Here is a 43,346-nt window from a genome sequence, read left to right as displayed (position 1 = left end):
GCATTCCCGCGAGCGTGGTGACCAAGTTCCTCGCGGAGCACGGCGTGATCGTCGAGAAGACCGGGCTCTACAGCTTCTTCATCATGTTCACCATCGGCATCACCAAGGGCCGCTGGAACACGCTGCTCACGGCGCTGCAGCAGTTCAAGGACGACTACGCGCGCAACCAGCCGATGTGGCGCATCCTGCCGGAGTTCTGCCAGCAGCACCCGGGCTACGAGCGCCTGGGCCTGCGCGACCTGTGCCAGCACATCCACCAGCTGTACGCACGCTACAACGTGGCGCGCCTGACGACCGAGATGTACCTGAGCGACCTCACGCCGGCGATGAAGCCGAGCGACGCGTTCGCCCACATTGCGCACCGCAAGACCGAGCGCGTGGAGATCGACGAGCTCGAAGGCCGCATCACCACGAGCCTGATCACGCCGTATCCGCCGGGCATTCCGCTGCTGATCCCGGGCGAGGTGTTCAACAAGAAGATCGTCGACTACCTCAAGTTCTCGCGCGAGTTCAACCTGCAGTGCCCGGGCTTCGAGACCGACATCCACGGCCTGGTGGCGCGTGTCGACGAGACCGGCAAGAAGCGCTACTACGCCGACTGCGTTCGCAAGAGCAGTTGATCGCTCAGGAGTGCGGGGCGTCTTCGCGCACCCGCATGAAGCGCGCGAACCGCGGCAGGCCGCTGGCATTGGTGCCGTTGTAGCGGTAGGTGACCCAGCTGCCGATGGCGGGCGGGTTTTCTCGTTCGGCGTCGGTCAATCCGCTGCCGAGCTTGAAGCGCTTGCCTTCAGGTGTCTCGACGACGAGCGCGCCGAGCCGGCTGCCGTTCCTGCCCTTGCCAGTCGCATGGCCCACCACGCGCGCTTCGGCATCGTCATAGGGCTTGACCTTGAGCAGGTCGTTGTTGCGCTCGCCGCGGTAGAGCGAGCCGCCGCGGTGCAGCACCAGGCCTTCGCCGCCCATCTTCACCGTCTTGTCGAGCAGGGCCTGCAGCTCGGCGTGCGTGGTGGCGCGCTCTTGCGGCACCAGGACGACCCAGGGCGCGTCGGTGATCGGCAGCAGCTTGCGCAGGGCCGCCAGGCGCGCCGTGAAGTCGCCGGGCTGGGCCGGCATGTCGAACACCATGAAGCGCATCTCGCGCCAGGCGACATCGTTCGGCGTCTGGCTGCGCACGGTGGACACGGCATGCGCAAACCGGCCGCGGCCCGCCCACAGTTCGCCATCCAGCGGCTGCCTTGGCAGCAACGCCGTGAACCAGGCCGGCGCCGCGATGGGTTCGCCGCCGCGTGTCCAGAGTTGCTTGCCGTCCCAGTAGCCGCGCACGCCGTCGTATTTCTCGCTGACCCAGTAGTCGGCCAGCGACATGCCGGGGCGGTAGACCTCGGCCAGCATCAGGGCCGGAGCGGCGTTGCGTGCGAACGCCGCGCGGCCCAGGGGCAGGCCCAAACCGGCCAGCAGCAGAAGGGAGCGTCGATTCAGCATGTGCTATGAAATTAATAGCGATGAGCGGCCGCTGTGCGGACGTTGCAAGCCCTTGAATGCGAACTTACTCCGCCATGCCCCCGACCACATTGCTGAAGCCTCCGTCCACGTAGGTGATCTCGGCCGTCACGCCGCTGGCCAGGTCGCTCAGCAGGAAGGCGGCCACGTTGCCGACTTCCTCGATCGTCACGTTGCGCCGGATCGGCGAGGCGTCGGCCACGGCCGCCAGCATCTTGCCGAAGCCCTTGATGCCGCTCGCGGCCAGCGTCTTGATCGGGCCGGCGCTGATGCCGTTCACCCGCATGCCCTTCGGGCCGAGCGAGGCGGCGGTGTAGCGCACCGAGGCTTCGAGCGAGGCCTTGGCCAGGCCCATGGTGTTGTAGTTGGGCAGTGCGCGTTCGGCGCCCAGGTAGGTCAGCGTCAGCAGGGCCGACTTGTCGTTGAGGTAGGGCAGGGCCGCCTTGGCCATCGCCGGGAAGCTGTAGGCGCTGATGTCGTGTGCGATCTTGAAGCCTTCGCGCGAGAGACCGTCGAGGAAGTCGCCTGCAATGGCTTCGCGCGGGGCGAAGCCGATACTGTGCACGAAACCGTCGAATCGGGGCCAGGCTTGGGCGAGATCGGCGAAGAGCTTGTCGATCTGCGCGTCGTCGCTCACGTCGCAGTCAAAAATCAGCTTCGAGCCGAAGTCTGCGGCATATTCGGTGATACGGTCCTTGAACCGCTCACCGACATAACTGAAGGCGAGCTCCGCACCTTGTTCGTGGCACGCCTTGGCGATGCCGTAAGCGATCGAGCGATTACTCAACACACCGGTGATCAACAGTTTTTTGCCGGAAAGAAAGCCCATGAAGTTGCCTCGTGAAAATCTTGGGCAGAATTCTCGCATGCGGTTTCTCCGGGTCTGGTGGTTGTTGGTGTGTGCGGCTCCTGTGTGGGCGGCGCATGGATATGCACTCTGGGACGACCTGAAATACGCGCCGGGCTTCACGTCGTTCGACTACGTCAACCCTGCGGCGCCGAAGGGTGGCGAGCTCCGGCTCGTGAGCAATCAGCGCTATTCGACCTTCGACAAGTACAACCCCTTCACCATCAAGGGAGCGCCGCCGGCCTACCTCGACAGCCTGCTGTTCGAATCGCTGCTGACCGGCTCGATGGACGAGACGGCCTCGGGTTACGGCCTGCTGGCGGAGGACGTGACGGTCGCACCCGACCGTCGCAGCGTGACGTTCCGGCTGCGGCCGGAGGCCCGCTTCCACAACGGAATGCCCGTGGAAGCAGCCGATGTGAAGCACAGCTACGACACGCTGATCGGCCCCTTCACCTCGCCGGGCTACAAGACCCTGCTGCAGGAGGTCGATGGCGCCGACGTGCTCGACAGGCGCACCATCCGCTTTCGCTTCAAGACGCCGAACCGCGAACTGCCGCTGATCGTCGGCGGCCTGCCGGTCTTCAGCCGCGCATGGGGCGTGGAGAACGGCAAGGCCAAGCCCTTCGACCAGGTGGTGATGGACATCCCCATCGGCAGCGGCGCCTACAAGATCGGGCCGGTGCGCTTCGGCAAGGACATCACCTACGTGCGCGACCCCAACTACTGGGGCGCCAACCTGGCGGTGAACCGCGGCACCCACAACTTCGATCGCATCACCATCAAGATCTACAAGGACAACACGGCCCGCCTCGAGGCGCTGAAGGCCGGCGAGTTCGACATGATGAGTTTCTATTCGGCCGGCGACTGGGCGCGCCGGGTGAACGGCAAGCGCTTCGACACCGGCGAGCTCATCAAGCGGGAGTTCCAGCACAAGAAGCCCTCGGGCTTCCAGAGCTTCGTGTTGAACAGCCGCCGCGACAGGCTGAAGGACCCGCGCGTACGCGAAGCGCTCGGTCTCGCGCTGGACTACGAGTGGATGAACCGCCAGATGTTCTACGGCGGCTATCCGCGCGTGAAGGACCTGTTCGGCAACACCGATTGCGAGGCCCAGGGTCTGCCCTCGGCCGAAGAGAAGGCCCTGCTCGAACCCTGGCGCGGCAAGATTCCCGACGCCAGCTTCGGCCCCATGTACGTTCCACCCACCACCGAAGGCGCGGACCAGTCGTTGCGCAGCAACCTTCGCCGGGCGCGCGACCTGCTGAAGGCAGCCGGCTGGGAATACCGCGACGGCGCACTGCGCAACGCCAAGGGCGAGGCCATGCGGCTGGAGTACCTCGACAGCAAGGAGGGCGGGGTTCGCACGGTGTCGCCGTGGATGCGCAACCTCGAGAAGCTCGGCATCGCGCTGAACTTCGCGACTGTCGACTTCGCGCTCTACCAGGAGCGGCTCGACCGGTTCGAGTTCGATATCACCACCATCAACTTTCCCGGCACCAACAACCCGGGCCAGCAGCTGCTCGAGATCTTCGGCAGCAAGGCGGCCAGGACGGAGAGCTCGGGCAACTACATGGGCGTGTCCACGCCGGCGGTCGACGCCTTGCTCAAGGACATCGTCGATGCCGACACCAAGGCCGACCTGCTGCCCGCGTGCCGCGCGCTGGACCGGGTCGTCATGCACAGCCACTACCTGATTCCCCAGTGGACGCTGACCTCGCACCGAATCGTCTACGACGACTGGCGCCTGGCGTTCAGGGCACCGATGCCGCCGTATGCCGGTGGAGAAGACTGGGTCATGGGGACCTGGTGGGCCAAGCCGCCGAAGCCATAGAAGAGAAGGAAACAGGCCAATGCTCTCCTATGTACTCAAACGACTGCTGCTGTTCATTCCCACGCTGCTGGGCGTTTTGCTGGTCACTTTTCTCGTCATCCAGTTCGTGCCCGGGGGGCCGGTGGAACAGTACCTGGCGGAGGCAAAAACGGCGGGCCGTGACGGCGGTGGCGGCTTCGAATCGGGCGGCGGCTCCTACCGGGGCAACCAGGGCGTCGATCCCAAGCGGCTGGCGCAGATCAAGGCGCTCTACGGCTTCGACAAGCCGCCGCACGAACGCCTTTGGCAAATGCTCGGCCAGTTCGCGCGCTTCGACCTCGGCAGAAGTTTCTTCCAGAACAAGGACGTGTGGACGCTGATTCTCGAGAAGCTGCCGGTGTCGATCAGCCTCGGCCTCTGGACCTTCTTCATCAGCTACGGCGTGGCAGTGCCGCTGGGCGTTGCCAAGGCGGTGAGGGCGGGGACGCGCTTCGACCTGATCAGCACGCTGATCGTGCTCGTTGGCTACGCCRTTCCTGGCTTCGTGCTCGGCGTGGCGCTGCTGGTGGTCTTCGGCGGGCAGTTGCAGTGGTTTCCGTTGCGCGGGCTGACCTCATCCAACTGGGACGAACTGAGCTGGGGCGCGCGCATCGTCGACTACCTCTGGCACATCACCCTGCCGATCACGGCGATGGTGCTCGGCAGCTTCGCCGTGACAGCCATGCTCACGAAAAACGCTTTCCTCGAGGAGATCCGCAAGCAGTACGTGCTGACCGCCCGGGCCAAGGGGCTGGGGGAGCGGCAGGTGCTGTGGAAGCATGTGTTCCGCAATGCGCTGATTCCGATCATCACGGGCTTGCCTTCGGCCTTCATCGGCGCGTTCTTCGCGGGCTCGCTGCTGATCGAAACCCTGTTCTCGCTCGATGGCCTTGGCCTGCTGGGCTACGAGAGCGTGATCCGCCGCGACTACCCGGTGGTGCTCGGCACCCTGTACCTCTTCACGCTGATCGGCCTGGTGACCAAACTGATTTCCGACCTTTGCTATGTCTGGGTAGACCCGCGTGTCAAATTCGACTGAAAGCGCCATGCCCATCGCCGTACCGGCCGACGTGGGCGTCACGCCCGCGCCGAAGACGACAACCGCCCACATCTCGCCCGGCCGCCGCGCCTGGCTTCGCTTCAAGCGCAACCGGCTCGGCTACTGGAGCCTGGTGATCTTCACCGTGATGGTGGTGCTGAGCCTGTTCGCCGAGGTGTTGTCCACCGACAGGCCGCTGGTTCTCCGTTATGAAGGGCGCACCTATTTCCCCGTGCTGCGCGAGTACTCCGAGAAGACCTTCGGCGGCGACTTCGAGACGCCGGCCGACTACCTCGATCCCTTCATCCGCGATCGCATCACCCGGGGCGACAACTGGGCGATCTACGCACCCAACCCCTACGGACCGAAGACGCTCAACTACTTCGCCAAGGCGCCGAGCCCGGCCGCGCCGACGGGCGACAATTTCTTCGGCACGGACGATCGCGGCCGCGACCTGCTGGCGCAGCTCATCTACGGCTTTCGCGTGAGCGTGCTGTTCGGCCTGGCGCTGACCGCCATCGGCACGGTGCTGGGCGTGGCGGCGGGGGCCGTGCAGGGCTATTTCGCGGGCAAGATCGATCTCGCGTTCCAGCGCTTCATCGAGATCTGGGGTTCGATGCCGGAGCTTTACCTGCTGATCATCTTCAGCGCGATCTTCGCGCCCAGCGTGGCGTTGCTTCTGATTCTGCTGAGCCTGTTCGGCTGGATGGGGTTGGCCGACTACGTTCGCGCCGAGTTCCTGCGCAACCGCCAGATGGACTACGTCCGCGCCGCGCGCGCCCTCGGCGTGAGCAACCTGCAGATCATGTGGCGCCACATCCTGCCCAACAGCATGGTCCCGGTCGTGACCTTCCTGCCGTTCCGGATGAGCGCGGCGATCCTGGCGCTCACGTCGCTCGACTTCCTCGGGCTGGGCGTGCCGCCCGGCACGCCGTCGCTCGGTGAACTGCTGAGCCAGGGCAAGGCCAACATCGACGCCTGGTGGATCTCGCTGTCCACCTTCGGCGTGCTGGTCGTCACGCTGATGCTGCTGACCTTCATGGGCGACGCGCTGCGCGATGCGCTCGATCCGCGGAAGGTCGACAAGTGAACGGCATCACAACGAAAAGTCCCCTGCTCGACGTGAAGGGCCTGCGGGTCTCCTTCAGCGGCAAGGCGGTGGTGCACGGTGTCGACGTCCAGATCGCCGCCGGCGAAAAGCTTGCACTGGTGGGCGAGTCGGGCTCGGGCAAGACCGTTACCGCACTGTCGCTGCTGCGGCTGGTGCAGAACGCCGATCTCGCCGGTGTCGCAAGACTCTTCGGCCCCGAAGGCTCGCAGAGTCCGCGCGACCTGCTGGCGATCCCCGAGCGCGAGCTGCGAGGCATCCGCGGCAAGGAGATCGCGATGATCTTCCAGGAGCCGATGACCGCGCTCAACGCGCTCTACTCGGTGGGCGACCAGATTGCCGAGGTGCTCGAACTGCACGAGGGGCTGTCCGCCCGTGCCGCGCAGGCCGCCGCCGTCCAGCTGCTCGCCGACACAGGCATTCCCGAGCCGGCGCGGCGTGCGAGGTCGTTCCCGCACCAGCTGTCGGGCGGCCAGCGCCAGCGCGCCATGATCGCCATGGCGCTCGCCTGCAAGCCGCGCCTGCTGCTGGCCGACGAGCCGACCACCGCCCTCGACGTCACCGTGCGCGCCCAGATCCTCGAGCTGCTGGCCGACCTTCAGCGCAAGTACGGCATGGCCGTGCTGCTGATCACCCACGACCTGAATCTCGTGCGCCGCTTTGCCGACCGCGTGGCGGTGATGGAGAACGGCCACATCGTCGAGCATGGCGCCGTGGCCACTGTGTTCGATGCCCCGCAGCACGCCTACACCCGCAAGCTGATCGACAGCCATCCGGCGCGCGACGTGGCGGCGGTGGCCGCACGGGCCGATGCCGCACCGGTGCTCGAAGCCAAAGCCTTGCGCGTGAGCTACCCGGTGTCCAGGCCGGGCCTTGCCGGCTGGTTCCGCAAGGGCGAATTCGTCGCCGTGCAGGGCGCCGATTTCCGCATCGTGCCGGGCGAGACGCTGGGCGTGGTCGGCGAGTCGGGTTCGGGCAAGTCGACGCTGGCGCTCGCGGCGCTCGGGCTCCTGAAGCACCGGGGCGAGCTGAAGGTGGAGGGCAAGGGCTGGGCGGTCGATCGCGCGTCGGACCTGGCCCTGCGCCGCACGATGCAGGTGGTGTTCCAGGACCCGTTCTCCTCGCTCTCGCCGCGCATGACGGTCGAGCAGATCGTGGGGGAGGGGTTGCGCGTCCATGCGCCGGAACTCGATACTGAGGCGCGCCGTGCCCGATCGCTCACTGCGCTGGCCGATGTGGGGCTGACCGAGGCGCAATTTCCCTCGCTGCTCGACCGCTACCCGCACGAGTTCTCGGGCGGCCAGCGCCAGCGGCTGGCGATTGCGCGCGCGCTGATCGTCGATCCGCAACTGCTGGTGCTCGACGAGCCCACCAGCGCGCTCGACGTGACGATCCAGAAGCAGGTGCTCGGCCTCCTGCAGCGTCTGCAGCGGGAGCGGGGGCTGAGCTACCTGCTGATCACGCACGACGTCGAGGTGATCCGCGCCATGGCGCACCAGGTCATCGTGATGAAGGACGGGGCCATCCTGGAAACCGGGCCGGTCGAGCGGGTGCTCGACGCGCCCGCGCATCCTTACACGCAGAAACTGGTGGCGGCTGCGCTGCTGGAATAGAACGAAGAGAGATCAAGAAATGTCGGGAAACGGACAAGGCCGGCGGGGAGCCTGGCGCGCGGCGCTGGCCTGCATGGTCACGCTGGCGGTGGCGATGGGCCTCGGGCGCTTCGCCTTCACGCCCATGCTGCCCATCATGCTGCACGAGGGAAAACTGGAACTGGCCGCGGGCGGCGTGCTGGCGTCGCTCAATTACCTGGGCTATTTCCTTGGCGCCGTCAGCTGCGCCGCCATCGGAATCAAGGCGTCGAGCATGGTCCGGGGCGGGTTGGCCGCCACCGCGGCATTGCTGATCGGCATGGGCCTGCTTCACAGCTTCACGGGCTGGGGCATCCTGCGCGCCGCCGCTGGCGTGATGAGCGCCTGGGTCTTCGTGTTCGCATCGGGCTGGGGCCTGCGGCGGTTGGCAGAAACGAACGCGCCGACATTGGCTGGCGTGATCTACACCGGGCCGGGTATCGGTATCGCAATGACCGGGCTGCTCGGCGGCGCCCTGGGGCGCTGGGGTTCGGAAGTGGGGTGGATCGGCCTGGGCCTGCTGGCGGTGGTGCTCATCGCAGTCATCTGGCGGGTGTTCGACGACGGTGAAGTGGCACACGGCAGCGGTGGCGCCTCGGGGGCGCCTGCTTCGGCCGGCGGTGTGGCGGCTTCCGGGGCAGCGCGCAGCGACGCGATCTGGCTGGTCGCGCTCTACGGGCTGGCGGGCTTCGGATACATCATTACCGCCACATTCCTGCCTGTGATTGCACGCCAGGCGCTGCCGGGTTCGTCATGGCCCGATTTCTTCTGGCCGCTGTTCGGCGCAGCCATCATTCCTGGCGCGCTGATCGGCGCCCGCGCGCCCACCCATTGGGACAACCGGTTGCTGCTCGCGGCGGCCTATGCACTGCAGGCGCTCGGCGTGGTGCTGTCGGTGGCGTGGCCCACCATCGCCGGCTTTGCCTTGGGCAGCCTGTTGCTCGGCATGCCATTCACCGCCATCACGCTTTTTGCGATGCGGGAAGCGCGCCGGCTGCGCGGCAATGCCGCAGCCGGGCTGATCGGCTATGCCACGGCGTCTTATGGGGTGGGGCAGATCATCGGCCCGCTGTTTGCCGCGCCGCTGGCCCAGCGCACGGGCTCTTTCGAGCAGCCGCTGCTGGTTGCGGCGGCGGCATTGGCGCTCGGCGCGGTGCTATTTGCAGTGGTCTGGTCGAAATCTCGCCGTCTGGCGCCCGTTTGAGCAGCAATGCCCCTTCATTTATCACACGAATAGCATATAATTCGAGGCTCACGACCAAACGGGCGGGTACCAACCGCCCGTTTTTTTTGGTCTATGCATTCTTGATCATTCGTGGCATTCGGCATCTGCGGCGGGCAGGTTGCATTGAATTCGGCGGATTCAGTATTTAAAAGGCATCTTCGAACACGTGGCATTGCAGCAAATAGTGGAACAAACCGTGGCCGGCCTCGGCTACGACCTGGTCGAGATCGAGCGCTCGGCCGGGGGATTGCTGCGCGTGACGATTGATTTGCCCTGGACGGCCCCCACCTCTGAAGCTGTGGCTGCCGGTGTGCCCGAGCCCTTCGTGACGGTCGAAGACTGCGAGAAGGTGACTCGGCAACTGCAGTTCGCGCTGGAGGTCGATGGTGTCGATTACAAGCGGCTCGAGGTGTCCTCGCCGGGTATCGACAGGCCGTTGCGCAACGAGCAGGATTTCGAACGTTTTGTGGGCGAGGTGATCGACATCACGCTCAAGGCGCCCATGGGCGCGGCGGCGGCGGGCCAGGTGTCTGCCACCCGCAAGAAATTTCGCGGCACGCTGGAGCGTGCCGAAAAGGCAGAGGGGGCTGACGCAGCCCCGGGCTGGCAAATCGTCTGGAGCGATGCGCCCGAGCCCAAGCCGGGTCAAAAAGTGAGCAAGAAGCGCGCGCCTGCACCGTTGCGGGCGCTGGGCTTCGTGCTGGACGAGCTGCGCGATGCGCGGCTCGCGCCAATTGTGGATTTCAAGGGCCGCAAGGCCAAAACCCAACAGGGTTTTTCGGATATTGACGACGAAACGAATGTTTCGGACTGACCAGAGGAGTGGTGGCATGAATCGCGAAATGTTGATGTTGGTGGATGCGATCTCGCGCGAGAAGAACGTCGAACGTGACGTCGTCTTCGGCGCGGTCGAATCCGCACTGGCGCAAGCCACCAAGAAGCTCCATCAGGGCGACGTGGACATTCGCGTCGCGGTCGATCGCGACAGCGGCGACTACGAAACCTTTCGCCGCTGGCACGTCGTTCCCGATGAGGCCGGCCTGCAGCTGCCCGACCAGGAAATCCTCCTGTTCGAAGCCAAGGAAGAAATGTCCGACATCGAAGTCGGCGAGTACATCGAGGAAGCGGTGGATTCGGTGCCGATCGGCCGCATCGGCGCCATGGCCGCCAAGCAGGTCATCCTGCAGAAGATCCGCGACGCAGAGCGCGAGATGCTGCTCAACGACTTCATGTCGCGCGGCGACAAGATCTTCGTGGGCACCGTCAAGCGCCTGGACAAGGGCGACATCATCGTGGAGGCCGGGCGCGTCGAAGGCCGCCTGCGCCGCAGCGAGATGATCGCCAAGGAAAACCTGCGCAACGGCGACCGCGTGCGGGCCATGATCATGGAGGTCGACCTGACGCTGCGCGGCGCGCCGATCATCCTGTCGCGCTCGGCCCCCGAGTTCATGATCGAGCTGTTCCGCCAGGAAGTGCCCGAAATCGAGCAAGGCCTGCTCGAAATCAAGAGCTGCGCCCGTGACCCGGGTTCGCGCGCCAAGATCGCCGTGCTCTCGCACGACAAGCGTGTCGATCCGATCGGCACCTGCGTCGGCGTGCGCGGCACCCGCGTCAACGCCGTGACGAACGAACTCGCCGGCGAGCGTGTCGACATCGTGCTGTGGAGCGAAGACCCGGCGCAGTTCGTGATCGGTGCCCTGGCCCCGGCCAACGTGTCGTCGATCGTGGTGGACGAAGAAAAGCACGCCATGGACGTGGTGGTCGACGAGGAAAACCTCGCGATCGCCATCGGCCGCGGCGGCCAGAACGTGCGCCTCGCTTCCGACCTCACTGGTTGGAAGATCAACATCATGGACGCCAACGAGTCGGCCCAGAAGCAGGCGACCGAAACGGATGCCAGCCGCAAGCTCTTCATGGAAAAGCTCGATGTCGACGAGGAAATCGCCGACATCCTGATCTCCGAAGGCTTCAACAGCCTCGAGGAAGTGGCCTATGTGCCGATCTCCGAAATGCTGGAGATCGAAGCTTTCGACGAAGACACCATCAATGAGCTGCGCTCGCGTGCCAAGGATGCGCTGCTGACCATGGAAATCGCCAAGGAAGAGGGCGTCGAGACCGTCTCGCAGAATCTGCGCGACCTCGAAGGCTTGGACCCCGAGCTGATTCCCAAGCTGATCGAGGCGGGTGTGAACACCCGCGACGACCTCGCCGACCTCGCGGTCGATGAACTCACCGAGATCACCGGCCAAAGCGCCGATGACGCCAAAGCCCTCATCTTGAAAGCCCGCGAACATTGGTTCGCCGGCCAAGAGTGATGGTCATGGAGGCACGAAACCAATATGTCCAGTACCACTGTCGCCGAGTTCGCGAACGAGCTCAAGAAGACTCCCGAAACCTTGCTTGACCAGCTCAAGAGCGCAGGCGTGCCCAAAGCGGCCGCCACCGATGCGCTCACCGAGGCTGACAAGCAGCGCCTGCTCGGCCACCTCAAAGCCAGCCATGGCACCGTCGAGCCCGAGCGCAAGAAGATCACGCTGACCAAGAAGTCGACCAGCGAGATCAAGCAGGCCGACGCCACCGGCCGCGCCCGCACCATCCAGGTCGAGGTGCGCAAGAAGCGCACCTTCATCCAGCGCGATGAAGGCCACCCGGCCACGCCCGAGACGCAGCAGGTGGCTGAAGCGCCGGCTGCCGCACCCGCGGCCCCCCGCATCGACGAAGCCGAGCTGGCCCGCCGCGAAGAAGAGGCGCGCCGCCAGGCCGAGCTGATCCGCCGCCAGGAAGAAGAGCTGGCCGAGAAGCGCCGCCTGCGTGAAGAAGCCGAAGCCCGTGAACGCGAGCAGGCCGAAAAGGCCGAGCGCGCCGAACAGGCAGAGCAGGAAGCCGCACGCATCGCCGCCGAGAAGAAGGCCGCTGCTGCAGCCGTTGCAACGCCCGCGAAGGAAGCCGCCAAGCCGGTCGAGGCGCCTGCCGCAGTCGCTGCTGCAGCCGCCGCCGAACAGCAGGCCGCCGACACCAAGCTGGCCGCCCAGACCGCCGCCACGCAAGCCAAGGAAGACGCCAAGGCCAAGGCCGCCGCCGAATCGAAGGCCCGTGCCGACGAGGAAGCCGCCCGCGCCAAGGACCTGGACGAGCGTCGCCGCAAGGCACTCGCCGAGGCCGAAGCCATTCGCGCCATGATGAACGCACCGGCCCGCGTGCTGGTGCCGCACAAGGCGCCCGAGAAGCCGCAGCCCGAAAAGGCCGCGGTCAAGGGCACGCTGCACAAGCCGACCGCGCCCGCAGCGCGCGCCGGCGCGCCGGCCGCACCGGGTGCTGCTGCAGCCCCTGGCGCCGCCGGTGCCGGCAAGGAAGTCAAGTCGGCCAAGCTCTCGTCGAGCTGGGCAGGCGACCCTGCCAAGAAGAAGGAAATCAAGACCCGCGGCGATGCCAGCGGCGGTGTCGGTCGCGGCAACTGGCGCGGTGGCCCGCGTGGCCGTCGCGGCAACGACCGCGGCGGTCATGAAGAGCACGCACCGGCCGCACCGGTCGAGGCGCGCATTCTCGAAGTGCACGTGCCCGAAACCATCACGGTGGCCGAGCTCGCGCACAAGATGGCCGTCAAGGCCGGCGAAGTCATCAAGCAATTGATGAAGCTGGGCCAGATGGCGACCATCAACCAGTCGCTCGACCAAGATACAGCCATGATCCTGGTGGAGGAAATGGGTCACAACGCGGTGGTTGCCGCGCTGGACGATCCGGAAGCCTTCACCGACGAGGACGTGTCGGCGCAAACCGCCGAAGCCCTGCCGCGCGCACCTGTCGTGACCGTCATGGGTCACGTCGACCACGGCAAGACCTCGCTGCTCGACTACATCCGCCGCGCCAAGGTCGCAGCGGGCGAAGCCGGCGGCATCACGCAGCACATCGGTGCCTACCATGTGGAAACCGGACGCGGCATGGTGTCGTTCCTCGACACCCCGGGTCACGAGGCCTTCACGGCCATGCGTGCCCGCGGTGCGCAGGCCACCGACATCGTGATCCTGGTGGTGGCGGCCGACGACGGCGTCATGCCCCAGACCAAGGAAGCCATCAAGCACGCGAAGGCTGCGGGTGTGCCGATCGTGGTTGCAATCAACAAGGTGGACAAGCCCGACGCCAACCTGGACCGCGTGAAGCAGGAACTGGTGGCCGAAGAGGTCGTGCCCGAAGAGTACGGCGGCGACGTGCCGTTCGTGCCGGTGTCCGCCAAGACGGGCCAGGGCATCGACGACCTGCTCGAGCAAGTGCTGCTGCAGGCCGAAGTGCTGGAACTCAAGGCGCCGGTGGATGCCGCCGCCAAGGGTCTGGTCATCGAAGCGCAGCTCGACAAGGGCCGCGGCCCGGTCGCAACCGTGCTGGTTCAGTCCGGCACGCTCAAGACCGGCGACGTGGTGCTGGCCGGTTCCACCTATGGCCGCGTGCGCGCCATGCTGGACGAAGACGGCAAGTCCATCAAGACCGCGGGTCCGTCGATCCCGGTCGAGATCCAGGGCCTGACCGAAGTGCCGCAAGCGGGCGACGAGTTCATGGTGATGGCCGACGAGCGCCGTGCGCGCGAAATCGCCACCTACCGTGCCGGCAAGTTCCGCAACACGAAGCTGGCGAAGGCCCAGGCCGCGAACCTGCAGAACATGTTCACCGACCTCTCGGCCGGTGAAGTGCAGACGCTGCGGATCATCATCAAGGCCGACGTGCAGGGCTCGCAGGAAGCGCTGGCCCAGTCGCTGCTCAAGCTGGCGACCGAAGAGGTCAAGGTGCAGATCGTGTACGCCGGCGTCGGCGGCATCAGCGAAAGCGACATCAACCTCGCCATCGCCTCGAAGGCGGTCGTGATCGGCTTCAACGTGCGTGCCGATGCCGGTGCGCGCAAGCTGGCCGAGAACAACGGCGTGCAGCTGAACTACTACAGCATCATTTACGACGCTGTGGACGAGATCAAGGTTGCGATGTCGGGCATGCTGGCACCGGAGCGCCGCGAGGAAATCATCGGCTCGGCCGAAATCCGCACGGTGTTCGTGGCCTCGAAGATCGGCACGGTGGCAGGTTCGTACGTCACCTCGGGCTCGGTCAACCGCAGTGCGCATTTCCGCCTGCTGCGCGACAACGTGGTGATCTACACCGGCGAAGTCGACTCGATCAAGCGCATGAAGGACGATGTCCGCGAAGTCCGCGAAGGTTTTGAGTGCGGTATCAAGCTCAAGAACTACAACGACATCAAGGAAGGCGATCAGCTTGAGTTCTTCGAAATCAAGGAGATCGCTCGTACGCTGTAAGGCGCACGAGAGGCATCGATCATGTCGCGACTCACGCAACTATGGCGCCAGCAGAAGGGCCTCGTGCTCTTCATCGGCCTCATGCTCGTGTTCCGTTCGGCTGCGGCCGACTGGAACTACGTGCCGTCGTCCTCGATGAATCCCACGCTGTGGGCCGGGGATCGGGTTGTGGTCAACAAGCTGGCTTACAGCCTCCGGGTTCCGTTCACGCTGCACCAGGTGGTGCGCTGGAGCGAGCCCGCGCGCGGCGATGTCGTCACCTTCGATTCCCCGGCCGACGGGGTGAACCTGATCAAGCGGGTGGTTGCGCGTGGTGGCGACACGGTGTCGATGTGGGACAACGTTCTCATCATCAATGGCACGCCGGTGAAACGCACGCTGGTCGAGGAGTCCCGGCCCGTGCCCACTGAAATGGGCGTGCTGGACGAAGAGATCTGGCGCGAGCATCGCGCGAGCTCCGACATCGAGGTCGCACGGCTGCCAGCCTTCAATCACTCCAGGAGCTTTGCACCGGTGACGGTGCCCAAGGGCTTCGTCATGGTGATGGGCGACAACCGGGACAACAGCAACGACTCGCGCTTCATCGGTTTCATCGACGAAAACCGCATCACCGGAAAAGCCGAACGCGTCGTCATGTCGCACGACCCTTCCGCTCTTTATTTGCCGCGCAGCGATCGCTGGTGGTTGCCACTGCATCTCTGACAAGCGATATCCACTGTGCCCAAAAGAAAAGCCGCCGCCCCCAACCGCGCCTTCAAGGTCGCCGACCAGATCCAGCGGGATCTGACGGAGTTGATCGCGCGCGAGTTGAAGGACCCGCGCGTGGGCATGGTCACGATCCAGGCGGTCGAAGTCACGCCCGACTATGCGCACGCGAAGATCTACTTCAGCATGCTCACAGGCGACGTGACCGAGACCACCGAAGCACTGAACCAGGCCGCCGGATTCCTCCGCAACGGCCTGTTCAAGCGCCTCCATATCCACACCGTGCCGACGCTGCACTTCCTGTTCGACCGCACCACCGAGCGTGCGGCCGACATGAATGCGCTCATCGCGCAGGCCGTCGCTTCGCGTTCGAAAGACGACTAGCGATGAATGCGCCACGCACAAGGGTGCAGCGGCGCCCTGTGCACGGGGTGTTGTTGCTCGACAAACCGCTGGGACTCTCCAGCAACCAGGCCTTGCAGAAGGCCAAGTGGTTGCTGCGCGCCGAAAAGGCGGGCCATACCGGCACGCTCGATCCGCTGGCCACCGGCGTGCTGCCGCTGTGCTTCGGCGCGGCCACCAAGTTCAGCCAGCTGCACCTCGATGCAGACAAGACCTACGAAGCCACGGCCCGGCTCGGCATCAAGACCGCGACCGGTGACGCCGAGGGCGAGGTGATTGCCGAGCGTCCGGTGCACGTCACCGCCGAAGACCTGGCGCGCGTCGAAGCCCTGTTCACCGGCCCGATCCGCCAGGTGCCGCCGATGCACAGCGCGCTCAAGAAGGACGGCAAGGCGCTGTACGAATACGCGCGTGAAGGCATCGAGATCGAGCGGGCGCCACGCGATGTGGTCATTCATGCATTGAAGGTCACGCAGGCCGCCTCCGAATCGGCAAGCAATGCGATAAAAATAGTGGCTTCCGTGAGCAAGGGAACCTACATCCGCACGCTGGGCGAAGACATCGGCGAGGCGCTGGGCTGCGGTGCCCACCTCACGTCGCTGCGCCGCACGGCCACCGGTGGTTTCGGCGTGGTGCAGTGCATCACGCTCGAGGCGCTCGAAGCCATGGGCGAGGAAGAGCGGTTGGCGCAGTTGTTGCCTGCCGAATCCCTGGTCGAGGGCCACACGGTCGTCACGCTGGGCGCGGAAGATGCTGCACGTTTCCTCTCGGGCCTGCGCCGCCGCGGCGAATGGGCCGATGCCGCCGAGGTCGCCGTGTTCGGCAGCGAACCGCACGCTTTTCTCGGCACGGCCCATGTCACGGCCAACGAACTGATCCCGGGGCGCTTGCTGAACCCCATCGAAATTCAGCAAATTCTTTTGAACGCACAACAGACAGAAGCGACACCATGAGTACCAAGCAAATCCGCAATATCGCCATCATTGCCCACGTGGACCATGGCAAGACCACCATGGTCGACCAGCTGCTGCGCCAGTCCGGCACCTTCGCCGAGCACGAGAAGGTCGTCGATACGGTGATGGACAACAACGCCATTGAAAAGGAACGTGGCATCACGATCCTGGCCAAGAACTGCGCCGTGACCTGGGAAGGCACGCACATCAACATCGTCGACACCCCCGGCCACGCGGACTTCGGCGGCGAAGTGGAACGTGCGCTCTCCATGGTGGACGGCGTGGTGCTGCTGATCGATGCACAGGAAGGCCCGATGCCGCAGACGCGCTTCGTGACCAAGAAGGCGCTGGCCCTCGGCCTCAAGCCCATCCTGGTCGTGAACAAGGTCGACAAGCCGGGCGCGAACCCCGACAAGGTGGTCAATGCCGCCTTCGACCTGTTCGACAAGCTCGGCGCGACCGACGAACAGCTCGATTTCCCCGTGGTCTACGCCTCGGGCATCAACGGCTGGTCGTCGCTGGAAGAGGGTGCTCCCGGCGAGCAGTGGGGCCCAGACATGTCGGCCCTCTTCAACACCATCCTGAAGCACGTGCCGGCGCAGAAGGGCGATCCTGACGCGCCGCTGCAACTGCAGATTTCCGCGCTCGACTTCTCGACCTTCGTCGGCCGTATCGGCGTGGGCCGCATCAGCCAGGGCACCCTGAAGCCGATGATGGACGTGGTGGTGATGGAAGGTCCAGACGGCAAGGCCGTCAAGGGCCGCGTCAACCAGGTGCTGACCTTCCAGGGCCTGGACCGCGTGCAGACCACCGAAGCCGGCCCGGGCGAAATCGTGCTGATCAACGGCATTACCGACATCGGCATCGGCGTCACCGTGACCGACCCCGCCAATCCGGCGCCGCTGCCCATGCTCAAGGTCGACGAGCCGACCCTGACCATGAACTTCTGCGTCAACACCAGCCCGCTGGCCGGCCGCGAAGGCAAGTTCGTCACCAGCCGCCAGATCTGGGACCGCCTGCAGAAGGAACTGCAGCACAACGTCGCGCTGCGCGTGAACGAGACCGACGAAGAAGGCATCTTCGAAGTCATGGGCCGCGGCGAACTGCACCTGACCATCCTGCTGGAAAACATGCGCCGCGAAGGCTATGAAATGGCCGTGTCGAAGCCGCGCGTGGTGTTCCGCACCGTCAACGGCGAGAAGCACGAGCCGATCGAACTGGTCACGGCCGACATCGAAGACCAGCACCAGGGCGGCGTGATGCAGGCGCTGGGCGAGCGCAAGGGCGAACTGGTCAACATGGAACCGGACGGCCGTGGCCGCGTGCGCCTCGAGTACCGCATTCCGGCGCGTGGGCTGATCGGCTTCACCAACGAATTCCTGAACCTGACGCGCGGCTCGGGCCTCATCAGCAACATCTTCGACAGCTACGAACCGCACAAGGGCGACATCGGCAGCCGCAAGAACGGCGTGCTGATCTCGATGGACGACGGTGAAATCTTCACCTACGCCCTGGGCAAGCTGGACGACCGCGGCCGCATGTTCGTGCGCGCCAACGACCCAGTGTACGAAGGCATGATCGTCGGCATCCACAGCCGCGACAACGACCTCGTGGTGAACGCCACGCGCACCAAGCAGCTGACCAACTTCCGCGTTTCGGGCAAGGAAGATGCGATCAAGATCACGCCGCCGATCGAACTCACGCTCGAATACGGCGTGGAATTCATCGAGGACGACGAACTGGTCGAAATCACGCCCAAGAGCGTGCGCCTGCGCAAGCGCTACCTGAAAGAGCACGAGCGCAAGCGCGCCGGCCGCGAAACGCAGTCCGCCTGACCCCGAGGGGTCCATGCGCCTGACGCACGGCGGGGCTGTGTGGCTGATGGTCGTCGTGACCCTGATGTGGGGCACGGCGGGCGTGGTCACACGGCATCTCATGCAGGCGCACAGTTTCGAGATCACCTTCTGGCGCAGCCTCTTCACGATGCTGGCGCTGCTGGTGATCTTGCCGCTTTGGCGGGGGCGCGCCGTGTTTTCGCAACTGCGCAGCGGCGGGTGCGCGCTCTGGATCTCGGGCGTCTGCTGGGCCGTGATGTTCACGGCTTTCATGGTGGCGCTCACGCTGACCTCGACGGCCAGCGTGCTGGTCACGATGTCGCTCGGGCCGCTGCTCACCGCGCTGGCCGCGCGCCTCTTCATCGGCCACCGCCTGCCCGCACGCACCTGGCTCGCCATCGTCGTGGCCGGGCTTGGCATCGGCTGGATGTACGGCACGCAGCTGATGCAGGGTGGGGCGGGCGGATCGCTGCTCGGCACGCTGGTCGCGCTGTGCGTGCCGCTGGCCGGCGCCACCAACTGGACCGTCGTTCAGCACGCGCATGCCAAGGGGCATGACATCGATCTGGTGCCCGCGGTGCTGATCGGCGCCGTGCTCACCGCCTTGTTCACGTTGCCCTTTGCCTGGCCGTTTCGGGCGAATGCGCACGATCTCGGCCTGCTGGCTTTCCTGGGCGTGTTCCAGCTGGCCATTCCCTGCGTGCTGTCGGTGCTGTGCGCGCAAGTGCTGAAGGCGCCCGAAGTCGCGTTGCTGGCCTTGCTCGAAGTGATCTTCGGCATCGCGCTGGCCTGGATCGGCGCCGGCGAGGAGCCTGCTGCCAGTGTGTTGACCGGTGGAGCGCTGGTCATCGGCGCGTTGGTGTTCAACGAACTGCTGGCGCTGCACGGGCGCCGCATCACGATGGCCGACAACGCGCTGCCGGGCGCGCACTAGAGCGCGCAAGAATTATTCGGGCTCCGCGGCGTCCGTCACGCCCATGCTGGTCAGGCGGGCTTCCGTCACGGCCCGGGTGAAGCGCTTTGCGAAGTCGTCGCTCATGCGCCAGTTGCCGCCGTCCTGAATGAAAGTGAAGTCGCCACTCAGCGGCAGCGACTGCACGTGGCCGACGGCGGCCAGCAGGCGGTCGTTGTATTCGACGACCAGCGGACAGACCTGGCTCACGCCGTCTTGATGCGCGCGGCAGGGGCCGGCGGGCTCGAAGTCGGCGATCTCGCGCTCGCGACCGGGGTCGGTGGTCACGAGGCCGGTGCCGGAACGCTGGCGCGCGCGCTGGCGTTCGAGCTGGCGCTCCAGCATCGCCGCGGCAGGCGAGCTCGACCGCAAGGCGGTCACTCCGTCACGGAAGGCCTTCTCCGCTGCCATGCGCCCGATGGGCTCGGCGTTGTAGAGCGGCCTGCCTTTCGCATCGAGATGCCCGAAGCGGGCCTCCACGATGACCGGATCGGCGCCGCGCACCATCATCTTGTCGTCGTTGGTGGAGGCCGGGCCGATCGTGTACGCGATCGGCTTGATGTCGTCCCCACGGGTCATCGTGGCCATGCATCCGCGGATGCGCTCGTCCTCGCGGTAGCCGACTTCGCGCAGGCCGCTCAAGGTCGGGATGCCGACCTCGCGCAGGCCCTGGGTGCGCCAGTCGATCGACACGCGGAGCATCAGGCCCTGCAGCGTCTTGCGCGTGGTGTCGGCATTGCAGGCCGGCACGCCTTGTGGCGCGAAAAGGTACCAGCCCAGTCCGCCTACGATCGCCAGCGTGACCAGCCCGGCCTTCCAGGCACCCCTGCGACGTCTGCTTTGCGCATCGGCCTGCCACGCGCTCACCGCCTGCTCGCTGGCGCCAATCTGTTCCTGCGCCTCGGCGACGATGCGCGCCCGGTCCGCCGCCATGGCAAAGGCCGGCTCGGCTGCGATCTGGGCGCGGGTGGCCTCGAACAATTCTTTCTCGAGCGGGCCGTCGATCACCATCCAGGCCAGCGTGGCGGCCGGTGCGGCGGGCACGCTGCCGACAAGCGGTGTTTCCTGGAGGGCCATGTCGCGTGTCTCGGCGTCGATGAGGCCGTCGTTGAAGAGCGCGTTCACTGCTTCGTGCGTGATGCCGCGGTCGCCGAGCTCCACGAATTCATCGGCATCGCAGGCGACGTATGCCGCATCGTCGGCGGTGGCGACGGGCGGCGAGGCCTCCTCGAGTCGTTCGACGGCAGCGTCGACTTCTTCTTCGATGATGAGGCCCTTCACGCGCATCCAGGCCAGAGCGTGCGCAGGGCCGGGAATCGGCGGGAGCGTAGCGGTCTCGGGATGTGCGAGTACGGCGTCGTGCTGCGCGTCGGTGATCAGGCCGTAGGAAAGAAGGGCGAGGAACGCATCCGGACTCGCGACTGCAGAATTCATGCGGCGATTCTGCCGTGGCGGACGCACCAACAAAAAAAGGCCCCGGCGTGTGCCGGAGCCTTCACGATCGGACGATCGCGGAGGATCAGGGGCGAGCGACCTTCCAGGCGCCGTTCAGCACACCGTCACCGGTCTTGTCGCCGGCCTTGACGTCCTTCGACCAGTAGTACAGCGGCCAGCCCTTGTAGGCCCATTGGCGCTTGCCGTCTTCGCGAATGATGATGGTGTAGCCGCCGATGGGCTTGGCTGTTTCGGCAACGGGCAGCGGTGGCCAGTTGGTGGCGCACTGGGCATTGCAGGCGGAGGTGCCGGCGCTGGCCGTATCGCGGGCGAAGGTGTAGAGCGTCATGCCGTTCGGTCCGACCAGCACGCCGTCGGCGGTCCGGGTGGGAGTGTCGGGTGCGCTGGCGGTCTTGTTGGACATGCCACCGCAGCCGGCGAGCAAGGCCGCCGCGAGGATCGAGGCGCTGAGCAATTTCATGCAGTTTCTCCTTCAGTTGAAAAATCGCGAAAACAAGCCAGGTGGTTGCGCGATCCGGCAGTTTATGCCGGGCTCAGGTCAAATCGCGGTAGGCGAGCGTCGCGAGTTTCAGCAAAACATCACGCGGTAGCTTGCCAGCAACGGCATAGCCGAAACCCTGGTCGATCCAATAGAAGCTGGGCACCGGCCCTTCGGACGCGAAGCGGAACGCCGTTTCGCGCGATGCGGCTGTTCCCGCGGCCCGGGCGTCAAGGGTGCCGATGTAGAGCGTCACGCGCTCGCCGGCAGCGTCCTCGAACATGAACTGGGCGCGTGCACCGGTTTCGCCGGGCAGCAGGCGGCCGCCGACGAGCGTGTAGCCCATCGTTGTCAGGTCAGGCACCTTGAGCGGCCTGTCGAGGCGTTTGGACAGCCACTGGACGAGGTGCTGCTGCTCGGCGGCCGCCACCTCGACGGGGTGTCTTTTCTCGGGCGCGTAGACGGCGTGCGCGATGGATGCATCGCGAACGAACTCGCGCATTGCCGGCGCCCTGGCCAACTGGGCCGGTGCGGTGCGTTGTACCGACCATTGGGCATTGCCGAGCCAGCCGGCAGCAAAGGCGACGAGCACGCCGGCCGCCATGCCACCCCAGCGCATCCAGCTGCTGCGCCGTGCCTGCCGGGGCAGGTTGCGTTCGAGCGCGCTCGTCAGGGACGCGGGAACGGGGTCGTCCAGCAGCTCGCCGTGCAGCCGGCGCAAGGCGTCGCGCTGGGTGTGCCAGGCCGCAACCTGCGCTGTAATGGCAGGATCGCGCGCCAACGCCTCTTCGACGGCGAGCCGGCGATCGGGCGCCAGCTGTCCATCGACCAGTGCATGCAGTTCGTCGTCGGTAGGGGGCGGGGCGGGGCGGTTCATGGTGCGGCAGCGGGATTCATTTGAGGCGGCGCAGGCCGGGACGGTTCGGCGCGGCGGCGCCATCCAACAGCTCCTGCAGCCGCACGCGGGCGCGCGAGAGGCGCGACATCACGGTGCCCGCGGGAATGTCGAGCACCTTGGCCACCTCGGCATAGGAGAGGTCTTCGAGCGTTACCAGCAGCAGCACGGCCCGCTGTTCCTCGGGCAACTGCATCAGGCAGCGCTGCAGGTCGAGACCGGTGCCGGGGTCGCGGCCCGGGTCGACGCCGCCGTGCAGTTCGTGCGCCACATCGTCCAGCGGCACGACGCTGTTCGGCGGTGGCGTGCGCCGCACCTGGCTCGCGAAGATGTTGTGCATGACCGTGAACAGCCATGCGCGCAGGTCGCTGCCCACCACCCAGAGCCGCCATTTGCTGCAGGCCCGCTCGAGGGTGTCCTGCACCAGGTCGTCGGCCGCCCACGCATTGCCCGTGAGTGCGCGCGCATAGCGGCGCAGGCTGGGGATGTGATCGACCAGCGGGCGAGCGTCCATGGGTGGGCTGGCGGCGCGTTCGGGTCAGGGCTTGGCGGTTTTCCAGGCGCCGCCGACGCCGTCGCCGGTCTTGTCGCCGGGCTTCGCGTCCTTGGACCAGTAGTAGAGCGGCCAGCCCTTGGCGGCCCACTGCTTCTTGCCGTCGTCGCGCGTGACGATGGTGAAGTCGCCTGCGGCCTTGTCGCCGTCGGCGGCCATGAAGGGCGGCCAGTTGGTGGCGCAGCCGCCGTTGCAGACCGACTTGCCGTTGCCGGCCGTGTCCTTGTCGAAGGTGTAGAGCGTCATGCCGTTCGGGCCGACCAGCGCGCCGTCGGCGGGCTTGGGTTGCGCGAACGAAGGAAGCGCGAGAAGGCTGCCCAGCAGCACCGCGGCGATGCCGACGGAGGAAACGCGAAAAGGCGACATGGAAAGACTCCTGGTTGGTGGCATCGACGATCCGATGACACCGCACAAACGCCTGCAGCGCGTCTTTTATTCCATGTCGCGCAAAAAAGAACTAGCGGCTGCGGCTCTTCATCGCGCGCTCGACCTCGCGCTTGCCTTCGCGGTCCTTGATGGTGTCGCGCTTGTCGTGCTCGGCCTTGCCCTTGGCCAGCGCGATCTCGCATTTGACCTTGCCGGCCTTCCAATGCAGGTTGAGCGGTACCAGCGTGTAGCCCTTCTGCTCGACCTTGCCGACCAGCCGGCGGATTTCTTCCTTGTGCAGCAGCAGCTTCTTGGTGCGGATCGAATCGGGGTTGACGTGGGTCGAAGCGCTCTTGAGCGGGTTGATCTGCAAGCCCACGACGAACAGTTCGCCGTCGCGGATCACCACGTAGCCGTCGGTGAGCTGCACCTTGCCTTCGCGCAGCGATTTGACTTCCCAGCCTTCGAGCACCATGCCGGCCTCGAAGCGTTCTTCGAAGAAATAGTTGTACGCGGCCTTCTTGTTGTCGGCAATGCGGGAGGAGGTATCTTGTTTCTTTGTGGCCATGGCTCGGGAAGTTGGGGACGCATGGCTTCAATACAATCCGTCGCGCACGCTGCGCCGATTCTATGAAAACAGTCAACAAGTCCGTCCTCATCTGGTACAGCGCCGAAGAGATGTATGCGCTCGTCACCGATGTGGCGAAGTATCCGCAGTTCCTTCCCTGGTGCGACAAGGCCCGGATCCTCGAGGAGGACGAGGCCGGCATGACCGCCGAAGTCGGCCTGGCCTTCGGTGGCTTTCACCAGAGTTTCACCACCCGCAACAGCCACGTTCCGGGGCGCGAGGTGCATTTGAAGCTGGTCGACGGGCCGTTCTCCAACCTCGACGGCATCTGGAAGTTCGTGCCGGTCGGGGAGCACGGCGAGCGCGCCTGCCGCGTCGAACTGCACATGAGCTACGGCTTCAGCAACTTTGCCTTGCAGGCACTCGTGGGACCGGTGTTCGACACCGTGGCATCCAGCCTGGTCGAAGCCTTCGTCAAGCGCGCCGAGCAGGTCTACGGCGGTTCCTGATGATCGAGGTCACGCTGAGCTGCTCGCCGGCGGCACGCGAGGTGTTCGAGCAGGTCCTGCGGCTCGAACCCGATGCCACCGTGAGCGATGCGGTGCAGGCCAGCCAGCTGCAGCAACGTTTTCCGGCGCTGGACTGGCGGCATGCCATGACGCCGGGCATCTGGGGCAGGGCGGTCGAATGGGAGCAGGCCTTGAAGGACGGCGATCGCGTCGAGCTGTGCCGCCCCTTGACGGTGGATCCGAAGGTGGCGCGCCGCGAGCGCTTTCAGCGCCAGGGCGCGCGGGGTACCGGCCTGTTCGCAAACCGCCGCAAGGGCGGCAAGGCCGGCTACTGACGCTGCCCGGCCCGCTTCTTACTTGCAGTCGCTGCTGATGACGGACTGCAGGCGTTTCTGCTCGGCGGCGCGGGCCGCATCGTCCATGATCTCGCGCTCGCCCTGGGCATTGACCTTCGCGATGCGGATGCCGCTGTCGACCGTGGCCTTGCCCTGGCGGGCGAGGGCGCAGTTGTCGGCCTTGGCCTTGGCGATCTTTGCCTCTTCGGCGGCCCGCTTGGCCTTTTCTTCAGCCTCGGCCTTCTTGGTCTTTTCCTCGAGTTCCTTGTCGACGCCGCTGGGCTTGGGCGTGCCGGCGCCTTCGCGCGCCTTGGGCGCTGCAGCCTCGGTGGTTTCGGGCGCCGGGGTTTCCAGCGACGGGACAACGCCGGTGGCCGTCCGCGGCGGCGGCGAGCCCGAACGACGCAGGATGTTCTTCTCGGGAACGTCGGGCGGCGGCGCCTGGTCGCTGAAGACCTTCTTGCCGTTCTTGTCGATCCATTGCCATTGCGCGCTCGCCGAGAGCGGCAGCGCAACGACACATCCCATCAGCAGCCAGTGCACGAATTTCATCCCCGAAGTTTAGCCGCGCCTTACTTCTTGCAACATCCGTAGTGGGGTGCTTTTGCAACGGTCCGAAAAAACCCGCGCCGGCGAACTGCCCTGGGCCCTCGTTACAATCCGTCTTTTGGAGCTTCACCCATGCGCCTTCTCGGCAAAGCGCTCACCTTCGACGATGTGTTGTTGGTGCCAGCGTTCTCCCAGGTCCTGCCCAAGGACACCTCCCTCGCCACCAAACTCTCCCGCAACATCACGCTGAACCTGCCGCTCGTCTCGGCGGCCATGGACACCGTGACTGAAGCCCGCCTCGCGATTGCCATCGCGCAAGAGGGCGGTATCGGGATCGTGCACAAGAACCTCACCGCGCAACAGCAGGCCGCCGAAGTGGCCCGCGTGAAGCGCTATGAATCGGGCGTGCTGCGCGACCCGGTGGTGATCACGCCGACGCACTCGGTGCGCCAGGTGATGGCACTGTCGGACCAGCTCGGTATCTCGGGCTTCCCGGTGGTCGATGCCGGCAAGGTGGTCGGCATCGTGACCGGGCGTGACCTGCGCTTCGAAAACCGCTACGACGTGCCCGTCAGCGAAATCATGACGCAGCGCGACAAGCTCATCACCGTGCCTGACGGCACCACGCTGGCCGAAGCCAAGGCGCTGCTGAACAAGCACAAGCTCGAGCGTCTGCTGGTCATCAACAGCGACTGGGAGCTCAAGGGCCTGATCACCGTCAAGGACATCACCAAGCAAACCAGCTTCCCCAACGCCGCACGCGACGCCAGCGGCCGCCTGCGCGTGGGCGCCGCGGTGGGCGTAGGTGACGGCACCGAGGAACGCGTCGAAGCGCTGGTGAAGGCCGGCGTCGACGCCATCGTGGTCGACACCGCGCACGGCCACAGCGCCGGCGTGATCGAGCGTGTGCGCTGGGTCAAGAAGAACTATCCGCAGGTCGACGTCATCGGCGGCAACATCGCCACCGGCGACGCTGCGCGTGCATTGGCCGACGTCGGCGCCGACGCGGTCAAGGTCGGCATCGGCCCGGGCTCCATCTGCACCACCCGCATCGTGGCGGGCGTGGGCGTGCCGCAGATCATGGCGGTCGACAGTGTCGCCACCGCGCTCCAGGGCACCGGCATCCCGCTGATCTCCGACGGCGGCGTGCGCTACTCGGGCGACATCGCCAAGGCCATTGCGGCCGGCGCCAGCACCGTGATGATGGGCAGCATGTTTGCCGGCACCGAAGAGGCGCCCGGCGAGATCGTGCTGTACCAGGGCCGCAGCTACAAGAGCTACCGTGGCATGGGTTCCATTGGCGCGATGCAGCAGGGCAGCGCCGACCGGTACTTCCAGGAATCGACCACCGGCAACCCCAACACCGACAAGCTGGTTCCCGAAGGCATCGAAGGCCGCGTGCCCTACAAGGGCTCGATCGTCTCCATCGTCTACCAGATGGCCGGCGGCGTGCGCGCCAGCATGGGCTACTGCGGCTGCGCCACCATCGAAGACATGAAGAACAAGGCCGAGTTCGTCGAGATCACCACGGCCGGCATCCGCGAGAGCCACGTGCACGACGTGCAGATCACGAAGGAAGCCCCGAACTACCGAGCTGAGTAGGCCCAATCTGGCCAGACCTTGAAAGTCGGGCCAGATTGGCATTAAAATTTGGGCTAGATTCAATTTTTCTGGCCCAAATGCAATCCATCGGCATCGCCGAAGCCAAGAACAACTTCTCGGCCCTGATCGACCTGGTCGAAAAGGGCGAAGAGGTTCGCATCACCCGCCACGGCAAGGAAGTCGTGCGCATGCTGCCGGTGCGGCGCAAGCCCGTCATCACCGACGAGCAGATCGAGCGCGAGCTGGGGCAGATCGACGCGCTCCACGCCACCATCAAGCCGGGTCTCTCCCTGCGCGCATTGCTCGACGAAGGGCGTCAATCGTGACAGCCTTCGTCATGGACGCCTCCGTCACCGCCGCCTGGCTGCTGCCCGACCTGGCCAGCGAACACACCCGCAAGCTCTACGCCGCCATCCGCCGCGACGAGGTCGAGCCACAGGCGCCCAATGCCTGGCAATGGGAGTGCGCCAACATCCTCGCCAACGGCGTGCGCAGCGGCCGCATTCCTGCCTCGGCCGTCGAAGGGCTGTGGAGCGTGCTCGACGCCATCCGCCACCGTGTCGAACTGCATGAACTCGCGCCTGCGCAGCACAAGGCCGTGCTCGCGGTGGCCATCGACGCTGGCGTGTCGCTCTACGACGCGGGCTATCTCTGGCTCGCACGCTCGCTCAATCTCCCGCTCGCCACTTTCGACGAGCAACTCATCCAGGCCGCGCCGCAAGCGGGCGTCAGGCTGTTCGACATTTCAACGCTCTGAGTCTTCTCCATGCAACACGACAAGATCCTCATCCTCGACTTCGGCTCGCAAGTCACGCAGCTGATCGCACGCCGCGTGCGTGAAGCGCACGTGCTCAGCGAAGTGCACCCCTGCGACGTCACCGACGAATGGGTGCGCGAATACGCCGCCGACGGCCACCTCAAGGGCGTGATCCTTTCGGGCAGCCACGCCAGCGTCTATGAAGAGACCACCGACAAGGCCCCGCAGGCCGTGTTCGACCTCGGCGTGCCGGTGCTCGGCATCTGCTACGGCATGCAGACCATGGCGCACCAGCTCGGCGGCAAGGTCGAAGGCGGCCACAAGCGCGAGTTCGGCTTCGCGGCCGTGCGCGCCCATGGCCACACCGCGCTGCTGAAGGACATTGCCGACTTCACCACGCCCGAAGGCCACGGCATGCTCAACGTGTGGATGAGCCACGGCGACAAGGTCACCGAGCTGCCGCCGGGCTTCAAGCTCATGGCGTCGACCGACAGCTGCCCGATCGCCGGCATGGCCGACGAGGCGCGCCGCTACTACGCGCTGCAGTTCCACCCCGAAGTGACGCACACGGTGCAGGGCAAGGCGATCATCGAGCGCTTCGTGCTCGGCATCTGCGAAGCGAAGCCCGACTGGGTGATGCGCGACCACATTGCCGAGGCCGTGCAGAAGATCCGCGAGCAGGTGGGCGATGAAGAAGTCATCCTCGGCCTCTCGGGCGGCGTCGATTCGAGCGTGGCCGCCGCGCTGATCCATCGCGCCATCGGCGACCAGCTGACCTGCGTGTTCGTCGACCACGGCCTGCTGCGCCTGAACGAAGGCGACATGGTCATGGAGATGTTCGAAGGCAAGCTGCACGCGAAGGTGATCCGCGTCGATGCGAGCGACCTGTTCCTCGGCAAGCTCGCCGGCGTGAGCGACCCCGAAGCCAAGCGCAAGATCATCGGCGGCGAGTTCGTCACCGTGTTCAAGCAGGAAGCGGCCAAGCTCAAGGCCGGTGACGGAGGCCACAAGGGCGCGACCTTCCTCGCGCAGGGCACCATCTACCCCGACGTTATCGAGTCGGGCGGCGCCAAGAGCAAGAAGGCCGTCACCATCAAGAGCCACCACAACGTCGGCGGCCTGCCCGAACAGCTCGGCCTCAAGCTGCTCGAACCGCTGCGCGACCTGTTCAAGGACGAAGTACGTGAACTCGGCGTGGCGCTCGGCCTGCCGCCCGAGATGGTGTATCGCCATCCGTTCCCCGGCCCGGGCCTGGGCGTGCGCATCCTCGGCGAAGTGAAGAAGGAATACGCCGACCTGCTGCGCCGCGCCGATGCGATCTTCATCGAGGAACTGCGCAACTTCAAGGACGAGACCGGCAAGACCTGGTACGACCTCACGAGCCAGGCCTTTACCGTGTTCCTGCCTGTGAAGAGCGTGGGCGTGATGGGCGATGGCCGCACCTACGACTACGTGGTCGCGCTGCGCGCCGTGCAGACCAGCGACTTCATGACGGCCGACTGGGCCGAGCTGCCGTACGCGCTGCTCAAGAAGGTGTCGGGCCGCATCATCAATGAAGTGCGCGGCATCAACCGCGTGACCTACGACGTGAGCAGCAAGCCGCCGGCGACGATCGAGTGGGAGTGAGGGCGCCATGCAGTTGCCTGCGATAGTTCCCCGCGGTCTCAAGTCATTCTTCGCGTCGGCAGTGCCAACCGCGGCTTGCCGAGCACTTGAGTCGCCACCCGCGACGCGAACCGCCGCGTCAAGAAACGCACGCCAAAGCACGACAGCTTGTTAAACAGCCCGGGCACAACCGTGCGCTTGCCGCGCAGCATCGCGCGGATCGTGGCCTGCGCCACAAACTCCGCGCTTTTCGTCGACGCGTTCGCGATCCACGAGTAGTCGCCCCCGCCGGACGCGGCGTGGAACGCGGTTTCGGTACCGCCAGGGCAGATGCAGGTCACCGACAGCGACGTGCCGCGGTGCTCGTCATGGAGACCCTCGCTGAAGTTGCGGACGAACGCCTTCGACGCGGCGTACAGCGCCATGTTCGGCACGGACTGGTACGCGCCGGTCGACGCGATGTTCACCATGTGCGCGGGTCCTGTGCTTGCCTTGTGCGCGTCAACGAAGCAACGCGCGAGCGCGACGAGCGAGGTCATGTTGAGTTGAACGAGCTCCGCGTCGCGCACCCAGTCGACCTCGTCGAACCGGCGGAAATAGCCAAACCCGGCGTTGTTGATCAGGATGTCGATCGGGCCGTTGGCGATCACGGCGTCCCACAGTGCGCGCGCGGCATCGGGCTTGCCGAGATCTGCGGTGACGATCTCGACCTTCACGCCCTTGCAGGTCGCGGCGACCGCGTCGAGTGCGTCGCGGCGCCGCGCCGTCAGTACGAGATCAACGCCGAGCGCCGCGAGCTCACGCGCGATTGCCGCGCCAATGCCGCTGGATGCGCCGGTCACCAGCGCGCGCTTGCCGATGTTGACGGTTGTATGTGTATTCAAATCGTTCTCCTTGTCGTGTGGAGCGGCCAAGGAACCCCAAGGCCTGCGAGGTTTGCGCGTCGGCCATGCGATGGCCTGATCAGGCTGGACAAGGACCTGATCGAAGACGCTAGCTGAGGGTGACCGGCCTCATTGAATCGTTTCAGTCATTGAGGAAGACCAGCGCCTTGGGCACGAACTCGCCGTGGTACTGGAAGATCCCGCCATGCCCGGCGTCTTTGTAGATGACCAGTTGCGAGCCGGGAATGCGACGCGCCATGTCATGACTGTTCACGGTGGGCACCATGATGTCGTTGTCGCCATTGGCGATCAGCACAGGGATGCGGATGCTGCCCAGATCCTGGGGCACCTGCCGGCCCCAAGCCTTGATTGCCTTCAGCTGCCGCAGGAAGGCACTGGGCGTCGGCCCCTTGTCCCGATCCGCCTTGCGCTCCTTCAGTCGCTCCAGGAAGGCTTTCGCGGCTTGACGACCATTGGCCGTGGAGGTGAAGAACAGGTAGGTCTTTGGATCGCGCAGCGTCAACAAGCCTTTGACCATCAGCGGCCAGGAGACCGCCCCTACCTGGTCGATGCCTTTGCCGCCTGCCGGCCCCGTGCCGGTCAGGATGAGTCGGCGCACCAGGTCGGGGGCTTTCAGCACGATGTCCTGCGCCACGAATCCTCCGAGGGAGAAGCCAAGCAGATCGACCTTCTCGAAACCCAGTGCGTGGATCAGTGCGATCGCATCCTGTGCCATCGCATCGATGGTCACAGGTGCCGTTCCGCCCGAAGCGCCAATTCCCCGGTAGTCGATGGCGATGATGCGATGCCTGCGGGCAAGTCCATCGACGATCCGCGGGTCGAAGTTGTCGAGGACCGCGCCCCAGTGGTTGAGCAGGACCAGTGGCACGCCACTGCGCGGCCCCAGGTCGCGGTACGCGAATGCAGTCCCGTCGACATCGATCGATCGGTTGGGGGCGTCGATGTAGGGCACGTGCGATCCTGGGTGCTTGTCGGTAGGGGGCATCGTCTCTTCAAGGTACTGCGTGTGGCGCGGCGAATCGAGGGGAGTCAAGCGCCACCGCGTTGGCGGTCAGGCGTTCACGTCGACGATGGTTCGCCCCTGAACCTTCCCTGCGAGTACCTGGCTGGCGACTTCAGGAACCTCTGCCAGGCCAATCACCTTGGTGGTCCGTGCAAGCTTGTCCAGATCCAGGTCGCTGGCCAGGCGCGACCACGCCTGCAGCCGCACAGGCTGGGGCGCATTGACCGAGTCGATACCGGCGAGGGTGACGTTGCGCAGGATGAAAGGCAGGACGGATGCCGGCAGGTCCGCGCCCTGTGCGAGGCCGAAGGCCGCGACCACGCCGCGATACCGGGTCTGCGCCAGGACGTTCGCCAACGTATGGCTGCCGACCGAATCGATGGCCCCGGCCCATCGCTCCTTGGCGATCGGTGCGCCCGCTTCGGACAGGGTGTGGCGGTCGATGACGTCCGCCGCGCCCAGCGCACGCAGGTAGGCGGCTTCGTCGAGGCGGCCGGTCGATGCGATCACGCGATAGCCCAGGCCCGACAGCAGTGCGATCGCCACGGAGCCGGCGCCGCCATTGGCGCCGGTCACCAGGATGTCGCCAAGCTCGGGCGTCAGGCTGCCATGCTCCAGTGCGAGCACGGACAACATGGCGGTGAACCCAGCGGTGCCGATGGCCATGGCATCCCGGGTCGAGAAGACTTCCGGGACCTTGACCAGCCAATCACCGCTCACCCGCGCCTTCTGCGCGAAGCCGCCGTGGTGCGTCTGACTCAGTCCCCAGCCGGTCGCCAGCACACGGTCGCCAGCGACGAGGCCGGGATAGGTCGACGACTCGACGACACCGGCAAAGTCGATGCCCGGAATCAGCGGAAACTGGCGAATGACCGGTGACCGGCCGCTGAGCGCCATCGCGTCCTTGTAGTTCACCGTCGAGTACTCGACCGCGACGGTGACGTCGCCCGGCATCAGATCCTCGTCCTTGAAGTCGACCAGGCTGCTTGAAATGGTGTCGCCGGTCTTGCTGGCGAGCAGTGCCTTGAATGTCATGGCGTTCTTGCCGTTTCAGGCGGCGGTGCGATAGCGCTCTGCCACATGCGCCTGCCGGATGTCCGCGATCAAGGCCTGACGTGCCGTGTTCAGCACATCCCAGCGCGCGGCATCATGCAGCGGCGGGATGGTCACGAGTTCTCGGCGGTCGAATCCGACCAGCGCGGCATCCACCAGCTCTTCCACGCCCATCAAATCGGGCATCGCACTGATATCGATGCCCGCGCGCTCCCAGATCTCGGTACGGGTTCCGGCAGGCAACACCGCCTGCACGTAGACACCCTTGGGGGTGAGCTCCAGGCTCAGCCCCTGGGACAGGAACAGCACGAAGGCCTTGGTCGCACCGTAGACCGACATGCCGAACTCGGGCGCCAGGCCGACCACCGAGCCGATGTTGACGATCGCGCCTTTGCCGGCCTGCACCAGGCGCGGGGCGATGGCACTGGCCAGCCTGACCAGCGCGGTGGTGTTGAGGTTGACCAGGCGAGCGACATCGTCTGTCGGTTGGTCGATGAACTGGCCGGACAGCGCGGCCCCGGCGTTGTTGATCAGGGTTTCGATCCTGGCGTCCTCGCGCAGGCGCGCCTCGACTGCGGCCAGGTCGCCGGGCTGGGTCAGATCGGCCGCAAGGATATCGACGGCAGCGCCGGTTTCCTTGCGCAATCGCGCCGCGAGCGTTTCCAGCCGCGCCTTGTCGCGTGCCACCAGCACAAGGTCGTGGCCGCGGCGTGCGAAGCGCTCGGCATAGATGGCGCCAATGCCGGTCGAGGCGCCCGTGATGAGAACAGTGGAATGGGAGGTCATGTGTTTTCTCTTGATCGAAAAGGTGAGTCCATGCCGCGATATGCCGCATGGAAAAACGACTATCGGATGCTGGAATCAGCGAGGGTCGGATAGTCGACGTAGCCCTTGGCGCCACCGCCATAGAGCGTGGCGGGATCCAGCGCGGTGAGGGGTGCACCGATCTCCAGTCTTTCGACCAGATCGGGGTTGCTGATGAAGGGGCGGCCGAAGGCGAACAGGTCGGCCTTGCCCTCGATCAGGCGGGCGTTGGCCAGTTCGAGGTCATACCCGTTGTTGGCCAGGTAGGTGTTCTTGAAGCGAGTGCGCAACGAATCGAAATCGAAAGGCACGGTATCGCGTGGACCACCGGTGGCGCCTTCGACCACATGCAGGTAGACGATGCCCAGTGCACTGAGCTGCTCGGCGATGTAGTCGTACTGCGGCTGCGGATCGCTGCAGGAAATGGCACCGGCCGAAGACACCGGCGAGAGGCGCACACCGGTGCGTTCGGCACCGATCTCCTTCGCCACGGCGGCCGTGACTTCGAGCAACAGGCGCGCGCGGTTCTCGATGGAGCCGCCATAGGCGTCCGCACGGGTATTGGCGCCGTCCTTGATGAACTGTTCCAGCAGGTAGCCGTTGGCGCCGTGGACCTCGACGCCGTCGAATCCCACGGCGATCGCATTGGCCGCCGCCTGGCGGAAATCCTCGACGATGCCCGGAATCTCATCCAAGGTCAGGGCACGCGGCTCGGAGACGTCGTGAAAACCATTGTTGACGAAAGTCTTGGTCGCGGCGCGGATCGCAGAGGGCGCCACTGGCGCGGTGCCACTAGGCCGCAGGTCGATGTGGGAGATGCGGCCCACGTGCCACAACTGGACGAAGATCCGCCCGCCCTTGGCGTGAACGGCGTCGGTCACCTTGCGCCAGCCGTCGACCTGCGGCTGCGTGTAGAGGCCGGGGGTGTCCTGGTAGCCCTGGGCATCGGCCGAGATCTGGGTGGCCTCGGTGATGATCAGGCCCGCCGAGGCGCGTTGACTGTAGTAGGCGGCGGCGTGCTCGCTGGGCATCAGACCCGGGCCGGCACGATTGCGTGTCAGGGGCGCCATCACGATGCGGTTGGATAGTTTGAGTGAGCCAAGTGTGTAGGGCTCGAAGAGTGTTTTGTCAGTCATGTTGGTTTGCTGTGTCGTCGTTGATCGGGCGGGAAAGGGAATGCGCGGCGGCATCACTCCTTCAGGAACTGGATCGCGTGTTGAAGGAAGCGCTCGGGATACTGGAACTGCGCGCCGTGTCCGGCGTCGGGGTAGATCAACAGCTGCGCGTTGGGAATGTTCTGCGACAGATGCCAGGAGTTGATCGTGGGGATCATGATGTCGTGGACGCCGTTGAGCACCAGGGTCGGCTGCGTGATGGCGTTCAGGAAGGCATAGGGATTCGCACCCGGCAATGGCTGGAGGTAGGCGGCGTGCGCCTCGGTCTGGGCTTGAGCGACCGCCATGGAACTGGGCGGGTCCTGGTCGACGCGCTGGTGACGGCGCTCCCAGAAGGCCAGGCCCGCCTGCTTGGCAGCCTCCGAGCGGCCAAAGAACAGGTAGAGGAAGTCATCCGCGGTTGGTACGGGATTGGGCGCGACTTCCAGCACCCTGGGCTCCATCTTCGGATCGCCGCCGCGCAGTCCGGTGCCGAGCAGAAGGAGTTTGCGAACCAGTTGCGGGTGACGCAGTGCGACCTCCTGCACCTGGAAGCCCCCGATCGAGAAACCGAGCAGATCGACCCGGGACAGGCCCAGCGCTCGGATTACCAGGGCGATGTCGTCTGCCATGTCTTCGATCCGGTTGCGGGGCGTGCCGGTCGATGAGGCAATGCCACGACCGTTGTAGAGGATGACTTCGCGACCTGCGGCCAGACCATCAGTCAACAGGGGATCCCAGTGGTCCAGCCCGCCGCGGAAATGCTGGACGAAGAACAGAGGGGGCTGTCCGTCGGAGGTGTTGCCCCAGCGGCGGTAGGCGAATTTGTCGCCATCCACTTCGACGAAGCGGGTGGGGGCGGTCAGGTGGGTGTCGCTCATATCCGGAAGCCTTCCAAGGTAAGTTGGCTTAATGATGTCGGTCATCATCTTTGTTGTCAAGGACTTTGATGATGATCGACATCAATGTATATTCATGACTTCACTGATGGCACACCTAGAGAGATCCTGGACATGAAGGTCACCAAAGCGCAGGCGCAGGCGAACCGGGCGCACATCGTCGAGACGGCCTCTGCGCTGTTTCGCGAGCGTGGCTACGACGGGGTGGGGATTGCGGACTTGATGGCGGTTGCAGGCTTCACCCATGGCGGGTTCTACAAGCACTTCGAGTCCAAGGCCGACCTGATGGCGCAAGCGGCGACCTGTGGTTTTGCGCAGACGGCCGCTAAAGCCGAGGGCGTCGATGCGATGGAGTTCGTCAAGCACTACCTGTCCCGTGAGCACCGCGACACTCCTGGTGAAGGTTGCACGATGGCCGCGCTATGCGGAGACGCTGCGCGTCAGCCGGAGTCGATCAAGACGGCTTTTGCGACCGGCTTGGAAAGCATGCTGGTGACTCTGGGAAACCAGTTCGGCGCGCCGGAGGAGGGTGATCGGGGAGGCGACTTGCGCGCCAAGCGGATTGACGTCATTGCGCAGGTGATTGGCGCAATAGTGCTGTCGCGGGCGTGTCCTGACGACTCGCCACTCGCCGATGAAATTCTGGATGTCTGCCGTGCGGCAGTCCTGTCGAGGCTGTCGGCTCCCCTTGATGCGTAGTTGACGCACTCCGTGTGCGGACGGTCCTTCAACCGTGCGGCCTGTTGATGATCGAGTGGGAGTGATTCAGCGTACCGGGCAGAGGGCTTCCGGTGGGCCTAGCTTCCCCGACTTCCGTTGCGCCTCAATTCCGAAAGAATGGTCCGAAGCTGAGCTGGCTTGACAGGCTTGTTGACCAGCTTGAGCCCGGCGTTCGCAGCCGCCAGGCCCGCAGCCACTGATGTATCGGCGCTGACAACCAGGGCAGGAATACTTCGAGCCAACCGGTTCCGTAGTYCCAGCACCGCGCTGATGCCATCCATTTCTCCAGCCCCTAACTGGTAGTCGACGACCGCGAGATCCGGAGGAGGTTGCGGCGGGCTGTTTTCTCGCAGGAAGTCGGCCGCGCCCGAACTCGAGTTCACGCGGCAGCCCCAATTCTCAAAGAGCGTGACGGTCTGGCTCCGGACCAATGGATCGTCGTCGAGAACCGCAATCCGGCAACCCCAGAGCACATCCTCTGCGCTGGGTCGTTGGGACAAAGTCGCAAGCTTGGCCGGGCCCACCGCCGAGATATCGGCGCGTGGCACTCTCAGCCAAAAACAACTGCCTCTTCCAAGATTCGATCGCACACCGATCTGGCAGCCCAGTGCTTCGGCGGTCCGCTTCGCGATGGCCAATCCGAGCCCAGCATGTCCTGTGTTGTCGGTGAGCCCGGCAGGCGTTGCCAGACGATGGAAGGGCAAGAAAATCTCCGGACGCTCGGCCTCTGGTATGCCGGGACCGGTATCCAGCACGAGCATGTCCACATGCTCTCCGGCGCGTCGACAACCCACGACGACCCGGCTTTCAGGACAGTGGCTCAGCGCATTGGAGATGAAGTTGCCGAGCACGCAATGAAGCATGTTGGCATCGCTGTAGGTCACCAGCCGGGTCGGCGCAAACCTGAGAAAGATCCCGTGCTGCCGAGCCTGCGGGGCGAACTCGCTTTCCAGACGATCGAAAACCGCCTGCAATGAAACCCGCGCGATCCGCGGCCTGGTTGCATTCGACTCCAGCCGGGTCAAGTCCAGCAGTGATTCAAAGGAATGTTGAAGTGAATTGATCGCGCTGACGATTCCAGACAACAACGACCGTCCTTGCGCATCCGCTATGTGTTTGTCCAGCTCATGAGCCAGCAATCCCATCGCATGAACGGGTTGCCGTAAATCATGGCTCACGACGGAGACGAAGCGGGTTTTGACTTCGAGGTTTTGCGCAAGGCTGGAGAACCGCTGTTTGAGTTCCCCGACCTGTTCGGCTTCGCGGTAGCGGGAGTCGAGAAAGCGGGACATTCTTTCATTGAGGATCTTGCTCAGGACGGCCAGGAGCGCCGTGATGACGGGGATGGCGATGACAAGACCGCCGCCGGCGCCGTAGTGCAGCAAGAGCGCCTGAACGGTCAGCATCGATGGCAACAGGAGGGCGAGGTATTGCCACACGCTGATCATCGAAAGCAGCAGGCCTCCGCTGCAAATGACACCCAGGCAACTCAACAAGATCCATAGACTGTTCGAGGATCTGGCATCGAAGAAAAGTACGGATGCACACGCCCATGCGGTGCCATGAGCGATGTTGTAAAGGAGCCGGATTCTCAGTGAGCGCTCGGCTTCCCGCGTCGTCTTTGGCGCGAAACCGCGCTTTGCGAACATGCGGAAAAACTGGCTGCTTGTCAGCAGAAGGTAAGCGCCGAACCATGCGGACAACCACCGCCTGTCGGCCGCATTCCACATCAGAAGAACAAGAAACAGCCCCGTCAGCAATGCGCATGCTGTCAGCATGGCCTCCAACTGGTGGTCCATGATGGCCCGGTCTATCAGGACCATGCGCCGCACCGAAGGCGACAGGGCTGAAGAGGCCGCGCGGACACGTGTACCGCCGCAATTTTGGCCGTTGCCTTGGCCCGATGTACCGGCAGCGTCAGGCATCGAAAAGTTCGGGCTTGCTGCGCAGCAAGCAAATCAGCTGGCTGCGCGAACCGACGTCGAACAGCCGCAAGAGATTGGCCATGTGGTTCTTTGTCGTTCCCACGGACAGGCCCAGGCGCTGGCTGATTTCCTTGTTCGACAATCCGTCCAGCAACAAGAGCAGCACGTCGCGCTGCCTCGACTGCAAGCGCACTTCCGCTCGATCGGCCCCACGTAGAGCAGCGGCGCCTGCTTGGGGGGCTGATGTCGTTGCCGGGGGACTTTGCGCAAGATGTTCCGTCAGAAGTTCAGGGGGCAGGTAGATCCCCCCATCGAGAATGATCTGCACCGCATGCTTGAGGAGTTCGGTCTGCATGGCCTTCGATGCGTATCCCGACGCTCCCTGCAAGAACGTCTGGCGAATCACCTGCGGATCGTTTTGCGCCGAGAAAACCAAGACCGGCAGGTCAGGGTGCTTCTGCCGAAACGAGATCAATGGATCGACGGCTTCGCTGCCAGGCAGATTCAGGTCAAGCAGGACAAGGTCGATGTCCGGATGTTCAGCCGCCAACAGGATTGCCGCGTCGAGGGCGGCCGCTTCGAGGATGGTGGTTTCCACACCGCCAATGGAGGCCAGAGCAATACGAAGACCCTGCCGCACGATGGCGTGATCTTCAACCAACAACAATTTGACAGCCACCTTGACTCCAGCATTGCGCACCGCGCTATTCATGGCTGGGCAATTCCTTGCCTTGCCGTTTCCCCAAGCCTCTTGATGCGAACTATGCTACTACTGTGACGTCAATAGGTGCGATCGGTCGTCGAGTTCAAGCGCAGCATTGCCGCCTCGGCAGTTTCATTCGGGCTCACGCCTGTCACGCCAGCCGCCAGGGCCGGTGGGCCATACAGCTTTGAAACACGCGCAGCCGCGTCACGGCAAGCTGCGTCGACGATGACTCTTGCAGCATCGAGCTCGAGATGCGGCATCACGACCGCGAATGTGTTCGCGTTCCACCGTGCCACAAGGTCGGCTTCGGAAAAAGCATCCCTCAGCGCTTTCGCGCTTTCCATCATGACCTCCTCGCCGGCGTCTTCCCCCAAGTCGCGATGGATCCGGCTCAATGCCTCGACACGAATCACGGCAATGGCCAATGGCGCCAGGGAATGCCGCGCGATCTTTGCCTGTCTGATCAAGTCGGCGTCGAATGCCGCGTGGTTGGGTAATCCGGTCAGTTCATCCACCATGAATTCGTCTGCAATTTYTTTTCGATCGTCCTCGGACAACGCCATTCGGAGAACCGTGTACGCGAAGATCGAAACCAGGGAAAACGCCATCAGTCCCTGCAGCAGCGTCGGAATCAGCATCTGCTGAAACAAGCCGGTGCCGAGTTTTTGGAGCAGCAGCTGATCGGCACCCAGAAAAACGGAAACAAGAGAAAAAAACAGGATCGACACGATCCAAAGGTTGCCGGAAAAGGCCAGTGCCCAGAAGACCGTGACAAGGGGCGTCCAAAAAAGCAGATGCCGAAACGATGCCAATGCCTCTTGCCCGTCGGCCAGAAAAAGAAGCGCAATGCTTTTGGCAATACCAATCCAGATGATCGCCGTGATCGCGAAATCGGTGAACAGAACGCTCTGCACCGGCCAGCGCAGCGCCGCAACCCAAAGAAGCGCTGAAAAAAGGGCAAAAGCGGCGTTGAACCATCCCGTCACATTGCCCCAGTTGAGGTTGGCGTAGTACAGCAACACCAGGACCAGGAGGGGCAGGGTCCTTCGGTGGGCTRCCAGCCGCCATTGGTGTTCCGGCCGGACGAGTCCGCCAGATGCCGACAAATTCATAACCAGTCCTTTTCACGAAAAGCGATGGCCTTGATCGCAGGGCATCGGGCCTTTTGCATTGGGAAATGGATGCAGGTTACTGCAGGAGAGGGCGGCCGGAGGTTCAAAAGACAGGTGCCATTTGGCACGAGCCCTTTGGCATCTAGCAAATGGTCCACGCCGCGATGACATTAAGTCTTAAGTCATCTTTTGGTAACTATCTGTTGGGTCCTCCCGCTGCCATGAATCAAAGCCAGCCAACTGTAAACATTGATCCGTCGCGTGAGGCAAACGCCCGGGACGACTTGATCGAGTGCCTGGCGTTCGTGGCGAAGCATGCAGGGGCGCCACGGAGCATTGCTGCAATACGGGCCGGGTTGCCAAGGTATGCCGGCGCAGCGACACCCGACATGTTGATCCGCGCTGCCCAGCAGATCGGTTTTTCGGCTCTTCTTATCGAGCGGAAATTGAAGGAAATTCATCCCTTCATGCTTCCAGCGGTCCTGCTCCTGGACGACGGGCGCGCGTGTGTTCTTTGCCGGATTGCCGAAGATGGCAATTCCTGCGAAGTCATGGTTCCCGATTCCGACGAGGAATTGGCCTGGATATCTTCCGGCGACCTGTTGGCACGGTACATCGGCCAATGCGTTTTCCTGCGGAAGAAGGCAGGAAACGACGAACGCGCCGGCGTTCCTGTGCCGAAGGCAGATCAAAGCTGGTTCTGGGGCACGTTGTGGCGGTTTCGCCGGTACTACGGCGAAACGGTGGTCGCGGCGGTTCTCGTCAACCTGCTGGCGCTTGCAGGGACGTTCTTCATCATGAACGTCTACGACCGGGTGGTGCCCAACCAGGCGTATGCAACGCTGTGGGTGCTGGGCATCGGCGCAGTGGTTGCGATGGTTTTCGAATTCGCCATGCGTTGTCTTCGCGCCTGGTTCATCGATACGGCCGGCAAGAAGGCGGATCTCATCCTCGGCGCGGCCCTGTTCCGGCAAACCATGGCGCTTCGCCTGGAGCAGCGGCCGGCCTCGAGCGGCGCATTTGCCAATCTGCTTCGTGAATTCGAGACTGTTCGGGATTTTGCCGCGTCGGCAACATTGGCCGCGCTGACCGACCTGCCTTTTGTCGCGCTCTTCCTGTTCGTCATTGCGCTGGTCGCCGGCCCTCTCGTCTGGGTGCCTGTCGCCGCAGTGCCGCTCGTGGCGGGCGCCGGCTTGYTCGTTCAATGGCCGCTGTCCAGGATCATGCGGGAGAACCTGCGCGAATCTTCGGTCAAGCATGGCGTTCTCATCGAGGCCGTTGAAGGCCTGGCTACGCTGAAGGCCAACAACGCCGAAGGATTCATGCAGAAGCGTTGGGAGGATGCCAGCGCCCATGGCGCCCAGACTGCAACGAAGTCGCGCTTCCTGTCCGGACTGGCCATGAACTACGTTGTTTTTACCCAGCAGGTTGCAACGGTCGTGATGGTCGTCTGGGGCGTCTATCTCATCCACAGCGGTCAACTCTCCATGGGTGCCCTGATTGCTGCGGTCATGCTGGGAGGGCGCGCACTGGGACCCCTGGGGCAGGCGGCGACTCTTGCCGTGCGCTACCAGTCGGCCAGGGCTGCATTCAGGGCGCTGGACGCACTGATGCGCGCGCCTGTCGAACGCGAGCCGCATCGGGCGTACCTGAATCGACCGCGGTTGAGCGGAGCCCTCGTCTGCGCCGATCTCTGGTTTGCCTACCCCGGTCAGCAGCAGGCTGTCATGGAAGGTGTGAGCCTGAGGATCGAAGCCGGTGAGCGAGTGGCCGTTCTCGGGCGCGTCGGTAGCGGAAAAAGCACCTTGCTCAAAGTAGCCGCAGGGTTGTACCGGCCTCTGCGCGGACAGGTCCTCCTGGACGGTGTCGATATCCAGCAAATCGAACCTGCCGATGTTCGGCGGAACCTGGCCTACGTCGAGCAGGAAGCCCGTCTCTTCTACGGAACCTTGCGCGACAACATCATGCTTGCCAGTCCGCGTGCGACGGACGAGGAACTCTTGAGCGTCGCCCGAATGACGGGATTGGATCGGGTGGCAGCCCGGCACCCGCTTGGTTTCGACATGCCCGTGGGCGAACGTGGCGAAGGTCTCTCCGGGGGGCAAAAGCAGTTGGTCACCTTGGCGAGGTGCCTGCTGTCTTCACCGGCCGCCATGCTTTTCGACGAGCCAACGGGCTCCATGGACACCGCCACGGAGTCGATGTTCATCGCTGGGCTTCGTCCCTTGCTGGCCGGACGAACGATGGTTGTAGCGACCCATCGCCGCGCAATGCTGGGCCTTGTATCGCGCGTGATCGTTGTGGATGGCGGCAGGGTGGTCGCGGATGGTCCCAGGGACAGGGTCCTGGCGGCGCTGGCTGCCAGCCCGATGCCTGCCGATGGGCTGCAACCAGCAAGGGCCGAGAAATGACGCGCTCCGGTCCTGAAGGCAAGCGTGCACAACGGCCGTTGCGTAGCGTTGACCTCGCGTACATGGGCCACCTGCATTCGGCCATGGTCGCCCATTCGACGCACGGCGCAAGCCTGATGCTCTGGATCACCGCGGCGATTGTGGGCGTTGCGCTGATCTGGGCAAAGTTCGCTGTCCTGGAGGAAATCACTGTCGGCCAGGGGCGGGTGATATCGACAAGCCGCGAGCAAGTCATCCAGAACCTCGAGGGCGGAATTCTCTCGGAGATGGAGGTCAAGGAGGGCGATGTTGTCGAAAAGGGGCAGGTTCTTCTCCGCATCGATGGCGCCAAGGCGAACGCGGTCTACCGCGAGGGCGTCTCCAAGCTTCTTGCCCTCAAGGGTGCCGCAACACGCCTGCGTGCAGAAGCGTTTGGTCGGCCCTTGAAGTTTCCCGACGATGTTCGGGAATCGCCAGACATCGTCGCCACCGAAACCGAGGCATTCAACGCTCGCAAGCACGCGCTTGTTCAAGGGGGGGACGCGCTGCGTCGCAGTCTTGCGCTTGCCGAACGGGAAATATCGATCACGGAGCCGCTGTCCGCCAAAGGACTGGTTTCCGAGATCGAGCTTCTCAAGCTTCGGCGCCAGGCCAACGACCTCCGGGCGCAGATCGCAGACCGGGAAAACAAGTACAGGTCCGATGCGAATACCGAGCTGAGCAAGGTCGAGGGCGAACTCGCGCAGGTCGGCGAGAACGTGGTGGGACGCCAGGATGTCGTCGAGCGCACGACCGTCAGGGCTCCCTTGCGTGGCACGGTGAAGAACATTCGCGTCACCACGATCGGAGGAATCATCCAGGCAGGCACGGACATCATGGAGATCGTTCCGTTGGAAGACCAGCTCCTGGTGGAGGCCAGGATCAAGCCCTCCGATGTCGCATTCCTGCGCCCCGGTCTGCCAGCCACGGTGAAGATTTCCGCCTACGACTTCGGTATCTACGGCGGGCTCGAGGGGACCATCGAGCATGTCAGTCCGGACACATTCAAGGACGAGAAGAGGACCGTGGCGAGCCCCGAGGACTCTGCGTACTACCGCCTGCTCGTCCGGACGAAAACAGCCACCCTCAAACGCAACGACATGTCGCTGGAGATCATCCCCGGCATGACCGCAAGCGTCGAGATCCTGACCGGACACAAGAGCGTTCTCGATTACCTGCTCAAGCCTGTATTCAAGGCACAGGAAGCAATGCGTGAACGGTAAAGACCACAGGTTCGGACATCGCTGCGGAAAACGCCTCATGAGATCCACGGGAAGACTGGCCGCGCCATTGAGTGTGGCCGTATTGATGCTGAGTGCGGTGAGCTCGGCCAGAGCGGAAAAAAACGAGGCTGCAGTTCCTGTGCCATCTCTTGCTGTCGCCGCGTCGGAGCGCCCTCCGTCATCGGGTCTTGCGGCACTGAAGGAGTCGGTCGAACTGGCTGTTCGCCGCGGTCCACGGGTGAAGGAGGCCTTGGCGAACTGGCAGGCCGCTCGCCAGGACGTGGAGCAGGCCAATGGCGGCCTCTACCCCACGATCGACGTGTCCAGCAGCACCCGGCGCTGGCCGGTGGGAGGCGGCGGCGCCAGCGCAAGTCCGCAAGCCACGGCGATCACTGCGAGCT

At 64.6% G+C, this 43,346-nt stretch carries 41 protein-coding genes; 23 read left to right on the top strand and 18 right to left on the bottom strand.

Annotated features, from left to right (window positions below):
• The coding region (locus tag AC1DXX_RS24290; protein WP_478136770.1) for an Orn/Lys/Arg family decarboxylase at positions 1 to 620 on the top strand (620 nt) is incomplete at its 5' end.
• Between the two features lie 4 nt (positions 621 to 624).
• Here the strand turns inward: AC1DXX_RS24290 and AC1DXX_RS24285 are convergent.
• Together AC1DXX_RS24285 and fabI are read right to left on the bottom strand one after the other, a co-directional pair.
• The gene (locus tag AC1DXX_RS24285) at positions 625 to 1,482 is read right to left on the bottom strand and encodes a DNA ligase (RefSeq protein ID WP_478136769.1); all 858 of its coding nucleotides are present in this window, start codon (positions 1,480 to 1,482) and stop codon (positions 625 to 627) included.
• A gap of 64 nt (positions 1,483 to 1,546) precedes the next feature.
• On the bottom strand, positions 1,547 to 2,329 hold the full coding sequence (gene fabI / locus AC1DXX_RS24280) for an enoyl-ACP reductase FabI (protein WP_478136768.1): 783 nt from the start codon (positions 2,327 to 2,329) through the stop codon (positions 1,547 to 1,549).
• 37 nt (positions 2,330 to 2,366) lie between these two features.
• On the opposite strand from fabI, the gene AC1DXX_RS24275 reads away from it, so the two are divergent.
• The 13 genes from AC1DXX_RS24275 (at position 2,367) to AC1DXX_RS24215 (ending at position 19,322) form a co-directional block, all read left to right on the top strand.
• Positions 2,367 to 4,178 (top strand): extracellular solute-binding protein, encoded by a 1,812-nt coding sequence (locus AC1DXX_RS24275; RefSeq protein WP_478136767.1) that lies wholly within the window; start codon positions 2,367 to 2,369, stop codon positions 4,176 to 4,178.
• Positions 4,179 to 4,197: 19 nt separating this feature from the next.
• The gene (locus tag AC1DXX_RS24270) at positions 4,198 to 5,235 is read left to right on the top strand and encodes a microcin C ABC transporter permease YejB (RefSeq protein ID WP_478136766.1); all 1,038 of its coding nucleotides are present in this window, start codon (positions 4,198 to 4,200) and stop codon (positions 5,233 to 5,235) included.
• Between the two features lie 7 nt (positions 5,236 to 5,242).
• The gene (locus AC1DXX_RS24265; RefSeq protein ID WP_478136765.1) at positions 5,243 to 6,325 is read left to right on the top strand and encodes an ABC transporter permease; all 1,083 of its coding nucleotides are present in this window, start codon (positions 5,243 to 5,245) and stop codon (positions 6,323 to 6,325) included.
• Entirely contained in the window at positions 6,322 to 7,956 is a 1,635-nt protein-coding gene (locus AC1DXX_RS24260; protein WP_478136764.1) for an ABC transporter ATP-binding protein, read from the top strand. The genes AC1DXX_RS24265 and AC1DXX_RS24260 overlap by 4 nt, the downstream gene beginning before the upstream one ends.
• A gap of 19 nt (positions 7,957 to 7,975) precedes the next feature.
• Entirely contained in the window at positions 7,976 to 9,178 is a 1,203-nt protein-coding gene (locus AC1DXX_RS24255; protein WP_478136763.1) for a YbfB/YjiJ family MFS transporter, read from the top strand.
• Positions 9,179 to 9,365: 187 nt separating this feature from the next.
• Complete coding sequence (gene rimP, locus AC1DXX_RS24250) at positions 9,366 to 10,013, top strand: ribosome maturation factor RimP (RefSeq protein ID WP_478136762.1); 648 nt, start codon at positions 9,366 to 9,368, stop codon at positions 10,011 to 10,013.
• 16 nt (positions 10,014 to 10,029) lie between these two features.
• Positions 10,030 to 11,514 (top strand): transcription termination factor NusA, encoded by a 1,485-nt coding sequence (gene nusA, locus AC1DXX_RS24245; RefSeq protein ID WP_478136761.1) that lies wholly within the window; start codon positions 10,030 to 10,032, stop codon positions 11,512 to 11,514.
• 24 nt (positions 11,515 to 11,538) lie between these two features.
• Entirely contained in the window at positions 11,539 to 14,493 is a 2,955-nt protein-coding gene (gene infB, locus AC1DXX_RS24240; RefSeq protein ID WP_478136760.1) for a translation initiation factor IF-2, read from the top strand.
• Between the two features lie 21 nt (positions 14,494 to 14,514).
• Entirely contained in the window at positions 14,515 to 15,195 is a 681-nt protein-coding gene (lepB, locus tag AC1DXX_RS24235) for a signal peptidase I (protein ID WP_478136759.1), read from the top strand.
• Positions 15,196 to 15,210: 15 nt separating this feature from the next.
• Positions 15,211 to 15,582 (top strand): 30S ribosome-binding factor RbfA, encoded by a 372-nt coding sequence (gene rbfA, locus AC1DXX_RS24230; protein ID WP_012747853.1) that lies wholly within the window; start codon positions 15,211 to 15,213, stop codon positions 15,580 to 15,582.
• Positions 15,583 to 15,584: 2 nt separating this feature from the next.
• Positions 15,585 to 16,553: a tRNA pseudouridine(55) synthase TruB gene (gene truB / locus AC1DXX_RS24225; RefSeq protein WP_478136758.1), complete on the top strand. Its 969-nt coding sequence runs from the start codon at positions 15,585 to 15,587 to the stop codon at positions 16,551 to 16,553.
• Positions 16,550 to 18,388 (top strand): translational GTPase TypA, encoded by a 1,839-nt coding sequence (gene typA, locus AC1DXX_RS24220; protein ID WP_478136757.1) that lies wholly within the window; start codon positions 16,550 to 16,552, stop codon positions 18,386 to 18,388. The genes truB and typA overlap by 4 nt, the downstream gene beginning before the upstream one ends.
• Before the next feature lie 13 nt (positions 18,389 to 18,401).
• The gene (locus AC1DXX_RS24215) at positions 18,402 to 19,322 is read left to right on the top strand and encodes a DMT family transporter (RefSeq protein WP_478136756.1); all 921 of its coding nucleotides are present in this window, start codon (positions 18,402 to 18,404) and stop codon (positions 19,320 to 19,322) included.
• Between the two features lie 12 nt (positions 19,323 to 19,334).
• Here the strand turns inward: AC1DXX_RS24215 and AC1DXX_RS24210 are convergent, their stop codons facing one another.
• The 6 genes from AC1DXX_RS24210 to smpB all read right to left on the bottom strand — a co-directional run bounded on the left by AC1DXX_RS24210 (position 19,335) and on the right by smpB (position 23,655).
• Positions 19,335 to 20,774: a hypothetical protein gene (locus AC1DXX_RS24210; RefSeq protein ID WP_478136755.1), complete on the bottom strand. Its 1,440-nt coding sequence runs from the start codon at positions 20,772 to 20,774 to the stop codon at positions 19,335 to 19,337.
• A gap of 85 nt (positions 20,775 to 20,859) precedes the next feature.
• Positions 20,860 to 21,255 carry a COG4315 family predicted lipoprotein gene (locus AC1DXX_RS24205; protein ID WP_478136754.1) on the bottom strand — a complete coding sequence of 132 codons (396 nt, stop codon included), beginning with the start codon at positions 21,253 to 21,255 and terminating at the stop codon, positions 20,860 to 20,862.
• 73 nt (positions 21,256 to 21,328) lie between these two features.
• Entirely contained in the window at positions 21,329 to 22,150 is an 822-nt protein-coding gene (locus tag AC1DXX_RS24200) for an anti-sigma factor family protein (RefSeq protein ID WP_478136753.1), read from the bottom strand.
• A 16-nt stretch (positions 22,151 to 22,166) separates the two neighbouring features.
• Entirely contained in the window at positions 22,167 to 22,682 is a 516-nt protein-coding gene (locus tag AC1DXX_RS24195; RefSeq protein ID WP_478136752.1) for a sigma factor-like helix-turn-helix DNA-binding protein, read from the bottom strand.
• A gap of 24 nt (positions 22,683 to 22,706) precedes the next feature.
• Complete coding sequence (locus AC1DXX_RS24190; RefSeq protein ID WP_478136751.1) at positions 22,707 to 23,087, bottom strand: COG4315 family predicted lipoprotein; 381 nt, start codon at positions 23,085 to 23,087, stop codon at positions 22,707 to 22,709.
• A 91-nt stretch (positions 23,088 to 23,178) separates the two neighbouring features.
• Entirely contained in the window at positions 23,179 to 23,655 is a 477-nt protein-coding gene (gene smpB, locus AC1DXX_RS24185; RefSeq protein ID WP_478136750.1) for an SsrA-binding protein SmpB, read from the bottom strand.
• Between the two features lie 62 nt (positions 23,656 to 23,717).
• Here smpB and AC1DXX_RS24180 point away from each other — a divergent pair, with 62 nt between their 5' ends.
• Both AC1DXX_RS24180 and AC1DXX_RS24175 read left to right on the top strand, forming a co-directional pair.
• Entirely contained in the window at positions 23,718 to 24,164 is a 447-nt protein-coding gene (locus tag AC1DXX_RS24180) for a type II toxin-antitoxin system RatA family toxin (protein WP_478136749.1), read from the top strand.
• Positions 24,164 to 24,499: an RnfH family protein gene (locus tag AC1DXX_RS24175; RefSeq protein WP_478136748.1), complete on the top strand. Its 336-nt coding sequence runs from the start codon at positions 24,164 to 24,166 to the stop codon at positions 24,497 to 24,499. Before AC1DXX_RS24180 ends, AC1DXX_RS24175 begins: the two co-directional genes overlap by 1 nt.
• A gap of 18 nt (positions 24,500 to 24,517) precedes the next feature.
• On the opposite strand, the gene AC1DXX_RS24170 is transcribed toward AC1DXX_RS24175, so the two are convergent.
• Positions 24,518 to 25,051: a DUF4124 domain-containing protein gene (locus AC1DXX_RS24170; protein ID WP_478136747.1), complete on the bottom strand. Its 534-nt coding sequence runs from the start codon at positions 25,049 to 25,051 to the stop codon at positions 24,518 to 24,520.
• Between the two features lie 129 nt (positions 25,052 to 25,180).
• On the opposite strand from AC1DXX_RS24170, the gene guaB reads away from it, so the two are divergent.
• The 4 genes from guaB to guaA all read left to right on the top strand — a co-directional run bounded on the left by guaB (position 25,181) and on the right by guaA (position 29,033).
• Positions 25,181 to 26,650, top strand: coding sequence for an IMP dehydrogenase (gene guaB / locus AC1DXX_RS24165; RefSeq protein ID WP_478136746.1), 1,470 nt, complete (start codon positions 25,181 to 25,183; stop codon positions 26,648 to 26,650).
• Between the two features lie 77 nt (positions 26,651 to 26,727).
• The gene (locus AC1DXX_RS24160) at positions 26,728 to 26,976 is read left to right on the top strand and encodes a type II toxin-antitoxin system Phd/YefM family antitoxin (RefSeq protein ID WP_478136745.1); all 249 of its coding nucleotides are present in this window, start codon (positions 26,728 to 26,730) and stop codon (positions 26,974 to 26,976) included.
• A gap of 11 nt (positions 26,977 to 26,987) precedes the next feature.
• A complete protein-coding gene (locus AC1DXX_RS24155; RefSeq protein WP_478136773.1) occupies positions 26,988 to 27,407 on the top strand; it encodes a type II toxin-antitoxin system VapC family toxin in 420 nt (139 codons plus the stop codon).
• A 9-nt stretch (positions 27,408 to 27,416) separates the two neighbouring features.
• Positions 27,417 to 29,033, top strand: coding sequence for a glutamine-hydrolyzing GMP synthase (gene guaA / locus AC1DXX_RS24150; RefSeq protein ID WP_478136744.1), 1,617 nt, complete (start codon positions 27,417 to 27,419; stop codon positions 29,031 to 29,033).
• Between the two features lie 38 nt (positions 29,034 to 29,071).
• Here guaA and AC1DXX_RS24145 read toward each other — a convergent pair whose 3' ends face one another.
• The 6 genes from AC1DXX_RS24145 to AC1DXX_RS24120 all read right to left on the bottom strand — a co-directional run bounded on the left by AC1DXX_RS24145 (position 29,072) and on the right by AC1DXX_RS24120 (position 34,812).
• A complete protein-coding gene (locus tag AC1DXX_RS24145; protein ID WP_478136743.1) occupies positions 29,072 to 29,896 on the bottom strand; it encodes an SDR family NAD(P)-dependent oxidoreductase in 825 nt (274 codons plus the stop codon).
• Positions 29,897 to 30,038: 142 nt separating this feature from the next.
• Positions 30,039 to 30,902 carry an alpha/beta fold hydrolase gene (locus tag AC1DXX_RS24140; RefSeq protein ID WP_478136772.1) on the bottom strand — a complete coding sequence of 288 codons (864 nt, stop codon included), beginning with the start codon at positions 30,900 to 30,902 and terminating at the stop codon, positions 30,039 to 30,041.
• A 66-nt stretch (positions 30,903 to 30,968) separates the two neighbouring features.
• Positions 30,969 to 31,955 carry an acrylyl-CoA reductase (NADPH) gene (acuI, locus tag AC1DXX_RS24135; RefSeq protein WP_478136742.1) on the bottom strand — a complete coding sequence of 329 codons (987 nt, stop codon included), beginning with the start codon at positions 31,953 to 31,955 and terminating at the stop codon, positions 30,969 to 30,971.
• Positions 31,956 to 31,970: 15 nt separating this feature from the next.
• Positions 31,971 to 32,759: an SDR family NAD(P)-dependent oxidoreductase gene (locus AC1DXX_RS24130; RefSeq protein WP_478136741.1), complete on the bottom strand. Its 789-nt coding sequence runs from the start codon at positions 32,757 to 32,759 to the stop codon at positions 31,971 to 31,973.
• A gap of 59 nt (positions 32,760 to 32,818) precedes the next feature.
• A complete protein-coding gene (locus AC1DXX_RS24125) occupies positions 32,819 to 33,913 on the bottom strand; it encodes an alkene reductase (protein ID WP_478136740.1) in 1,095 nt (364 codons plus the stop codon).
• A gap of 53 nt (positions 33,914 to 33,966) precedes the next feature.
• The gene (locus AC1DXX_RS24120; RefSeq protein WP_478136771.1) at positions 33,967 to 34,812 is read right to left on the bottom strand and encodes an alpha/beta fold hydrolase; all 846 of its coding nucleotides are present in this window, start codon (positions 34,810 to 34,812) and stop codon (positions 33,967 to 33,969) included.
• 132 nt (positions 34,813 to 34,944) lie between these two features.
• On the opposite strand from AC1DXX_RS24120, the gene AC1DXX_RS24115 reads away from it, so the two are divergent.
• Positions 34,945 to 35,529 (top strand): TetR/AcrR family transcriptional regulator, encoded by a 585-nt coding sequence (locus tag AC1DXX_RS24115; RefSeq protein WP_478136739.1) that lies wholly within the window; start codon positions 34,945 to 34,947, stop codon positions 35,527 to 35,529.
• Between the two features lie 98 nt (positions 35,530 to 35,627).
• Here the strand turns inward: AC1DXX_RS24115 and AC1DXX_RS24110 are convergent, their stop codons facing one another.
• The 3 genes from AC1DXX_RS24110 to AC1DXX_RS24100 all read right to left on the bottom strand — a co-directional run bounded on the left by AC1DXX_RS24110 (position 35,628) and on the right by AC1DXX_RS24100 (position 39,203).
• A complete protein-coding gene (locus AC1DXX_RS24110) occupies positions 35,628 to 37,475 on the bottom strand; it encodes a hybrid sensor histidine kinase/response regulator (RefSeq protein ID WP_478136738.1) in 1,848 nt (615 codons plus the stop codon).
• Positions 37,468 to 38,187: a response regulator gene (locus AC1DXX_RS24105; RefSeq protein ID WP_478136737.1), complete on the bottom strand. Its 720-nt coding sequence runs from the start codon at positions 38,185 to 38,187 to the stop codon at positions 37,468 to 37,470. The genes AC1DXX_RS24110 and AC1DXX_RS24105 overlap by 8 nt, the downstream gene beginning before the upstream one ends.
• Positions 38,188 to 38,255: 68 nt before the next feature.
• Complete coding sequence (locus tag AC1DXX_RS24100; RefSeq protein WP_478136736.1) at positions 38,256 to 39,203, bottom strand: GGDEF domain-containing protein; 948 nt, start codon at positions 39,201 to 39,203, stop codon at positions 38,256 to 38,258.
• Between the two features lie 311 nt (positions 39,204 to 39,514).
• Here AC1DXX_RS24100 and AC1DXX_RS24095 point away from each other — a divergent pair, with 311 nt between their 5' ends.
• Positions 39,515 to 41,704 carry a type I secretion system permease/ATPase gene (locus AC1DXX_RS24095; protein WP_478136735.1) on the top strand — a complete coding sequence of 730 codons (2,190 nt, stop codon included), beginning with the start codon at positions 39,515 to 39,517 and terminating at the stop codon, positions 41,702 to 41,704.
• Positions 41,701 to 42,945 carry an HlyD family type I secretion periplasmic adaptor subunit gene (locus AC1DXX_RS24090; protein ID WP_478136734.1) on the top strand — a complete coding sequence of 415 codons (1,245 nt, stop codon included), beginning with the start codon at positions 41,701 to 41,703 and terminating at the stop codon, positions 42,943 to 42,945. Before AC1DXX_RS24095 ends, AC1DXX_RS24090 begins: the two co-directional genes overlap by 4 nt.
• Positions 42,946 to 43,346 lie beyond the last annotated feature (401 nt).

The sequence above is a fragment of the Variovorax sp. P4_B10 genome (assembly GCF_056402375.1).
Note: the sequence above shows the minus strand (reverse complement) of the source record. Positions and strands in the feature narration are given on the sequence as shown.

What these genes read in the sequence shown, in the direction of transcription:
- AC1DXX_RS24285 (WP_478136769.1), bottom strand. Translation starts at nt 1,482, where the DNA reads ATGCTGAATCGACGCTCCCTTCTGCTGCTGGCCGGTTTGGGCCTGCCC.
- fabI (WP_478136768.1), bottom strand. Translation starts at nt 2,329, where the DNA reads ATGGGCTTTCTTTCCGGCAAAAAACTGTTGATCACCGGTGTGTTGAGT.
- AC1DXX_RS24275 (WP_478136767.1), top strand. Translation starts at nt 2,367, where the DNA reads ATGCGGTTTCTCCGGGTCTGGTGGTTGTTGGTGTGTGCGGCTCCTGTG.
- AC1DXX_RS24265 (WP_478136765.1), top strand. Translation starts at nt 5,243, where the DNA reads ATGCCCATCGCCGTACCGGCCGACGTGGGCGTCACGCCCGCGCCGAAG.
- AC1DXX_RS24255 (WP_478136763.1), top strand. Translation starts at nt 7,976, where the DNA reads ATGTCGGGAAACGGACAAGGCCGGCGGGGAGCCTGGCGCGCGGCGCTG.
- nusA (WP_478136761.1), top strand. Translation starts at nt 10,030, where the DNA reads ATGAATCGCGAAATGTTGATGTTGGTGGATGCGATCTCGCGCGAGAAG.
- infB (WP_478136760.1), top strand. Translation starts at nt 11,539, where the DNA reads ATGTCCAGTACCACTGTCGCCGAGTTCGCGAACGAGCTCAAGAAGACT.
- lepB (WP_478136759.1), top strand. Translation starts at nt 14,515, where the DNA reads ATGTCGCGACTCACGCAACTATGGCGCCAGCAGAAGGGCCTCGTGCTC.
- truB (WP_478136758.1), top strand. Translation starts at nt 15,585, where the DNA reads ATGAATGCGCCACGCACAAGGGTGCAGCGGCGCCCTGTGCACGGGGTG.
- typA (WP_478136757.1), top strand. Translation starts at nt 16,550, where the DNA reads ATGAGTACCAAGCAAATCCGCAATATCGCCATCATTGCCCACGTGGAC.
- AC1DXX_RS24215 (WP_478136756.1), top strand. Translation starts at nt 18,402, where the DNA reads ATGCGCCTGACGCACGGCGGGGCTGTGTGGCTGATGGTCGTCGTGACC.
- AC1DXX_RS24210 (WP_478136755.1), bottom strand. Translation starts at nt 20,774, where the DNA reads ATGAATTCTGCAGTCGCGAGTCCGGATGCGTTCCTCGCCCTTCTTTCC.
- AC1DXX_RS24205 (WP_478136754.1), bottom strand. Translation starts at nt 21,255, where the DNA reads ATGAAATTGCTCAGCGCCTCGATCCTCGCGGCGGCCTTGCTCGCCGGC.
- AC1DXX_RS24200 (WP_478136753.1), bottom strand. Translation starts at nt 22,150, where the DNA reads ATGAACCGCCCCGCCCCGCCCCCTACCGACGACGAACTGCATGCACTG.
- AC1DXX_RS24195 (WP_478136752.1), bottom strand. Translation starts at nt 22,682, where the DNA reads ATGGACGCTCGCCCGCTGGTCGATCACATCCCCAGCCTGCGCCGCTAT.
- AC1DXX_RS24190 (WP_478136751.1), bottom strand. Translation starts at nt 23,087, where the DNA reads ATGTCGCCTTTTCGCGTTTCCTCCGTCGGCATCGCCGCGGTGCTGCTG.
- smpB (WP_478136750.1), bottom strand. Translation starts at nt 23,655, where the DNA reads ATGGCCACAAAGAAACAAGATACCTCCTCCCGCATTGCCGACAACAAG.
- AC1DXX_RS24180 (WP_478136749.1), top strand. Translation starts at nt 23,718, where the DNA reads ATGAAAACAGTCAACAAGTCCGTCCTCATCTGGTACAGCGCCGAAGAG.
- AC1DXX_RS24175 (WP_478136748.1), top strand. Translation starts at nt 24,164, where the DNA reads ATGATCGAGGTCACGCTGAGCTGCTCGCCGGCGGCACGCGAGGTGTTC.
- AC1DXX_RS24170 (WP_478136747.1), bottom strand. Translation starts at nt 25,051, where the DNA reads ATGAAATTCGTGCACTGGCTGCTGATGGGATGTGTCGTTGCGCTGCCG.
- guaB (WP_478136746.1), top strand. Translation starts at nt 25,181, where the DNA reads ATGCGCCTTCTCGGCAAAGCGCTCACCTTCGACGATGTGTTGTTGGTG.
- AC1DXX_RS24160 (WP_478136745.1), top strand. Translation starts at nt 26,728, where the DNA reads ATGCAATCCATCGGCATCGCCGAAGCCAAGAACAACTTCTCGGCCCTG.
- AC1DXX_RS24155 (WP_478136773.1), top strand. Translation starts at nt 26,988, where the DNA reads ATGGACGCCTCCGTCACCGCCGCCTGGCTGCTGCCCGACCTGGCCAGC.
- guaA (WP_478136744.1), top strand. Translation starts at nt 27,417, where the DNA reads ATGCAACACGACAAGATCCTCATCCTCGACTTCGGCTCGCAAGTCACG.
- AC1DXX_RS24140 (WP_478136772.1), bottom strand. Translation starts at nt 30,902, where the DNA reads ATGCCCCCTACCGACAAGCACCCAGGATCGCACGTGCCCTACATCGAC.
- acuI (WP_478136742.1), bottom strand. Translation starts at nt 31,955, where the DNA reads ATGACATTCAAGGCACTGCTCGCCAGCAAGACCGGCGACACCATTTCA.
- AC1DXX_RS24130 (WP_478136741.1), bottom strand. Translation starts at nt 32,759, where the DNA reads ATGACCTCCCATTCCACTGTTCTCATCACGGGCGCCTCGACCGGCATT.
- AC1DXX_RS24125 (WP_478136740.1), bottom strand. Translation starts at nt 33,913, where the DNA reads ATGACTGACAAAACACTCTTCGAGCCCTACACACTTGGCTCACTCAAA.
- AC1DXX_RS24120 (WP_478136771.1), bottom strand. Translation starts at nt 34,812, where the DNA reads ATGAGCGACACCCACCTGACCGCCCCCACCCGCTTCGTCGAAGTGGAT.
- AC1DXX_RS24115 (WP_478136739.1), top strand. Translation starts at nt 34,945, where the DNA reads ATGAAGGTCACCAAAGCGCAGGCGCAGGCGAACCGGGCGCACATCGTC.
- AC1DXX_RS24105 (WP_478136737.1), bottom strand. Translation starts at nt 38,187, where the DNA reads ATGAATAGCGCGGTGCGCAATGCTGGAGTCAAGGTGGCTGTCAAATTG.
- AC1DXX_RS24090 (WP_478136734.1), top strand. Translation starts at nt 41,701, where the DNA reads ATGACGCGCTCCGGTCCTGAAGGCAAGCGTGCACAACGGCCGTTGCGT.